Origin of the sequence: Janthinobacterium kochi, from assembly GCF_051380715.1 — a bacterium.
Lineage (GTDB): Bacteria > Pseudomonadota > Gammaproteobacteria > Burkholderiales > Burkholderiaceae_D > Janthinobacterium.
On the sequence record NZ_JBNYXO010000014.1, the window covers coordinates 56,334 to 113,854 of the forward strand.

General features: G+C 62.2%; 51 protein-coding genes (2 of these 51 cut by a window edge). 30 read left to right on the forward strand and 21 right to left on the reverse strand.

Translation table 11 applies throughout. The annotated features are described in order from the left end of the window. On the forward strand, nt 1-233 hold the 3' portion of the coding sequence (flgM, locus tag ACQ4WL_RS23490; RefSeq protein ID WP_034754089.1) for a flagellar biosynthesis anti-sigma factor FlgM. 76 nt of this gene lie to the left of the window's left edge; the window shows 233 of its 309 coding nt (coding positions 77-309); its start codon lies off the left edge, out of view; the stop codon is at nt 231-233. An 8-nt stretch (nt 234-241) separates the two neighbouring features. Then, complete coding sequence (locus ACQ4WL_RS23495; RefSeq protein WP_436511909.1) at nt 242-709, forward strand: flagella synthesis protein FlgN; 468 nt, start codon at nt 242-244, stop codon at nt 707-709. Between the two features lie 64 nt (nt 710-773). Here ACQ4WL_RS23495 and ACQ4WL_RS23500 read toward each other — a convergent pair whose 3' ends face one another. From ACQ4WL_RS23500 to ACQ4WL_RS23550, 11 genes are all read right to left on the reverse strand, one after another. Next, nucleotides 774-1,634: a hypothetical protein gene (locus ACQ4WL_RS23500; protein ID WP_436511910.1), complete on the reverse strand. Its 861-nt coding sequence runs from the start codon at nt 1,632-1,634 to the stop codon at nt 774-776. Between the two features lie 73 nt (nt 1,635-1,707). Continuing rightward, a complete protein-coding gene (locus ACQ4WL_RS23505; protein WP_436511911.1) occupies nt 1,708-2,070 on the reverse strand; it encodes a translation initiation factor Sui1 in 363 nt (120 codons plus the stop codon). Between the two features lie 50 nt (nt 2,071-2,120). Beyond that, nucleotides 2,121-2,909 carry a flagellar motor protein MotD gene (gene motD, locus ACQ4WL_RS23510; protein WP_436511972.1) on the reverse strand — a complete coding sequence of 263 codons (789 nt, stop codon included), beginning with the start codon at nt 2,907-2,909 and terminating at the stop codon, nt 2,121-2,123. Nucleotides 2,910-2,914: 5 nt separating this feature from the next. Further along, nucleotides 2,915-3,661 (reverse strand): flagellar motor protein, encoded by a 747-nt coding sequence (locus ACQ4WL_RS23515; RefSeq protein WP_436511912.1) that lies wholly within the window; start codon nt 3,659-3,661, stop codon nt 2,915-2,917. Beyond that, the gene (locus ACQ4WL_RS23520; RefSeq protein ID WP_426071615.1) at nt 3,643-4,374 is read right to left on the reverse strand and encodes an RNA polymerase sigma factor FliA; all 732 of its coding nucleotides are present in this window, start codon (nt 4,372-4,374) and stop codon (nt 3,643-3,645) included. Before ACQ4WL_RS23520 ends, ACQ4WL_RS23515 begins: the two co-directional genes overlap by 19 nt. 44 nt (nt 4,375-4,418) lie before the next feature. Beyond that, complete coding sequence (locus ACQ4WL_RS23525) at nt 4,419-5,282, reverse strand: MinD/ParA family ATP-binding protein (RefSeq protein WP_436511913.1); 864 nt, start codon at nt 5,280-5,282, stop codon at nt 4,419-4,421. Next, nucleotides 5,275-6,603, reverse strand: coding sequence for a flagellar biosynthesis GTPase FlhF (gene flhF, locus ACQ4WL_RS23530; RefSeq protein WP_436511914.1), 1,329 nt, complete (start codon nt 6,601-6,603; stop codon nt 5,275-5,277). Before flhF ends, ACQ4WL_RS23525 begins: the two co-directional genes overlap by 8 nt. Nucleotides 6,604-6,907: 304 nt before the next feature. Next, nucleotides 6,908-9,004: a flagellar biosynthesis protein FlhA gene (gene flhA, locus ACQ4WL_RS23535; RefSeq protein WP_436511915.1), complete on the reverse strand. Its 2,097-nt coding sequence runs from the start codon at nt 9,002-9,004 to the stop codon at nt 6,908-6,910. Continuing rightward, nucleotides 9,001-10,194, reverse strand: a complete 1,194-nt coding sequence (flhB, locus tag ACQ4WL_RS23540; RefSeq protein WP_436511916.1) for a flagellar biosynthesis protein FlhB — start codon at nt 10,192-10,194, stop codon at nt 9,001-9,003. The genes flhA and flhB overlap by 4 nt, the downstream gene beginning before the upstream one ends. Nucleotides 10,195-10,333: 139 nt before the next feature. After that, nucleotides 10,334-11,332 (reverse strand): fumarylacetoacetate hydrolase family protein, encoded by a 999-nt coding sequence (locus ACQ4WL_RS23545; protein WP_436511917.1) that lies wholly within the window; start codon nt 11,330-11,332, stop codon nt 10,334-10,336. Between the two features lie 88 nt (nt 11,333-11,420). After that, nucleotides 11,421-12,131 (reverse strand): pseudouridine synthase, encoded by a 711-nt coding sequence (locus ACQ4WL_RS23550; RefSeq protein WP_436511918.1) that lies wholly within the window; start codon nt 12,129-12,131, stop codon nt 11,421-11,423. A gap of 257 nt (nt 12,132-12,388) precedes the next feature. On the opposite strand from ACQ4WL_RS23550, the gene ACQ4WL_RS23555 reads away from it, so the two are divergent. After that, entirely contained in the window at nt 12,389-12,766 is a 378-nt protein-coding gene (locus ACQ4WL_RS23555) for a hypothetical protein (RefSeq protein WP_436511919.1), read from the forward strand. A 381-nt stretch (nt 12,767-13,147) separates the two neighbouring features. On the opposite strand, the gene ACQ4WL_RS23560 is transcribed toward ACQ4WL_RS23555, so the two are convergent. From ACQ4WL_RS23560 to ACQ4WL_RS23575, 4 genes are all read right to left on the reverse strand, one after another. Beyond that, nucleotides 13,148-14,149 carry a S49 family peptidase gene (locus ACQ4WL_RS23560; RefSeq protein ID WP_436511920.1) on the reverse strand — a complete coding sequence of 334 codons (1,002 nt, stop codon included), beginning with the start codon at nt 14,147-14,149 and terminating at the stop codon, nt 13,148-13,150. Nucleotides 14,150-14,188: 39 nt separating this feature from the next. Beyond that, the gene (locus ACQ4WL_RS23565) at nt 14,189-14,566 is read right to left on the reverse strand and encodes a Rieske (2Fe-2S) protein (RefSeq protein WP_436511921.1); all 378 of its coding nucleotides are present in this window, start codon (nt 14,564-14,566) and stop codon (nt 14,189-14,191) included. Continuing rightward, entirely contained in the window at nt 14,563-15,222 is a 660-nt protein-coding gene (locus tag ACQ4WL_RS23570) for an HAD-IIIA family hydrolase (protein ID WP_436511922.1), read from the reverse strand. Before ACQ4WL_RS23570 ends, ACQ4WL_RS23565 begins: the two co-directional genes overlap by 4 nt. Nucleotides 15,223-15,312: 90 nt before the next feature. After that, nucleotides 15,313-16,308 carry an RluA family pseudouridine synthase gene (locus tag ACQ4WL_RS23575; protein WP_436511923.1) on the reverse strand — a complete coding sequence of 332 codons (996 nt, stop codon included), beginning with the start codon at nt 16,306-16,308 and terminating at the stop codon, nt 15,313-15,315. Nucleotides 16,309-17,000: 692 nt separating this feature from the next. Between ACQ4WL_RS23575 and ACQ4WL_RS23580 the strand changes: the two genes are divergently transcribed. From ACQ4WL_RS23580 to ACQ4WL_RS23605, 6 genes are all read left to right on the forward strand, one after another. Next, a complete protein-coding gene (locus ACQ4WL_RS23580) occupies nt 17,001-20,090 on the forward strand; it encodes an Rne/Rng family ribonuclease (protein ID WP_436511924.1) in 3,090 nt (1,029 codons plus the stop codon). Nucleotides 20,091-20,177: 87 nt separating this feature from the next. Next, a complete protein-coding gene (chrA, locus tag ACQ4WL_RS23585) occupies nt 20,178-21,518 on the forward strand; it encodes a chromate efflux transporter (RefSeq protein ID WP_436511925.1) in 1,341 nt (446 codons plus the stop codon). Nucleotides 21,519-21,553: 35 nt separating this feature from the next. Next, nucleotides 21,554-22,675, forward strand: coding sequence for a GTP 3',8-cyclase MoaA (gene moaA / locus ACQ4WL_RS23590; protein ID WP_436511926.1), 1,122 nt, complete (start codon nt 21,554-21,556; stop codon nt 22,673-22,675). A 61-nt stretch (nt 22,676-22,736) separates the two neighbouring features. Next, nucleotides 22,737-24,584, forward strand: a complete 1,848-nt coding sequence (moeA, locus tag ACQ4WL_RS23595) for a molybdopterin molybdotransferase MoeA (protein ID WP_436511927.1) — start codon at nt 22,737-22,739, stop codon at nt 24,582-24,584. Next, nucleotides 24,584-25,369, forward strand: a complete 786-nt coding sequence (locus ACQ4WL_RS23600) for a hypothetical protein (RefSeq protein WP_436511928.1) — start codon at nt 24,584-24,586, stop codon at nt 25,367-25,369. Before moeA ends, ACQ4WL_RS23600 begins: the two co-directional genes overlap by 1 nt. Nucleotides 25,370-25,661: 292 nt before the next feature. Next, complete coding sequence (locus ACQ4WL_RS23605) at nt 25,662-26,558, forward strand: MHFG family PEP-CTERM protein (protein WP_436511929.1); 897 nt, start codon at nt 25,662-25,664, stop codon at nt 26,556-26,558. A 9-nt stretch (nt 26,559-26,567) separates the two neighbouring features. Here ACQ4WL_RS23605 and ACQ4WL_RS23610 read toward each other — a convergent pair whose 3' ends face one another. Both ACQ4WL_RS23610 and ACQ4WL_RS23615 read right to left on the reverse strand, forming a co-directional pair. Then, nucleotides 26,568-27,956 (reverse strand): DNA recombination protein RmuC, encoded by a 1,389-nt coding sequence (locus ACQ4WL_RS23610; protein WP_436511930.1) that lies wholly within the window; start codon nt 27,954-27,956, stop codon nt 26,568-26,570. 5 nt (nt 27,957-27,961) lie between these two features. Beyond that, nucleotides 27,962-28,357: a group II truncated hemoglobin gene (locus ACQ4WL_RS23615; RefSeq protein ID WP_034754244.1), complete on the reverse strand. Its 396-nt coding sequence runs from the start codon at nt 28,355-28,357 to the stop codon at nt 27,962-27,964. Nucleotides 28,358-28,490: 133 nt separating this feature from the next. On the opposite strand from ACQ4WL_RS23615, the gene ACQ4WL_RS23620 reads away from it, so the two are divergent. From ACQ4WL_RS23620 to ACQ4WL_RS23630, 3 genes are read left to right on the forward strand one after another with little or no spacing between them, the layout of a single operon-like run. Continuing rightward, a complete protein-coding gene (locus ACQ4WL_RS23620) occupies nt 28,491-29,756 on the forward strand; it encodes an MFS transporter (RefSeq protein WP_436511931.1) in 1,266 nt (421 codons plus the stop codon). 12 nt (nt 29,757-29,768) lie between these two features. Continuing rightward, the gene (locus tag ACQ4WL_RS23625) at nt 29,769-30,116 is read left to right on the forward strand and encodes a GIY-YIG nuclease family protein (protein WP_436511932.1); all 348 of its coding nucleotides are present in this window, start codon (nt 29,769-29,771) and stop codon (nt 30,114-30,116) included. Between the two features lie 57 nt (nt 30,117-30,173). Continuing rightward, nucleotides 30,174-30,623: a MarR family winged helix-turn-helix transcriptional regulator gene (locus ACQ4WL_RS23630; protein ID WP_436511933.1), complete on the forward strand. Its 450-nt coding sequence runs from the start codon at nt 30,174-30,176 to the stop codon at nt 30,621-30,623. Between the two features lie 37 nt (nt 30,624-30,660). Here the strand turns inward: ACQ4WL_RS23630 and cqsA are convergent, their stop codons facing one another. Further along, nucleotides 30,661-31,908 (reverse strand): alpha-hydroxyketone-type quorum-sensing autoinducer synthase, encoded by a 1,248-nt coding sequence (gene cqsA, locus ACQ4WL_RS23635; RefSeq protein ID WP_436511934.1) that lies wholly within the window; start codon nt 31,906-31,908, stop codon nt 30,661-30,663. 223 nt (nt 31,909-32,131) lie between these two features. Between cqsA and ACQ4WL_RS23640 the strand changes: the two genes are divergently transcribed. Continuing rightward, on the forward strand, nt 32,132-33,358 hold the full coding sequence (locus ACQ4WL_RS23640) for a sensor histidine kinase (RefSeq protein ID WP_436511935.1): 1,227 nt from the start codon (nt 32,132-32,134) through the stop codon (nt 33,356-33,358). Nucleotides 33,359-33,361: 3 nt separating this feature from the next. After that, nucleotides 33,362-34,363 carry a response regulator gene (locus ACQ4WL_RS23645; RefSeq protein ID WP_436511936.1) on the forward strand — a complete coding sequence of 334 codons (1,002 nt, stop codon included), beginning with the start codon at nt 33,362-33,364 and terminating at the stop codon, nt 34,361-34,363. Here the strand turns inward: ACQ4WL_RS23645 and ACQ4WL_RS23650 are convergent. Further along, the gene (locus tag ACQ4WL_RS23650) at nt 34,360-36,891 is read right to left on the reverse strand and encodes an ABC transporter permease (protein ID WP_436511937.1); all 2,532 of its coding nucleotides are present in this window, start codon (nt 36,889-36,891) and stop codon (nt 34,360-34,362) included. The genes ACQ4WL_RS23645 and ACQ4WL_RS23650 overlap by 4 nt on opposite strands. 36 nt (nt 36,892-36,927) lie before the next feature. Next, nucleotides 36,928-37,959, reverse strand: coding sequence for an adenosine deaminase (locus tag ACQ4WL_RS23655; RefSeq protein ID WP_436511938.1), 1,032 nt, complete (start codon nt 37,957-37,959; stop codon nt 36,928-36,930). A 571-nt stretch (nt 37,960-38,530) separates the two neighbouring features. Between ACQ4WL_RS23655 and ACQ4WL_RS23660 the strand changes: the two genes are divergently transcribed. From ACQ4WL_RS23660 to ACQ4WL_RS23725, 14 genes are all read left to right on the forward strand, one after another. Next, nucleotides 38,531-40,453, forward strand: coding sequence for a PrkA family serine protein kinase (locus tag ACQ4WL_RS23660; protein WP_071075815.1), 1,923 nt, complete (start codon nt 38,531-38,533; stop codon nt 40,451-40,453). A 72-nt stretch (nt 40,454-40,525) separates the two neighbouring features. Continuing rightward, nucleotides 40,526-41,794, forward strand: a complete 1,269-nt coding sequence (locus tag ACQ4WL_RS23665) for a YeaH/YhbH family protein (protein WP_436511939.1) — start codon at nt 40,526-40,528, stop codon at nt 41,792-41,794. Beyond that, nucleotides 41,794-43,395 carry a SpoVR family protein gene (locus ACQ4WL_RS23670; RefSeq protein ID WP_436511973.1) on the forward strand — a complete coding sequence of 534 codons (1,602 nt, stop codon included), beginning with the start codon at nt 41,794-41,796 and terminating at the stop codon, nt 43,393-43,395. Before ACQ4WL_RS23665 ends, ACQ4WL_RS23670 begins: the two co-directional genes overlap by 1 nt. Nucleotides 43,396-43,933: 538 nt before the next feature. Then, on the forward strand, nt 43,934-44,590 hold the full coding sequence (locus tag ACQ4WL_RS23675) for an energy transducer TonB (RefSeq protein WP_436511940.1): 657 nt from the start codon (nt 43,934-43,936) through the stop codon (nt 44,588-44,590). A gap of 86 nt (nt 44,591-44,676) precedes the next feature. Further along, entirely contained in the window at nt 44,677-45,606 is a 930-nt protein-coding gene (locus ACQ4WL_RS23680; RefSeq protein WP_436511941.1) for a MotA/TolQ/ExbB proton channel family protein, read from the forward strand. Nucleotides 45,607-45,609: 3 nt separating this feature from the next. Continuing rightward, on the forward strand, nt 45,610-46,038 hold the full coding sequence (locus tag ACQ4WL_RS23685; RefSeq protein ID WP_035821469.1) for an ExbD/TolR family protein: 429 nt from the start codon (nt 45,610-45,612) through the stop codon (nt 46,036-46,038). A 105-nt stretch (nt 46,039-46,143) separates the two neighbouring features. Continuing rightward, nucleotides 46,144-46,575 (forward strand): ExbD/TolR family protein, encoded by a 432-nt coding sequence (locus tag ACQ4WL_RS23690; protein ID WP_436511942.1) that lies wholly within the window; start codon nt 46,144-46,146, stop codon nt 46,573-46,575. 78 nt (nt 46,576-46,653) lie between these two features. Next, entirely contained in the window at nt 46,654-47,865 is a 1,212-nt protein-coding gene (locus ACQ4WL_RS23695) for a tetratricopeptide repeat protein (protein ID WP_436511943.1), read from the forward strand. 241 nt (nt 47,866-48,106) lie between these two features. Beyond that, nucleotides 48,107-49,078: a bifunctional riboflavin kinase/FAD synthetase gene (locus ACQ4WL_RS23700; RefSeq protein ID WP_436511944.1), complete on the forward strand. Its 972-nt coding sequence runs from the start codon at nt 48,107-48,109 to the stop codon at nt 49,076-49,078. A gap of 81 nt (nt 49,079-49,159) precedes the next feature. Beyond that, complete coding sequence (gene ileS / locus ACQ4WL_RS23705; RefSeq protein WP_436511945.1) at nt 49,160-52,060, forward strand: isoleucine--tRNA ligase; 2,901 nt, start codon at nt 49,160-49,162, stop codon at nt 52,058-52,060. 183 nt (nt 52,061-52,243) lie between these two features. Next, the gene (gene lspA / locus ACQ4WL_RS23710) at nt 52,244-52,753 is read left to right on the forward strand and encodes a signal peptidase II (protein ID WP_436511946.1); all 510 of its coding nucleotides are present in this window, start codon (nt 52,244-52,246) and stop codon (nt 52,751-52,753) included. A 17-nt stretch (nt 52,754-52,770) separates the two neighbouring features. Then, nucleotides 52,771-53,991 (forward strand): bifunctional phosphopantothenoylcysteine decarboxylase/phosphopantothenate--cysteine ligase CoaBC, encoded by a 1,221-nt coding sequence (gene coaBC / locus ACQ4WL_RS23715; protein WP_436511947.1) that lies wholly within the window; start codon nt 52,771-52,773, stop codon nt 53,989-53,991. 34 nt (nt 53,992-54,025) lie between these two features. Further along, on the forward strand, nt 54,026-54,475 hold the full coding sequence (gene dut, locus ACQ4WL_RS23720) for a dUTP diphosphatase (RefSeq protein ID WP_099762451.1): 450 nt from the start codon (nt 54,026-54,028) through the stop codon (nt 54,473-54,475). A 10-nt stretch (nt 54,476-54,485) separates the two neighbouring features. Beyond that, nucleotides 54,486-55,589, forward strand: coding sequence for a M48 family metalloprotease (locus ACQ4WL_RS23725; RefSeq protein ID WP_436511948.1), 1,104 nt, complete (start codon nt 54,486-54,488; stop codon nt 55,587-55,589). A 31-nt stretch (nt 55,590-55,620) separates the two neighbouring features. Here ACQ4WL_RS23725 and ACQ4WL_RS23730 read toward each other — a convergent pair whose 3' ends face one another. Further along, nucleotides 55,621-55,761, reverse strand: coding sequence for a hypothetical protein (locus ACQ4WL_RS23730; protein ID WP_162835767.1), 141 nt, complete (start codon nt 55,759-55,761; stop codon nt 55,621-55,623). A gap of 100 nt (nt 55,762-55,861) precedes the next feature. On the opposite strand from ACQ4WL_RS23730, the gene ACQ4WL_RS23735 reads away from it, so the two are divergent. Together ACQ4WL_RS23735 and ACQ4WL_RS23740 are read left to right on the forward strand one after the other, a co-directional pair. After that, on the forward strand, nt 55,862-56,869 hold the full coding sequence (locus ACQ4WL_RS23735; protein ID WP_436511974.1) for an XdhC family protein: 1,008 nt from the start codon (nt 55,862-55,864) through the stop codon (nt 56,867-56,869). A 67-nt stretch (nt 56,870-56,936) separates the two neighbouring features. After that, nucleotides 56,937-57,521, forward strand: partial view of a DNA-3-methyladenine glycosylase 2 gene (locus tag ACQ4WL_RS23740; protein ID WP_436511949.1) — the 5' portion only. 333 nt of this gene lie beyond the right edge of the window; 585 of the gene's 918 nt are visible here — the first part of the coding sequence; the start codon lies at nt 56,937-56,939; its stop codon lies off the right edge, out of view.

A 57,521-nucleotide genomic window follows, 5' to 3' on the forward strand; every position in this document is an offset into this window, starting at 1 on the left:
ATGCCGAGAAAGCCCAGGCAACACCGACGACGTCGGACAATGTACGCCTGTCGCCGCAAGGACAGGCATTAGCGGCCAGTGCAACTGCCGGCAGCGGCGCCGTGTTCGACACGAAAAAAGTCGAACGCATCAAGCTGGCGATCGCCGACGGCCAGTTCCAGGTCAACTCTGAAAAAGTGGCGGACGGTCTCCTCGACACAGTCAAGGACTTGCTGCACTCACGAAATAGATAGGTTCCCTCATGCAATCAGTGACTCCGTTTTCCAGCCTGCGCGACGAGCAACAGCTCATGACCACATTGCTGGCATTGATGAAAGAAGAACAACGGCATCTGGTTGCCGCTGACATCGATGCAATCACGGAGCTCACGGTGCGCAAGACGGCACTCGTAGGGCAATTGAGCCAGCTGGCGGCGCAACGCCACCAGGCGCTGGCGGCAGCCGGTTTCACGGCCGCCGAGGCGGGCATGGAAGACTGGCTGGTCGGCGCCAGTGAAGCCGAAGCGGCATCCCTGTGGAAAGCCCTGCTCGAGACCACGCGCGAAGCCAAGGAACAAAACCGGCTGAACAGCCTGCTGGTCAACAAGCACATGCTGCACACGCAAGGCGCCCTGAACGCCATGCGCCCCACGGCCCAGAGCGGCAATTTCTACGGCCCCAGTGGCCAACCGATGACGAACACAGCCAGCCGGCGCGTCGTCATCGGCTAATTTCCCTTCTTATTTCCCTTATTTAACAGCAATCCCTTGGCAAGGCGCAGCGCGCCTTGCCAGCTCAGCCATGCGCGGGTCGTCCCGCATGCTGGCGAAATTTCGCCGCGATGGCCCGCCCCTTCGCTGCGGCGGCAGCTTGCTGCTCCGGCGTCAGTTCCGCCTGCAGCCAATGCCAGTATTCGTCCTGATACGGATTGGTCACGCCGGGCGCCAGGATATCGTCGTAGACGAGGCGCAGCGCCAGCAGGTAGCCATACGCTTGCGTCGCATCCTTCTGCACCACCTCGCCATCGCGCAGATATGCCATCATCAGGGTAGCCACGCTGGTCAGTTCCGCCTCGTCCGCCTGCGCCGTCAGCTGGGCGATGGCTTGCCGCTTCCATGCCTGCACCAGCGGATCGTCGGGACGGTTGCGCAGTGCGCTGCGGTCGCCGAACGGGCCTTCCGACAGGAACAGGGTGGCGGCACCGGGCACGCCGGCCTTCGCGGCAGTGGCCAGGTAGCCGAGGCGGTCGTCGCGCTGGCGCTGCGTCAGGCCCGCGCACAGCTGCTGCTGGGCGACTTTTTCTTCCGCCGTCATCTCGCGGCCCAGCTCGAATTCCAGCCCCGGCAAGCGGCTTTCGCGCTGGAAAACGATGCAGTCGTCGATCAGGTTGAAGGCCGCATACGCGTCTTCCGCCCTGCCGCTGGCGCCCAGGCGTTCGAGCCGCTGCGCCAGGGACACGACGACGGGCGGCTGGGCCGCAGGGACGGAGGCATCGACAGAAAAATATGCTTCCAGGCTCCGGCCCGCTGGCGCGCTGGCGGCAGCGGTGGCGGCAGCTTCGGGCACGCCGTCGTCGGACGCGGGCCAGCAGGTCAGCGCCAGCGCTGCCGCGATGGCAGCGGCGATGGCGATGCCAGTAAATGTACTCTTCATCATGAAGTGGCGCACGTGGATGGGAAACGCACGTTACCACAGGCGCGCGGCACAGTTCCGCACACACGCGAGCCGGCTAGCCGCCGGCCTTTTTCGCCTGGTGGCCCAGCTTGGCCAGCGCGGCCAGGATGGCCTCCATGTGGTCACCCTGCACTTCGATCACGCCATCCTTGACGGTGCCGCCCGAACCGCACTGCGTGCGCAACTGCTTGCCCAGCAAGGCCAGCGCGATGGCGTCCAGCGGCAAGCCTTTCACCACGGTGACGCTCTTGCCGCCGCGGCCCTTGGTCTGGCGCGACACGCGCACCACGCCATCGCCCGCAGGCGCCGCCTTGGCTTGCGCCTTGCACACGCATTGCGCCAGCGGCTGGCGGCAGGCGGGACACATGCGGCCCGTTTCGGTGGAATAGACGAGACCGCCCAGGGAACTGCTTTTCATGATCGAGAGATAAAAAGGGAGAAGGCCGCGATTGTACCAAGCGCCGGGGTTCAGTTGGCGGGCGCAGGCGCAGGCGCCACCGGTGCCGTCGGCACTTCCGTCACCGTTTCGGGAATGCCGGACAAAATCGTCACGGCGACCCTGCGGTTGCGCGCGCGGCCTTCCGGCGTGGCGTTCGGCGCCACGGGAATGTTGTCGGCATGGCCCACGGCCGTCAGGCGCGACGCTTGCACGCCGCTGGCGATGAACAGGCGCACCACGGCGCTGGCGCGCGCGGCCGACAATTCCCAGTTCGAGGCAAAGGTCGAATTGCTGATCGGCTGGACATCCGTATGCCCTTCCACCTGCACGTCGTGCGTGTCATCCTTGAGCAGCACGGCCACAGCGCGCAAGGCCTGGTCCGACTCTGCCGTCAGCCCTGCGGCGCCCGGGTCGAACAGCACGCTGGCATTGATTTCCACGCTCACGCCGCGGCTCGTCTGCGTGACCCGCACTTTTCCTTCCTTGACCAGCGGCGCCAGGGTGGACGTCAAGTCCTGCGCCAGGCGCGTCATGTGTTCGCGCTCGCGGCGGATGGCTTCCGTGCGGCGTTTCAGGGCGGGGTTCGGCAGCGGGATCGCCTGCGGCGCTTCCATGATGATGGGCGGTGCACCCTTTTCCAGGCTGAAGGCCTGGCCGATGGCGTTCTGGAAGACGCGGTATTTACCTTCGTTGACTTGCGAAATCGCATACATGACGACAAAGAAGGCGAACAGCAAGGTGATGAAGTCGGCGTACGAGATCAGCCAGCGATCCTGGTTGTCCGGTTCCTCGTCATACTTCCTGCGCGCGCGCCGCATCATGCTCAGTGCTCGTGCAGCAGGCTGGCCACGCGCTCTTCGATGATGCGCGTATGGTCGCCCGTGGCGATGTCGTACAGCACGGCGGCCGTGATTTCATACTGCAGCACGCGGCGCGTGACGATGGCCTTGAGTTTATTGGCCACCGGCAGGAACAGCAGATTGGCCAGGCCGACACCATAAATCGTTGATACAAACGCCACGGCGATGCCGTTGCCCAATTTACTCGGGTCGGTGAGGTTTTCCATCACATGGATCAGGCCCAGCACGGCGCCCAGAATACCGATGGTGGGCGAATAGCCGGCCGCCGATTCCCACACCTTGACGGCCTGGCGCTCGGCCATTTCATAGGCGGAGATTTCCACGTCGAGCAACTGGCGCAGCTTGTCGGGGGCGATGCCGTCGACGATCATCCGCAAGCCCTTGGCGTTGAAGCGGTCGGCCGTGTTTTCCATCAGGCGCTCGAGCGCCAGCGTGCCATCGCGGCGCGCCGTCAAACTCCATTGTCCGATGTCGCGCGCCAGCGCGGCGCGCGTGTCGGCCGGTGGCAAAAACACCCAGCGCAGCATTTCCAGGCCGCGCACGAAGGTGCGCAGCCGCGTTTGCAGCAGCACGGCGCCGAAGGTGCCGACGATGACGATGGCAAAGGCGGCCGGCTGCAGCAGGGAGGCCATCTTGCCGCCTTCCAGTGCCTGGCCGACCAGGAGGCCCGCCAGCGCCAGCGCCAGCCCGATTACGCTGGACCAGTCCACGCCAGCTCCCTCAAGGTTGCGCGCAGGCGCGCGACGGCCTGGGTATGCAGTTGCGAGACGCGCGATTCGGAGACACCCATCACCGCGCCGATCTCCTTCAGGTTCAGCTCTTCTTCGTAATACAGGCCCATGAGTATTTTCTCGCGTGGCGGCAGCGCGTCGATGGCATCGATCACGGATTGCCGGAAATCGGTATCGAGCAAGGATCGCAAGGGGTCGCTGTCCTCGTCCACGCAATGGCGGTCGAGGAAGCTGTCATTGCCGTCCGGGTCATGAAAGTCTTCGTAGTACAGCAACTGGTGGCCGCCGCCGTCGCCCAGCATTTCCTGGTAGTCGGGCAGCGACATTTTCAGCAATTTCGCCACTTCCGACTCCGTCGGCGGGTGGCCCAGGCGCTGCTGCAGGGTGCTCATCGCCTCTTCGATCTTGCGCATGTTCTGGCGCATGCTGCGCGGCAGCCAGTCGCTGGTGCGCAATTCGTCGAGCATGGCGCCGCGGATGCGCAGCACGGCATACGTCTCGAACTGCGCGCCATGCGTCTCTTCATAGCGGGTAATGGCGTCGAGCAGGCCGATCATGCCGGCCTGGATCAGGTCATCGACCTCGACCGAAGGCGGCAATTTCGCCTTCATATGGTGCGCCAGACGCTTCACCAGCGGAATATGCTCCGTCAGCAAATAGTCCTTGTTCGATTTCCCTTTGACCGTGTACATAGGCTGCTTATTGTTTTAACTGCTATCGTGTGCTGATGATGGAATCAGGCGCTGAACTGGTGCAGGCTCCCCGTCTGGTACAAGGTGCCACCGAGCACCGGCGCCGCCGAACGGGCCAGCCGCTCGGCCAGTCCGCGAAACGCCACCGAGGCTCCCGCCAGCGGAAAGGCATCGACCACACTGCGCCCCAGACGCGCCGCGCGGTGCAGATACTCATCGGCAGGCACCGACCCCATCGAGGTCAATTTCACGGCCAGGTAGCGGCTCGCCGCCTGCGCCATATTATCGTACACCACTTTTGCCTCGGATTCGGAAGCGCCGGTGACCAGAATGCCAAACGGACGGCGTCCCAGTTCCTGGCTCAGGCGCTTGATCAGGCAATACGCGGCCTTGATCGAGGTGGCGCTGGTCGACACTTGCACCACGATGTCGGACGAGGCCATCAGCGGCACGGGGAAGCAATCGCCCTCGTCGGCCATGACGCCGTCGACCAGCACGATACCGCTCTGGCGCGCCAGCACTTCGAAGGTCTTGCCCAGGCGGCGCAGTTCTTCCTCGCCCGCATAGTCCATGCTGTCCATCAGGTAGTTGCGCGCGCCCAGGCTGGCCACGCCAAAGCCTTGCGGCACCTGGTGGATGACCTGGTTCAGGGCGCACTGCTGGCGCGCCACGTCGCGCAGGCTGGCGCCGTGCGCCAGTCCCAGGCGGGCAGCCACGCCATCGCTGCCGCCACTGGCATCGAGCAGCAGCACGTCATTGCCGCCGTAGACCAGCGAGGCGCCCAGGTTGACCAGCATGGCACCCTTGTCATCTTGCGGCGTGGCCGATAAAAATGTCATCACGCGCGGCTGCGGGCCGGCCAGCATGCGGCGCAGGCCTTCGGCCTGGTCGAAATCGAAATTAGCCAAGGCGCACCCCGCGCGCTTCATTGTTGCGGGCAGCTGCCTGCGCCATCAGCAGCGGCAATTCGGCATCGGAAAACTGCGTCGCCGCCGCATCGCGCTTGAGCTTGAAGGCGCGGTCGATCAGGTAGCCGCGGTCGGCCAGGTACAGATCTTCCGGCACGCGCTGGCCATTCGACACATAAAACAGGTTGAGCTTCTGGCGGATCACCACGTCGAGCACATTGCCGATCGAGGCCGCTTCATCGAGCTTGGTCATGATGCAACCGGCCAGGCCGCTGCCCTGGTAGGCGCGCACCACTTCATTGAGGGTTTCCTGCGTCGCCGTGGAATTGAGGCACAGCAGGCGTTTCACATCGGCGCCGGCGCCCGACAGCATGGCCACCTGTTCCGTCACCATCTGGTCGCGCTGGCTCACGCCCACCGTATCGATCAGCACCGTGTGCTTGTTTTTCAATTCCTTCAGGGCGATGCGCAAGTCCGCCTCATCCTTCACCGAATGCACCATCACGCCGAGGATCTTGCCATAGATGCGCAGCTGTTCGTGCGCGCCGATACGGTAGGCATCGGTGGTGATCAGGGCCAGCTTTTCCGGGCCGTGGCGCATTACGCAGCGGGCCGCCAGCTTGGCCGTGCTGGTGGTCTTGCCGACGCCGGTCGGGCCCACCAGGGCAAACACGCCGCCCTGCTCCAGCATGGCGTCTTCATTGGCCACCGTATTCAGGTTACGACTGAGGACGGTCTTGATCCAACGCATGCTTTGCGCGCCATCGAGGCCGGCGGGCAGCTTGTCGATCAGATAGCGCGCCAGGCTGGCCGAAAAACCGGCGGCCAGCATTTCGCGCAGCACCACGGCTTTTTGCGGCTCGCGCTGCTGCGTCGAGCCCCACGAGATTTCCGCCAGCTGGGTTTCCATCATGCCGCGCATGGCGCGGATTTCATTCATCATGCCGCTCATTTCGGCGGCGGCGTTCTCTTTGACGTGCGCCAGCGCGCTGGCCATCATCTGCTGCATGCGGGCCATGTCCACTGGCTCGGAAGAAGCCTGGCGCGGCGCGGCCGGGCGTGGCGCAGCCGGGCGCTGGGCCGGGGCGGCCTGACGCTGCGGCGTGGCGAACTGGGTCTGCAACTGGGGACGGGGCTGGGACATTTCGGACGCGGCCGGCGGCGAGGCCAGCGAAGCGGCATCGTCATTGGCCAGCGCGAGGATTTCCACCACGCCATCGGCCTGACGGTTCGACAGGATCACGGCATCGGGGCCCAGCGCTTCGCGCACCTTGCGCAGCGCATCGCGCGACGAGGCGCCCGTAAATTTCTTCACATTCATGACCGGCCTCCCAAGGCGGGGGTGGCGCAATATTGGCTGAACTGTGTGACCATCGTCGACTCCTGTTGCTTGGGTGCTGTCTTCCACATGGACACAGATCACCCGGACAGTCTCCATTATTAGCGATGCTTGGAGGAAATGATCGAAGGAACAGGACGGGAAAGTACCCGTTATTCAGTTTGCCAGCAGGAAATTGATGTTTATTTGACCAAAAGCAAGGGCTGGGGTCAGACCCCCACTGACGCTAACGCAAAGCTCCGCGCTAACGCTCGCGGGGGTCTGACCCCGATGCCAATGCTGTCAACTATTGCGCGCCCACCAGGCTGGTGACGCGAATGGTCTTGGTTTCCGGCACTTCCGCATGCGACAGCACTTTCAGTTGCGGCAAGGCGCGGCGCAGGAAGCGCGACAGCAAGGCGCGCAGCGGCGCCGGCACCAGCAGCACCGGCGTCAGGCCCAGCGCTTCCTGTTGCTGGGCAGCCAGGCCCGCCTGGTGCGCGATGGTATCGGCCAGGCCCGGTTCGATGCCGGCGCCATCGCCGCCATTGCCCATGGCTTGCATCAGCAGGCGCTCCAGGCGGCTGTCCAGGGTCATCACGGACAGTTCGGCCGCGCCGGGGAACAGCTGCTGCACGATGGCGCGGCCCAGGGAGACGCGCACCAGCGCCGTCAGGTCGTTCGGGTCTTGCGTATTGACCGTATGCTCGGCCAGGGTTTCGATGATGGTGCGCATGTCGCGGATATGCACGCCCTCGGCCAGCAGGTTCTGCAGCACCTTCTGCAGGGCCGACAGGGACAGCATCTTCGGCACCAGGTCTTCCACCAGGCGCGGTGCATCCTTGCCCAGGTGATCGAGCAGGGACTGTACTTCCGCGCGGCCCAGCAGCTCGGAAGCGTGCGATGAGATCAGATGATTCAGGTGCGTGGCCACCACGGTGCCCGCATCGACCACCGTATAGCCCATCGATTGCGCCTGGTCGCGCAAGCTGGCGTCGATCCAGGTGGCAGGCAAGCCGAATGCCGGGTCGCTGGTGGCCAGGCCCGGCAAGGTGCCACTGGCCATGCCGGGATTGATGGCCAGGAATTGGCCGTTGAACGCCTCGCCCACGCCCACTTCCACGCCCTTGAGGGTGATGCGGTAGGCGGACGGTTTCAATTCCAGGTTGTCGCGGATATGCACGGGCGGCGCCAGAAAGCCCACTTCCTGGGCAAATTTCTTGCGGATGCCCTTGATGCGCTTGAGCAATTCGCCGCCCTGCGTCTTGTCGACCAGGGGAATCAAACGATAGCCCACTTCCAGGCCCAGGGTATCGACGGGCATGATGTCTTGCCAGCTGGCTTCTTCCTGCTCGGGCGCCACGGTGGCTTGCGGCACTTCGGCCGGCGTCTGCGCCGCCTCTTTTTCCTGCGTGCGTTTCTTGCTGATCAGATAGGCGGAGCCGGCCAGCAGCGAGGCCAGCAGGAGGAAGACCATGTTCGGCATGCCAGGAATCAAGCCCATGCCGCCGATGATGGCGGCGGTAATATACAGCACTTGCGGTTTCGCAAACAATTGGCCCACCAGCTGGGTGCCGATGTCCTGATCGCTGGCCACGCGCGAAACGACGATACCGGCTGCCGTGGAAATGATCAGCGAAGGAATCTGCGCCACCAGGCCGTCACCGATGGCCAGCAGGGTGTAGTTCTTGAGTGCATCGGCAAAGCCCATGTCATGCTGCAACAAGCCCACCAGCAAGCCGCCGATGATGTTGATGACGGTGACCATGATGCCGGCGATGGCGTCGCCGCGCACGTATTTGCTGGCACCGTCCATGGCGCCATAGAATTCCGCTTCCTGCGCTACTTCCGTGCGGCGGCGGCGCGCTTCGTCTTCGCCGATCAGGCCGGCGTTCAGGTCGGCATCGATGGCCATCTGCTTGCCGGGCATGGCGTCGAGTGCGAAGCGGGCGCCCACCTCGGCGATACGGCCCGCACCCTTGGTCACGACAGTAAAGTTGATGATCGTCAAAATGATGAACACCACGATACCGACCGTGTAGTTGCCGCCAATCAGGAAGTGACCGAACGCCTCGATCACTTTACCGGCCGCGTCGGCGCCCGTATGACCTTCCGTCAGCACCACGCGCGTGGACGCCACGTTCAGCGACAGGCGCAGCATGGTCGACACCAGCAGGATGGTCGGGAACGCCATGAAGTCGAGCGGCTTGACCGTGTACAGCGCCGTCAGCAGCACGATGATGGACAGCGCGATATTGAAACTGAAGAAAATATCGAGGATGAAGGCCGGCAGCGGCAGCACCATCATCGCCAGCAGCATGATGATGATGATAGGCGCGGCGAGACCCTTGCTGGCATTGCTGCTCATTCCGCTGAGCCAGGCTGGCAATCTCAGGCCGTTCATGGTGTACTTCCTTTATTCTTGTCTGCTGCGTCTGCTGCGGCTTTGATCTGCGATGCTGGGTCGAGCGGATCGAGCTCCGGCGGCACGTCGAGTTTTTTCGGCTTGTCGGGCCGCTGTCCATGACCACTGCCATAGCTGCGCAGCTGGAACACATATGCCAGCACTTCGGCCACGGCGCCATATAGCGCCTCGGGAATCTCGTCGCCGATGTCCGTGTGCTTGTACAGCGCACGCGCCAGGGCCGGCGCTTCCAGGATGGCGACCTTGTGTTCGCCCGCCAGTTCGCGGATCTTCGCCGCCACCTCGTCGATACCCTTGGCCACCACCTGCGGCGCGCCGCGCGAATTCTCGCCATACTTCAAGGCCACCGCGTAGTGGGTAGGATTGGTCACCACCACGTCGGCCGTCGGTACGTCGGCCATCATGCGGCGGCGCGACATTTCATGCTGCATCTGGCGAATTTTTGCCTTGATCTGCGGATTGCCGTCCGATTCCTTCGACTCTTGCTTGACTTCCTGCAAGGACATTTTCATCTTGTTGGCGTAGTGCCACATCTGGTAGGGACCGTCGATGGCGGCGATCAGGCCCAGCGCGCCCACGATCATCAGGAAGGCCGTGATCAGCAGACTGATCAAATGAGCCGAACCGGCGCGCAAGGATTCGACCGACAGGCCCAGCACGGCGTCTTTCTGGTGCTGCATCACCATCCAGGCGACGACGCCGACAACGATGGTCTTGGCGATGGCCTTGAGCAATTCCACCAGCGCATTCTTCGAAAACATATTGCCCAGGCCGCGAATCGGGTTGAGCTTGCCAAAATTGGGGGTAAACGCCTTGGAACTGAACAGCCAGCCGCCCACCAGCACGGGCGACGCCAGGGCGACAAGCATGATGGCCAGCGCGTATGGCAGGCAAGTCAGCAAGACCGAACCCACGTCGTAGCCGATGCGCAACATCATCGCGTCGGGATTGAGGATTTGCTCCCGGTCCAGGGTTAGGCCGGACACCATGACGGCCGTCAGCCGCCGCACGATGGCGTCGCCGGCAAACCACAGGCAGCAGCCGGACGCCATCAACACCGTAAACGTTGCCACTTCACGCGATCGCGGAACGTCGCCTTCCTCACGCGCCTGCTCGAGGCGCTTCGGTGACGCGGCTTCGGTCTTTTCTGCGTCGCTGTCTTCCGACATCAATCAACTCCGGTGAAGTCCTGCCGCCTGGTTAGGCGCAATATGGACTGGGCATGACGCATTATCGGTTCAATGACGGCAACGCCATCAAGGGAAAAGGAGGGCGAATCCCCTGCTTTTCCTTTGCTATCCAGAAACCTTAGCGGGCCTTGCGCGCCTCCGCCTGTTTCACCGTCTGTTCAATCGCCCCAAACAGGGACTTACCGTCGTCACCCAGCATGTCCAATCGAACAACATCGCCAAACAGCAAATAGGGCGTACTGGCGACGCCATCGGCGATCATCTCCTGGTTACGTCGCTCAACGATACTGGAAAACCCCTTCTTGACTTCCTTGTTGGCGATGCCGCCCGCACTGACCACGCTGCCGGCACGCGCGTTGCGCGTCTGGCACAGATGGGCGAGCAATTGCGGATAATTAAACGCCATGTCGGCGCCCGCGTGGGGCTGGCCCGTCAATTTGCCGTTCAGGCTGCAACGCAGGGCATACTGCACCTTGCCGCCGCGCCAGGCGTCGCCCAGCTCGTCGGGCGTGATGGCCACGGGAGAGCAGGCCATGGCCGGCTTCGCCTGCAGGAAGCCATAGCCACTCGCCTGTTCGTCGGGCGCCAGGTTGCGCAAGCTAATGTCGTTGACCAGCATCAACAGCTTGATGTTCAGGTGCGCCTGATCGGGCGTCGAGCCCATGGCCACGTCGTCCGTGATGGCAGCGATGCCCGCTTCGTAATCGATGCCCCACTGCTCGTGCGCCAGGGTGATGTCGTCGTGGGCGCCGAGGAAATCGTCGCTGGCGCCCTGGTACAGGCGCGGCGCCTCGCGCAAGTTGGCGGGCGCCTCGCTGCCCGCCGCCTTGCAAGCCCGCTCGATCTGCTGCAGGTACGAGGCGCCAGCCACGCGCAGGCTGCAGCGCGGCAAGGGTGCCATGCAGTTGGCGGGATCGAACTCGAAGGCGCGATGACCGCGCCCGCTGTTGATGGTCTGGTACAGCAAGTCCAGCTGGGGCGCGATGAAACTCCAGTCGTCGAGCGCCTTTTGCAGGGTCGAGGCGATGCCATCGGCCAGATGGGCCGTTTTCAGGTCGCGCGAGACGACAGCCAGCTGGCCGTCGCGCGTGCCATCCTTCAGGGTAGCTAATTTCATGTAGGGGAAACTTCGTCAAATGCAGGCAATTAGGGACTAAAGACGCCAAAAAGCCGGGACATCCCCGGCTTTGGCGGTCACGAGGGATTTACGCCAGCAGCGCGATCTGCTCTGGCGTCAGATAGCACCACTCGCCTTCGGCAATGCCCAGCGATTCCAGCGTCAGGCTGCCGATGGCGGAACGGTGCAGCGCGCTGCAATGGTTGCCGGCGGCGGCCAGCATGCGCTTGACCTGGTGGTACTTGCCTTGCTCGAGCACGATTTCCAGCTGGAATTCTCCGCGCTGGACGCAGACCAGGGCTGCCAGTGGAGCCGGTTCGTCGTGCAATTGCACGCCAGCCAATAGCTGCGCCACCAGTTCATCGGTCACGGGGGCTTGCGTGGTAGCCTGGTAAATCTTTGGAACGTGACGCTTCGGCGACGATTGTGCATGGATAAAGGGACCATCGTCGGACATCAACAACATGCCGGTCGTATCGTGGTCGAGCCGGCCGACGGGCTGGACTTCGCGCCAGGTGAACTGTTCCGGCAGCAGGGTCAGCACGCCAGGGTGATGGCTGGGCTTGCGCGAGCATTCGAAGTTGGCGGGCTTGTTCAGCGCCAGGTACAGGTGCGCACGGACCACCCACTCTTCTTCAAAAACGTGCAGCACCAAGCCTTCGGTCTCGACGGTGGTGCGGTAATTGGTCTGGGTGACGCCATCGATGACGACATCGCCATCCTCGATGAGGGAACGACAATATTTACGGGTGCCAAAACCCTGCGATTGCAGGATGCGGTCTAGGGATAATTTACTCATGGGCGTGACTTTACCAGAAGCAGCTGGCAGCGTGAAGCGGCGCCGCGCGCCGCCTGCGCCTGGCGGTGGAGCGCGCGCCAGCCTAGCGCAGGCACAGATAAGGCGAAGCACAAGGTGAGATTTCGATATAAATGGCCCACTCCTTTGAGATATATCAAGCGCTCGGAATATCGCATTGATAGACTGAAACTTCGTTAGGAATCCGCCTAATGCACTTTAGGAATTGTGGCAGTCGCCACCCCTCATAAGGACATCGTATGAAGCATACCGATACCATCGCCTTACAAGGCAGCATCGCCGACATGCGCAAGCGCATCGCTGCGGAACAGGCGGCCATGCACAAGGTCAGACTCGGCGTGGCGCGCTGGCGCAACGCCTCTGCGCCGCAGGATGCGGACGCGCCGCCAGCACCAACCCGCCAGACGCACTGGCATGCCGAGGCACAATGCCATTTCATGTGCTGGCTGGAACAGGGCGGCTTTGCGCATGCGGATGCAGATGCAGCAGCCGACAACGTGAGCGCACCCGCCATGACGGACACGCTGCCCGATACCAGCAGCAGCACAGCAACGGCGCCGGCCCGGCAAGCCGCCACCCCGCCGCTGCCAGCGCACTGTAACGGCTGCGCCGCCTGAGCGCACCATCGAACCAGCCATGCCCTGCCCTCGCATGCCTACCTTGCCAGCTCGCCCAGACAACGCAACAACATCGATTCGCGCCAGCACATCGAGCACGAACGACGATCAAAAGGAAACGGCGGCATTGCGCCGCCGTTCCCAAGCCCCAACGGGACTTTAGTGAGGAATGTGAATTCACTCAAAACCACATCTGCGATGCGGCGAGTAGTTCCAAGACTTACCAATCAAGTTAGTACTGACAACATAGTTGATATATCGCCCCTCCTTGAAAAGAACTACGCCTTCACTATAGCCCAAGCAGCCCGTTTTTCAAGCCAAAATACCACCTTATTGAAAATCATTCTCGACTGACTTGCCTGCCTGCCAAGAGTGATGTCCTCAATGCAATGCCGGCTGTGACTGCTGCACGGCTGCCTTCATGGCACCGGCTCCCATGGCGGCGCCAAACTTCTTCAGTACCCGTTCCGGCAAGCCTTCATGCTGCGTGTAGTCGACGATGTCTTCCGCCTTGACGACGTCGCGCGCCACGCTGTCGACGGTGCCGAAATCATCGGCCAGGCCCATTTCCACGGCTTTCGCACCCGTCCAGTACAAGCCGGAGAACGTGTCCGCTGTTTCCTTCAGGCGCTTGCCCCGACCCGTGCGCACCACGTCGATGAATTGCTGATGGATTTCATTGAGCATGCCTTGCGCATACGCCTTGTGTTTTTCGCTCAGGGGGCTGAACGGGTCCATGAAACCCTTGTTCTCGCCCGCCGTCAGCAGGCGCCGCTCGACGCCCACCTTTTCCATCACGCCCGTAAAGCCGAAGCCATCCATCAGCACGCCGATGGAGCCCACCACGCTGGCCTTGTTGACGTAGATGCGGTCGGCGGCGGCAGCGATGTAATAGCCGCCCGAGGCGCACATTTCATCGACCACCACATACAAGGGCTTGTCCGGATAGCCCTTGCGCAGGCGCTGCATCTCGTCGACGATCATGCCGGCCTGCACGGGACTGCCGCCCGGACTATTAATATGCAGCACCACGGCGACGGAACCGGCATCGGAAAATGCCTTGTCCAGCGCAGGGATGACGACGGCGGCCGAGCCGCTGCCTTCGGTGTCGATGGCGCCGCTGATGTCGATCAGGGCCGTGTGGCGGCCCAGGGTTTCGCTGTCATCGGCCGTGTTGTAGTCATAAAACACCCACAGGGCGAACAGCACGATCAGCAGGCTGAAAACCTTGAAAAAGATGCTCCAGCGGCGGTGCGCGCGTTGCTCTTGCAAAGTGGCAAATACCAGCTTTTCGAGCACGTCGCGCTCCCAGTTCCCCGCAGGGGCGCCGTGGCCGGCGGCTGGCGCACTGCTGTCCAGCTTGTCATTCGTGTTATCGCTCATGGTTCACTTTGCTTAAATTACAAAAGGCCTGCCCCGGCCTCAGGTCGGCAGTGGCTGCACATACTCATCGGGTTGCCAATACAGCTGGCCATCGCGCTCGCTCACGGGAATCGGGCGCAAGCGGCCGCCTTTGCAGGGACCGCCCGCGCACAGGCCACTCTCCGGCACATAGATGGCGCCATGCGTCGAACACATCAGGTACAAGCCGCTGGACTCGAAAAACTCGCCCTCGGCCCAGTCCAGTTCAATCGGCACGTGGGCGCAGCGGTTCAGGTAACCATACGCCTTGCCGCCGTGGCGCACGACAAAGCCGGTGCTCGTTTCGCCACCGGCCGAGACGGGAAAGCGCACGCCCTTGCCGCCATCGGCGACCGCATCGGCGGCACAAATGAATACGTCGACAACATCGTTCATCATGCGTGCTCGCTCAGCCATTGGTGCAGGTCGGCCACCGTGGCGGCCGAATACTGGGGATTGCATGCCTGCAATTGCTCTACAGGGTGCGCCCCATACTCTACGGCAATACCGGCCGCGCCTGCATTGCTTGCCATCAACAAATCATGACTGGTGTCGCCGATCATCACGGTGCGGCGCATATCCTGCCCCAGTTCGCGCGTCAGCTCCTGCAGCATGGCCGGATGGGGCTTGGAAAACGTTTCATCGGCGCAGCGCGTCGCATCGAACAGCGACAGCAGCTTGACGGCATTCAAGGAACGGTTCAGGCCAACACGGCTCTTGCCCGTGGCGACGGCCAGAAAGTACGCTTGCTGCGACAAGTCCTGCAGCATTTCTTGCACGCCGGGAAACAGGGTCAACTCATGGTCGCGCGACAGATAGTGATAACGGTAGCGCTCGGCCATGCGCGCGTGGTATTTCGGCTCGACATCAGGCATCACCAGTTGCATCGCTTCCTGCAAGCCCAGGCCGATCACATGCGAGGCCAGCAACTCGGTGGGAATTGGCAAGCCCAGGTCTTTGGCCGACGCCTGGATGCACTTGACGATGGTCGAGGTACTGTCTATCAGGGTACCGTCCCAATCGAAGACGATCAGATCAAATTGCTTTCTTGCCATGTTTCCCGACGGCAAAGCCGCCGGCTCCTTGAGAATGAATGATGGCGACTGACTACCTTGTGAGTAGTGTCGCGCACGCGCGGTGGGTAGCTATCGTCCAGCAACGGCCAATGGTTTGCCCAAGCTTACCAAGAAACGCTCGCATTCGGCAGCCAGCGGCGCGTTCAGGGTCATACTCTTGCCTGTCTCCGGATGCGTAAACGTGATCTGGTGCGCGTGCAGGAACATGCGCTTAAGGGCGCCGCGCGTGCTGTCGGCTTTCAAGAGGGCACGGTTGAGGGCAAAGTCGCCATATTTATCGTCGCCGGCAATGGGAAAACCGGAGGAGGACAGGTGCACGCGGATCTGGTGCGTGCGTCCCGTCTTCAATTCCGCTTCCAGCAAGGCGAAGTTGTGATATTTATGCAACAGTGAAAACACCGTGTGCGACGCCAGACCATCGGCCTGCACGGCCACCCGGCGCTCGCCTTCGGCCGTCGTATATTTATGCAGCGGCAGCTTGATATGCTGGCGCGCATTCTTCCAGTCGCCCGCCACCAGCACGAGGTAGCGCTTGTCGGTGACGCCGTCGCGCATCTGTTCGTGCAAATTCGTCAATGCCGTGCGTTTCTTTGCCAGCAACAACAAACCGGACGTGTCGCGGTCCAGGCGGTGCACCAGTTCCAAAAACTTGGCGTCGGGGCGCGAAGCGCGCAATTGCTCGATCACGCCGAACGAGACGCCCGAGCCGCCATGCACGGCCACGCCGGCCGGCTTGTCGATGACGAGCAGCTGCGCATCTTCAAAGATGATCTTGAATTCGGCGGCCGGCGCGCCCGTGGGCGCCTTTTCGGCCACGCGCACGGGTGGGATGCGCACCACGTCGCCGGCGGCGAGACGGTACAGCTGATCGATACGGCCTTTATTCACCCGCACTTCTCCCGATCGCAAGATCCGGTAGATGTGGCTTTTAGGCACTCCCTTGCACACTCTTAATAAGTAGTTGTCGATGCGCTGGCCTGCTTCTTCCTCGGCGATCGTTACGAATTGGGCTTGCGGCTGAACCGGGGGTGTTGAAGGGGGAACAACATCATTTTGACTCTTCATTTACTATGTCTTCCCAGAAATCTCTCTAAGTCCTTCATTTTGAATATATAATTGTTTTTGCTGCGGCCCTGGCTGCTGCGAGTGTAAGAATAAAAGCACATTTTACACAGGGGCGTCTCCACCGGCCTCGCCAAATTGCAAATTCGGTGGAAAAAAATGTATATGCACCATCCCTGCGCGAATCAAGGTTGCACCGTAGTTGTAATCGGATAACGCGTGGAGATGCTGAAGTGAGTGTGGGATTATAAGGATAAGTACCCGTTAGCGCGACTTATCGAGTCGGGCTCGCGGGTTGATGAAGTTGATAACGCTTGCCGTTTTCGCCAAACCCCGTATGCGGCCACCTGAGGTTGTCGATGAATAGGCTGAGGCCAAGCCTCGCCATCGCGATCCCTGGAATGAGCCGGCTGACGATTTGGCTCTGAATTTGCTGACCACTTGCATTCTCTGCCCCCGATATAGTTCATTCTCGTTCGGGCTGTTTCAGATGAGTTGCAAGTGTCCTGTGCACTCGGCATGACGATCGACCTCACCGCGCCTGTTGCGGCCGTAACGTATACCTCGTACGCGTTGTTGCTCCGCACGCTAAGGCATTTCCCCCGCCAACACTCCCGTTCTCGCATATATCCCTGTACTTCGCCGCTTCCCCGGAAGCGGCTTTGAGATGGCCTACGGGTCGCGGAGTTATAAAAATGAAACGCATGTTGTTTAATGCCACGCAGCAAGAAGAACTGCGCGTAGCGATTGTCGACGGACAAAAACTGATCGACATCGATATCGAGACAGCCGGGCGCGAACAGCGCAAATCCAACATCTACAAGGGCGTGATCACGCGCATCGAGCCATCGCTCGAAGCGTGCTTCGTCAGCTATGGCGAAGACCGCCACGGCTTCCTGCCTTTCAAGGAAGTTGCCCGCACGTATTTCCGCGAAGGCGTCGATGTGCGTAACGCTTCCGTCAAGGAAGCGCTGCGCGAAGGCCAGGAAATCATGGTCCAGGTCGAAAAGGAAGAGCGCGGCAACAAGGGCGCTGCCCTGACCTCGTTCGTTTCGCTGGCCGGTCGTTACCTGGTATTGATGCCAAACAACCCGCGTGGCGGTGGCGTATCGCGCCGCGTGGAAGGTGAAGAGCGCCAGGAATTGCGCGAAACCATGGATAAACTGGACTTGCCTACTGGCATGTCCGTCATTGCCCGCACCGCCGGCATCGGCCGCAACGTCGATGAACTGCAGTGGGACTTGAATTACCTGATGCAACTGTGGCGCGCCATCGAAGGTGCCGGCAAGTCGGCCAATGGCGCCTTCCTGATCTACCAGGAATCGTCGCTCGTCATCCGCGCCATCCGCGACTACTTCCAGCCCGACATCGGCGAGATCCTGATCGACACCGACGAGATCTACGACCAGGCGCACCAGTTCATGAGCCACGTGATGCCCGACATGGTGCACCGCGTCAAGCGCTACAGCGACGACGTGCCGCTGTTCTCGCGCTTCCAGATCGAACATCAGATCGAAACGGCGTACAGCCGCACCGTGCCGTTGCCATCGGGCGGCGCCATCGTGATCGACCATACCGAAGCGCTGGTCTCCGTCGACGTCAACTCGGCCCGCGCCACGCGCGGCTCGGACATCGAGACGACCGCCTTCAACACCAACTGCGAAGCGGCCGAAGAAGTGGCCCGCCAGTTGCGTCTGCGCGACCTGGGTGGCTTGATCGTCATCGACTTCATCGACATGGAAGTGGCAAAAAATCAGCGCGAAGTGGAACAGCGCCTGAAAGATGCGCTGCACCATGACCGTGCCCGTGTACAAATGGGCAAAATTTCCCGCTTCGGCCTGATGGAACTGTCGCGCCAGCGCCTGCGCCCTTCGCTGTCCGAAGGCTCGCACGTGACGTGCCCGCGCTGCTCCGGCACCGGCCACATCCGCGATACCGAATCGTCCGCCCTGCAGGTGCTGCGCATCATCCAGGAAGAGGCGATGAAGGAAAACTCGGCCACCATCCACGTGCAAGTGCCCGTGGACGTGGGCGCCTTCCTGCTCAACGAAAAGCGCGGCGAAGTACTGAAGATCGAAAACCGCCACCGCATCGCCGTGATTCTGATCCCGAACAAGCATCTGGAAACGCCGCACTACAAGCTGGAACGCATCAAGCACGACGATCCGCGTCTGGAAGACAGCCAGGCCAGCTACAACCTGGCGGAAAGCGCTGAAACCGACATGGCTTACAGCAAGCGCCAGAAGGAAGAAGCCAAGCCGCGCCAGGAAGCCGTCGTCAAGACGATCACGCCTGACCAGCCTGCACCGCTGGTCGAGCGCAAACCCGTCGAAGCGAAACCGGCTCCGGTGGCCGCGCCTGCCGCACCACAGGGCCTGATCGCCAAGATCATCAGCTTCTTCACCGGCGCCCCGGCACCGGTGACGCCAGCGCCCGCCCCTGTCGCACCTGCCAAGCCGGCCGGTACCGACCGCGGCGACCGCAACAGCCGTGGCCCGCGTGGCCGTGGCCGCAACGGCAAGCCTGGCCGCGAAGAACGCGAACCAGGCCAGGGCCGTCCAGCCCAGGACGACGCTGCCAAGGAAGCCGAAGCACTGGAAAAGGCGGCCCGTCCGCCACGCCCACCGCGTCCGCCACGCGAACCGCGTGAAGCGAGCGATGCAACGGCGGCACCACGCGAACGCGGTGAACGCCCTGAACGCGCAGAGCGTCCAGAGCGCGCCGAACGTCCAGAGCGCGCCGAACGTCCGCCACGCCAGCCACGCGAAGGGCGCGAACCACGCGCCGACAAGGCAGTTGTTGCTGAAGTGAAAGCGGATGAACTGGCCCTGGTTGGCGCTACTGCCAGCGCCGTCAATGTGGTCGTGCCGTCAAGCGGTCCGGACGCTGATGCAGCACCAATGAGCTTGCTGAAAGCGCCGGTCAATGCCGGTCCTGAAGGCGAAGAGATGGAAAACGACGTGGAAGGCGAGGAACCGCGCCGCCGCCGTCGTCGTGGTGGCCGCAACCGCAACCGCCGCGACCGCGAAACGGGCGAGCTGATCGAATCGGCAAACGGTGAAAACGAAGGCCAGGATGCGCCAGTGATCAGCTTTACGGTCGCTCCGGCGTCGGAAGCTGCCGCTGCGGTCGTTGCCGATGCGGCGCCAGTAGCCGTCGTGGCTGCCGCCGTTGCCGTCGCTGCTGCACCAGTGGAAGCTGCCGTCGTGGAAGTGGTCGAAGTGGTGGAAGTGGCCAAGGTCGAAGAAACCGCTCCTGCCGTCGAAGCTGCACCAGTTGCTGAAGTGATCGTGCCGGCAGCCCCTGTCGAAGCGGCTGCAGCGCAAGCTGAACCAGTCGCTGCCGAACCAGCACCAGTTGCCGAGTACAGCTTTGCCGAGAAAACGGAAGCTGCACCAGCGCCAGCGCCAGCTGAAATCATCGTCGAAGCCGTGCCAGTGGTGGAAGCTGCACCGCTGGTGGAAGCCGTCGCCGTGATCGAGGAAGCACCAGCGCCAGTGGCTGAAACGGCGCCTGCCGTGGTGGAAGCCGCTCCGGTGGTGGTTGCTCCTGCTCCGGCGCCAGCACCTGTCGTCGCTGCAGCGCCGGTGCCCGCGCCGCTGGACTTGAGCGCAGTGCTCGGTTCGGCCGGCCTGACCCTGGCTGCCACCGATCCGGAAAAACTGCGCCTGGCGCAGGAAGCGGCCGCCAAGGCAGTCGCTCCCGTGCGCAAGCCGCGCGAACGCAAGCCATTGCCGCCGCAATCGGATGAGCCGTTGATCCAGGTCAACACGCAACGTCCATAAGCGCGCCGGGTTCGCCCAGCCGCCAATGATGAAAGGGGAAGCTCAGGCTTCCCTTTTTTACGTCCACTTCTTTGCCAGCCAGCCGCCATGCACGAGAACGCCAACCTTCCCCGTCCCGCCCCCGTCAGCCTGCGCAGCGCCTTCTGGTACTGGCTCAAGCTGGGCTGCGTCAGCTTTGGCGGCCCGGCCGGGCAAATCGCCATGATGCATGCGGAACTGGTGGAAAAGCGGCGCTGGATTTCCGAACAGCGTTTCCTGCACGCCCTCAATTACTGCATGCTGCTGCCGGGGCCGGAAGCGACCCAGCTGGCCATCTACATCGGCTGGCTGATGCACCGCACGCGCGGCGCCCTGGTGGCGGGCCTGCTATTCCTGCTGCCCTCGCTGGGGGTGCTGATCGTCCTGTCCTGGCTCTACATCGCGTATGGCCACGTGGGCGCCATCGCGGGCGTTCTTTACGGCATCAAGCCGGCTGTCGTCGCCATCGTGCTGGCGGCCGCCTGGCGCCTGGGCCGGCGCACCTTGCGCAGTCACGCCCTGATCGCCATCGCTGCGGGCGCATTTGTCGCCATCGCCGCGCTACATCTGCCATTTCCACTGATCGTGCTCGCCGCCGCCCTGCTGGGCATGGCGGGTGGCCGCTGGCTGCCGGCCCACTTTCATGCCGACAACATGCCGCATGGCGGCGCGGCCCGCTACGGCACTGCCCTGATCGATGACGACACGCCCACGCCAGACCACGCGCGCTTCCGCTGGCCGCGCCTGCTTGCCACCTGCGCGCTGGGCCTGGCCCTGGCCTTCCTCGCCTGGCTGGGCCTGGCTCTGGCGGGCGGGGCGGACCAGCCGCTGGCGCAGATGGGCGTGTTTTTCAGCAAGGCGGCCCTGCTCACGTTCGGCGGCGCATATGCCGTGCTGCCCTACCTGGTGCAGGGCGCCGTCGACCACTACCACTGGATCAGCAGCGCGCAGATGATGGATGGCCTGGCACTGGGCGAAACCACGCCCGGCCCCCTGATCATGATCGTCGCCTTCATCGGTTTTGTCGGTGGCTGGAGCCACGCCGTGGCGGGTGAACACCTGTGGCTGGCGGGCGTGTGCGGCGCGCTCGTCGCCAGCTGGTTTACTTTCCTGCCCTCGTTCATCTTCATCCTGGCCGGCGCGCCACTGGTGGAAGCATCGCGCGGCAATTTGCGCCTGAGCGCGCCCCTGACGGCCATCTCGGCGGCCGTGGTAGGCGTCATCGCCAGCCTGGCCCTGTTCTTTGGCCGCCATGTCTTCTGGCAAGCAAACCCGCTGCCGCACTGGGACTGGCTGGCCATCGCCATCGCGCTGGCGGCAGGCGTGGCGCTGATCAAGTTTCAAATGGGAACCATCAAATTGCTGCTCGCCTGTGCCATCTTCGGCCTCGTGCTATCGTATCTGCCTTGAACGACCTAACGTAACTAGTAACTGGCATCACTTTTATGGCTGACAAGATTATCTACCTCGCCGAAGCCCGCAATGGGGCTTTGGCGATCCCCGCGCGGCTGGAAAGCCCCAGCGGCAACGTGGCCGACAGCCTGGGCCGGCCCCTGCATGACCTGCGCATCTCGATTACCGACCGCTGCAATTTCCGTTGCGTGTATTGCATGCCCAAGGACGTGTTCGACAAGAACCACGCGTATCTGCCGCACACGGATTTGCTGTCGTTCGAGGAAATCACGCGCGTGGCGCGCCTTTTCGTTGAACACGGCGTGGAAAAGATCCGCCTGACGGGCGGCGAACCGCTGCTGCGCAAAAATATCGAAAAACTCATCGCCATGCTGGCCGCGCTGCGCACGCCGTCGGGCCAGCCGCTGGACCTGACCCTGACGACCAACGGTTCCTTGCTCGCCAGAAAGGCGCAAGCCTTGAAGGATGCAGGCCTGAACCGCGTTACCGTGTCGCTCGACTCGCTCGACGACGCCACCTTCAAGCGCATGAACGATGTGGACTTTGCCGTGGCCGACGTGCTGCACGGCATCGATGCGGCGCACGCCGCCGGCCTGGGGCCCATCAAGATCAATATGGTCGTCAAGGCCGGCATGAACGAGCAGGAAATCGTGCCCATGGCGCGCCACTTCAAGGGCACGCCCTACATCTTGCGCTTCATCGAATACATGGACGTGGGCGCCTCGAACGGCTGGAACTTGCAGGAAGTCATCCCGTCCGCCGAAGTCGTGCGCCGCATCGGTGCACACATGCCCTTGCTGCCCATCAACCCCAACTACACTGGCGAGACGGCGGCGCGCTGGCGCTACGCTGATGGCAGCGGCGAAATCGGCCTCATTTCCAGCGTCACGCAAGCGTTTTGCGCCGACTGCAGCCGCGCCCGCCTCTCGACCGAGGGCAAGCTGTACACCTGTTTGTTCGCCAGCAGCGGCCACGACTTGCGCAGCCTGCTGCGCGGCGGCCGCAGCGACGCGGAAATTTCCTCGGCCGTGGCGCAGTTGTGGCGCGGCCGCGCCGATCGCTATTCGCAATTGCGCACCAGCCAGACGGATTTGACGGGCGGCGCGCTTGAGCACGGTAAAAAGAAAGTGGAAATGTCGTACATCGGCGGCTGAATCGGGCGCGGCGCGCGCCCGCCGCTGCTACCATGGCGCATGCACCCACTTCCTACCTGACATGATCAACACACACGACATTACCGGCCTGATCCTGGCCGGCGGCCTCGGCACGCGCATGGGCCAGCGCGACAAGGGCATGCTGCCCCTGCATGGCCAGCCCCTGGCGCGCCACGTGCTGCAGCGCCTGGCGCCACAAGCAGGCCAGCTGGCCATCAGTGTCCACGCCGATGCCGGAGATTATGCGCGCTTCGGCCTGCCCGTCTGGCCGGACGTACTGCCGGGCCAGCTGGGCCCGCTGGCCGGCATGCACAGCGGCATGCAGCACGCCAGCACGCCCTACCTGCTGACGGTGCCGTGCGACTCGCCCCTGCTGCCGCCCGACCTGGCGGCGCGCCTGGCCGCCGGCCTGGTCGACAACGATGCCGACCTGGCTATCGCCGTCACCGAAGAGATCGACCCGGCGACGGGATCGACGGTGCGCCGCCCGCATCCCGTTTTCTGCCTCGTCAAAACTTCCGCCCTGCCCCAGCTCGATACGTATCTGCGCAACGGAGAGCGCCGCATGCGCACCTGGCATGGCCCCTTGAAACTGGCCGAGGTAGTATTCGAGGATGGCGCCGCGTTCGGCAACATGAATACCCCGGACGAGCTGGCCGCCCTGCAGGCGCAAGGCCTGTCCGTGCCGATGGCGCAAGCCATCCTGGCCGACGCCGTGGCGCCCGTCGCCGACGTGGAACAACTGCCGCTGCCGCAAGCGTTCGAGCGCATCCTGGCGGCCGACATCATCTCGCCCATCAGCGTGCCCGCGCACGACAATTCCGCCATGGATGGCTATGCGCTGCATGGGGCGGATCTGGGCGGCAGTGTGCCGCTGACCCTGGCCGTGGTCGACACCATCCTGGCCGGGCGTCCCGGCACCGTCAGCGTGCAACGCGGGCAATGCGCGCGCATCATGACGGGCGCCGTCATGCCCGACGGCTGCGACAGCGTGGTACCACAGGAACTGCTGCTGCAGGCCAGCGAACAGCACATCACCATCGCGCCGGACTGCATCCGCCCCGGCGACAACCGCCGGTTCAAGGGCGAAGACTTGATGCAGGGCCAGCCGGCCTTGCTGCAGGGCAAGCGCCTGGGACCGGCCGAACTGGGGCTGCTGGCCTCGCTGGGCATCGCCACCGTGCCCGTGCGCCGGCGCCTGCGCGTGGCCTTCTTTTCCACGGGCGACGAATTGCGCTCGATCGGCGAGCAACTCGACGCCGGCTGCATCTACGACAGCAACCGCTACACCCTGCTGGGCATGCTGAGCCGTTTGGGCTGCGAAGTGCTCGACATGGGTATCGTCAAGGATGAGCCGCAAGCGCTGGAAGCGGCCCTGCGCGGTGCTTGCGCCAAGGCCGACGTCATCATCACCTCGGGCGGCGTGTCCAGCGGCGCGGCCGATTTTACGCGCGAGATCCTGGCGCGCCTGGGTGAAGTGGCCTTCTGGCAAATCAACATGCGTCCGGGCCGCCCCATGGCCTTTGGCCGGATTGCCAGCGAAGGCGGCACGGCCTTGCTGCTGGGCCTGCCCGGCAACCCCGTGGCCGTGATGGCGGCGTTTTACTTCCTCGCGCGCCCCACCCTGCTGCGCCTGATGGGCGCCGATGCGGACACGTCCACCCTGCCGCTGCTGCAAGTGGCGGCGCAAGCGGCTATCCGCAAGAAACGGGGCCGCACGGAATACCAGCGCGGCATCGTCGAACGCGGCGCAGACGGGCGCCAGCACGTGCGCGTGACGGGTGCGCAAGGCTCCGGCATCCTGCGCTCGATGACGCAAGCCAATTGCATGATCGTGCTGCATGAAGCACAAGGCCACGTGGCAGCCGGCGACTTGGTCGATATCGTGCTGTTCCATGGATTGACCTGATGAAACCTCTGCTTCTGGCGCTGGCCTTGCTGCAGGGCATGGCGGCGTACGCCGGCGAAGTCCACAGCAATGGCTACACGGTGCGCTTCGACGAGCGCATCGAGGATGCACAGGGTGACTTGCACGGCGAAACCGTCGGCAGCATCCGCCTCGTGCGCAGCAGCGACCAGGCGCTCGTGTGGCAGGAAAACACGCCCTTGCAGCCGGGCTGCGGCGACGTTGCGGCCGTCACCACCATCAACGATCGCTTCGTGTCCCTGTGCGGCCACTTGGGCGGGCGCCATTACACGCAAAAGATCATCTTCATGCAAGGCAACTCGCCCACCATGGTGAGCGTGGACCAGTATGATTCGCCCAGTCCCGTGCGCGTGGAGCGCGACGGATCGCTGGCCATCGAGGTCCTGCGGCGCGACCGCTTCCCCGACGAGCTGACGGGCTCCCATTACTTTTCCACCGTGTACCGCTTGCACCACGATGACGCCACCTTCGGTTTCATCCCCAGCTTTGATAGTGATGCCGCCGAGCACTACTGGCAACACTATCGCGCCACGCGCCAGGCGGCGCCGGCGGCGATCGTGCTGCCAGAACTGCTGGCCTCCCTGCTGGCGGCCCAGGCCGGCAAGCAATCCATCTGTGCAGAGCTGGCCACGCTCGCCGCAGATTTGCAGCAGGGGCAACAGTACGATACGCAAGGCGCGCACGCCTTGATGCGCAAGTGGCTGCACAAGCTGCCCGCCATCGGCTATCCCGCCTTCGATACGCAAGCCTGCCCGGGCCGCATCTAGATCGTTTTACCGCCGCCTGCTGGCGGCGCATCCTTCAACACCCCACTACCCTCTCAACCGGCCCGCCCAGCGCGGGCCGCTCTCATTGCCCCTTCGCAATCAATTGACCTGCGCGGCAAGCGTACGCCTATCGAGATTAAAATATTAATTATTTTTTAAAATAACATATAAATAAACACAACACTAATTGTAATTATTTTATTTATTTGTTGATACTACAGTTTCTTCGATGATAACATCCGAACTCGCATAAAAATTCAATTTTGATATTGTTTTCACGAGGAAACTAATAATGAGACACCATTCATGGATCGCGGGCGCCGGCATGCTGGGAGCGGCTTGCCTGCTTGGCATGTTGTCCCTGGCGCCGCTGCCCGCCTATGCCAAAGGGTCCCCTCGGGCCGACGTGCTGGAACACTGCAGCTGGAACCGTCCCGGCGTCGATCCGTTCATGGGCGACGTAGTGGCCGCCGTGGATCGGTATACGGATATCGCGCCGCCTGTGCGCGAAGAGTTGAAGGCGCGCATGCGCGCGCGCCAGTACGATGAAATCGTGGTGATCAGCCGCGACGCCATCCGCGGCAAGGGCAATTACCAGGCGCGCATCAGCGACATGCATTTCGGGCCGGGCCGCGTCTGCCGCAATGTCACGCGGTCAGGCTGGAGCGAGCAGATGCAGGAACGGGGACTCGTATATTGCGTTCAGGGACAATGCATCCTCGTGCCGACGATCTGCCGCAACGTCAGCCGCATTGCGCAGGCGTCCGCCTCGGCGCCGCCGGCAGCAGGCGGTGCCGTTCCCGGCGGTGGCGCGCCCGTTGCCGCCGTGCCCGCCGGCCCGGAAGTGGCAGCCGTACCCGTGATCGATAATCCCGACGCCTTGCGCGGCGGTTCCTTCACGGGCGGCGTCATACCGCCGGCCGTGGCCAGCATTCCTTTCATGCCCTTCGATTACGTGCGTACCGTCGGCGGCATGGGCGGCGGGAGTGGCGGAGGTGGCGGAGGTGGCTTGCCGCCAGGCTCGACGGGCAGCAGCATCATCGTGCCGCCCTCCGTGATCCTGCCAACCTTGCCCCCCACCGAGATGAATATCCTGCCCGCCGTGCCCGAGCCACAGACCTGGGCCATGCTGATGGCGGGACTGGCGCTGGTCGCCTTTGCCTCGCTGCGCCGCCGGCAGGCGGCCTGAAGGGCAGCCCTACTCGGCGTCGCCCGCTTCGCCTGGCAAGCTGGCATCCGTCGCCCCCAGCAGCAAGGCGGCCGCCTCGCCCGGCAAGGCTTCCACGGATTTCAATTTGCGCGCCATCTGCCGGCTGCGCACTTCCGCGCTTTCGATATTCTTCGCCGCCTTTTCCAGGGTCAGCCGGGTTTGCGACAGCACGTCGCCAAACTTGCCGAACTCCGTCTTGACGGCGCCCAGCACCTGCCATACTTCCGACGAGCGCTTTTCCAGCGCCAGCGTGCGGAAACCCATCTGCAAGCTGTTGAGCAAGGCCGTCAGGGTGGATGGCCCGGCGATGCTGACGCGGTGCACACGCTGCAATTCATCGGCCAAGCCCGGGCGGCGCAGCACTTCCGCATACAAGCCTTCCGTGGGCAGAAACAAAATGGCGAAGTCCGTGGTCTGCGGCGGCGCCAGGTATTTCTCGGCGATGGTTTTCGCCTCGCCCCGCACAGCACGCTCCAGCTCGCGCCCGGCCAGGGCCACGCCGTCCGCATCGGCCCGCTCGGCCGCGTCGACCAGGCGTTCGTACTGTTCCTTGGGAAACTTTGCATCGATAGGCATCCACACGGGCGGCCCGCCATCGCTCAAGCCCGGCAGTTTCAGGGCGAATTCCACGCGCGCGCCACTGCCCGGCACGGTTTCCACGTTCTTCGCATACTGGTCGACAGTGAGTACCTGCTCCAGCAGCATCTCCAGCTGCACTTCACCCCAGGTGCCACGTGTCTTCACATTAGTAAGCACCCGCTTCAGGTCGCCCACGCCCAGCGCCAGCTGCTGCATTTCACCGAGGCCCTGGTGGACTTTTTCCAGCCGCTCCGACACTTGCTGGAACGACGCACTCAGGCGCGTTTCCAGGGTGGCGTGCAGTTTTTCATCGACCGTCTTGCGCATCTCTTCCAGGCGCGCGCCATTGTCGGCCTGCAAGTCGCGGATCTTGTTTTCCAGGGTGGCGCGCACTTCCAGCATGCGCTGCGCATTCGATTCGGTCAGCTGGGCCAGGGTTTGGTTGGTACTCTCGGCAAAGCGCGCCAGGCTTTGCGCCTGCTCTTCGCGCCCGACTTTCCCCTGCGCCTGCATCTGCGTGCGCAGGCTGTCGAGCTGTTGCAGGGTCGCTGCCTGAAATTGCGCCAGGCCGGCGGCCAAGTCCTGCCGCGTCGCCTGCGCCGACGCCTGCAATTGCAGCCGCACTTCGCGTTCGACACGGTCGATGCGTTCCAGGCTTTGCTGCTGGTGCTGCTGCACCAGGGCCAGGGTGGTCGCGCCATCGCCGGCCGCGCCACGTGGACGCAGCAACAGCAAGAGCAACAGGACGATGGCGACGATGGCGGCGCCCAGCAGGCTGTAAAACTCGATTGGGCTCATGGGTGTCAGTCAGGTTTGTTGCGCATCCAGTCGGCTGTCTGATAGAACGATTCCATCAGGCGCACGCGCAGGGACTCCTCGATGCCCGTGTCTTCCATGGCCCAGGCCATGGCGCGCAACCACTGGTCGCGCTCGCTGGTGCCGATGGCGTAAGGCAAGTGGCGCGCACGCAGGCGCGGGTGGCCGAATTTCTCGATATACAAATCCGGCCCGCCCATCCAGCCCGTCAGGAAGAAATACAGCTTGTCGCGCGAACCGTCCGTCGAGGGCGGATGCATGACGCGGATGCCGGCAAACTCGGGCTCAAGTTCCATCAGATCATAAAAACGGTCGACCATTTCACGCAGCACGGGGGCGCCGCCGATGGTCTCGTACAGGGTGGGGGCAGTGGTATCAGTCATGGCCGCCATGATAGCGCAAGCGTCGGTGGCCCACGCAACACCCGTTGCCGCTGCCACAATAAATGGCAATATCCTTGACTACTCAAGCTTATATCAACTACTATGCAATTTTTAAACCACGAACAAGACGACCATGCCAAGCGCTATCGATACTCCTTTGCTGCGCAATAGCAACTTCCGCTGGCTGCTGGGCGGCGGCCTCATTTCCATGCTGGGCGACCAGTTCAGCATGCTGGCCCTGCCGTGGCTGGTGCTGAGCCTGACGGGCGATAGCCTCAGCCTGGGCATCGCCGTGGCACTGATGGGCGCCCCGCGCGCCGTACTCATCTTGTTGGGCGGCACCGTCGCCGACCGTTACTCGCCCCGGCGCGTGCTGCTGCTGAGCAAATATGCGAACGCCGCCATCCTGCTGGCGCTGGCAGCACTGCTGTTGCTGGACCACGCCAGCCTGGCGCTGGCGTATGCGGCCGCGCTGGCGCTGGGCATCGCGTCCGCCTTCGGCATTCCGGCCGGCACGGCCATTCTGCCGCAGGCCGTGCCGCTGCAATCGTTGCAAAAAGCCAATGGTTTGCAGATGGGCGCGCGCCAGTTGTCCTTGCTGGCCGGCCCCCTGCTGGCGGCGCTGGTACTCGGCGCTCACGATGGCGCGCAGCAAACCGGCATGGCAGCGCTGGCCGCCGCCTTTGCCATCGATGCGCTGACGTTTCTGTTCTCCGCCTGGACCTTGCGGCAAGTCAGCCTGCAGCCATTGGCAGCCGCTGCCGCGCAAGGCATGTGGCGCGACACGGTGGCGGGCCTGGCCATGGTATGGCGCGACATTCCCTTGCGCAGCTGCTATGCCTACTGGGCGGTGGTGGCGTTCTTTGTCATGGGACCGCTGCAGGTGGCCTTGCCCGTGCTGGCCAGCGAACGCCTGCACGGTGCCGCAGCGCTGGGACTGCTGATGGGCGCGCACGGCGCCGGCACCCTGGCCGGCATGCTGGCATCGAGCCTGGGCGGCGCCTGGCTGCGCCGGCGTTTCGGCGCCACCCTGCTGCTCGTCGATGCGTTCGTGGGCTTGCTGCTGATGGCGCTGGGGCAGATCGGCAGCAGCTGGCAGGGCGCAGCCTTGCTGGCCGTCACCGGCATGCTGGCCGGCTATGTGCAGGTGGCCATCTTTACGTGGATACAGCGACGCGTGGCGCCCGCCATGCTGGGCCGGGCCATGGCCCTGTTCATGGGCATCTTCCTGGGCCTGGCCCCGCTGTCGGCGGCGGCCACGGGCGCGCTGCTGCGCCACCTGAGCGTGGGTGAGCTGTTCTGCGGCGGCGGCGCCCTGCTGCTGGCGGCAGCCGTGGTGGCGGCACTCCTGACCGACATTCCACGCATCGCAAGCACCACTTCCGTATCTCCACATTAAGAAAGTTCCACCATGGATAAAACACGACAAGCGGCCCTGAAAGCGGCCTACCGGCAACAGCCGCCAGCGCTGGGCATCATCGCCCTGCGGCACCTGCCCAGCGGACGGACCCTGCTCGAATGCAGCCGTAACGCGCCCGGCATGCTGAACCGGCACCGCTTCGAACTGAACCTGGGCAAGCACCGTAATGCCCTGCTGCAGGCGGACTGGCGGCGCGACGGCGCGGCGGCCTTTTCCTGCGAGATCATCGACAGCGTCAAGCTGCTTGATGACCCCGCATTCGATGCGGACGCCGAACTGGGCGCCCTGCTGGCCCTGCACCGCGCACAGTGGCTGGAACAGGGGCAGCCACTGTATTGAGCAGTATTGCTTTACACTTGCGCACTCAAACACTGCGCAGTGAATACAAAGGATGGTATGAACGATCACACTTCCCAGTCGCCGGACAGCGATGGCGCGCTGGATTTTTTCCTGCGCCTGGCGCGCGCCCAGGCACTCATCGTGCGCCGCTTCGACAGCGCCCTGGGCAATGTGCATGGCCTGAGCTTCAGCGACTATCAATTGCTGTATCAGCTGCAGCGCGCACCCGGTGCGCGCCTGCGCCGCATCGACCTGGCCGAACGCCTGGCGCTGACGGCCTCGGGCGTCACACGCTCCTTGATGCCACTGGAAAAGATCGGCCTGGTGGCGCGCCAGGCCGATGCGCGCGATGCGCGCGTCGGCTATGCCGTGCTGACTGCCGCCGGCCAGGAATTGCTGGAACATGCCAGCACCACCGCGCATGCGGTGGGCCGCGAATTGCTGCAGGACGCACCGGCAGAGCAGCTGGGAGCGCTATCGGCCATCCTGGGCAGACTAGCCGGCTGACGCTGCCAAGTGGCTGGTGCCGGCCCGCATGCCGGCCCTACACGAGCGCCAGCTTGCGCTGGCGCCGCGTCGACGGCCAATGTTCCACGCCCACTTCGCCGCGCACCGCCGCGCAGGCAGCCAGCAGCCTGGCGACACCCGTCTCGTCGAGTGCCGCGTTGAGAGTCAGGCGCACGAGGGCGCGGTTTTTCGCCGTCGCCGGGGCACAGAACATGGCGCCGTAAATGCCATGCCGCTCCAGCGCCTGGCGCAGGGCCAGGGTGGCCGGTTCCCCGCCCGCTTCCAGCGCCACGATCTGCTCCGTGCCATCGCTGACGTTGTAGCCGAGCGCGCTCAAGCCCTCGCGCACCTGCAGCGTATGGCGCCGCAAGGTCGCGCGGCGCGCATCGGCGGCCATGATGAAATCGAGCGCCGCGTCCAGCCATGCCAGCTCGTGGGCCAGCAGGCAGGAGCTGAAGATGGCAGGACGCGATTCGGACAAGAAATATCCCTTGAAGCGGCTGGAACAACTGATGAAACCGGCGCGTCCTGCGAAGGCCTTGGCCAGCGACGCGGTGCGGAAATGCACGCGGTGGCCCAGGCCCCAGGCCTCCACCAGGCCCGCTCCTTGCGGGCCATGCGTGCCCAGCGAGTGGGATTCGTCGACCACCACCACGCAGTCGCTGCGCTCGGCAATGTCCAGCAGTTCCAGCAGCGGCGCCAGGCTGCCGTTGGTACTGTACAGGGCATCGACGACGATCACGCCGCGGCCATGTTTTTCCACTTGCCGCCGCAGGTGCGCCATGTCGTTATGCAAGAAGGCGACGGCCTGGGCCTGCGCCGACAACACGCCTTCCCACAGCGAGGCGTGAGCCTGCATGTCCAGGTAGACGGGGATGCCGGGGCTGGCGATACACTGCAACAAGCCGACATTGGCCGCCATGCCGGACTGCGCCAGGATGCCGTCCTCGCAGCCCATGAAGCGGGCCAGCCGGCTTTCCAGCCGATGCTGTTCGCTGCCTTCCTGCAAGTACACGGCCGACATCAGCATGCCACCAGCGTTCGCCTGCAGGGAAGCCACCTGGGCCGCCACCAGCGCCGGCTCGGCGGCGATGGAAAGATAGTCATTACCCGCAAGAAAAATGGCATGGGCGGGGGTCGGCTGCCAGGCATGGGGATGCTGGCCGCCCAGCAGTTTTTCAATGCGCGTGATGTGATGCGCATCCATGCGCCGCACGATGTAGTCGGGCAGGCAGTGTTCGGCGCGGGCAAAGGATGGGGCGTGCAGGTTGGTAGTGATGGTCATGGTTTTCTCCTGGGGTAAGGTTTGCTACGGATTAAAGCCTTCACCGTGTTGCCAACCCATCCATTGACGTATATCAATGTCCGGCCAGATAACCGAACAAGCCAGAAAAATTACGCGATGATAATGTTCTGAAGAGGATCAAGGCAGAGTCATGACGCAGCAATGGCAAGGAGGATGGACACACTGGCGCAGGCGCCTGCTCCATTCGTTGCTACATGAACGCATGCCGCATGAAAACCTGGCCAGCCGCGTCGCCATGCTGGCCGCCGTGGGCACGGTGGCAATGCCGCTGTACTACCTGCTGTGGCATTTTTTTTTCCCACAAGCCTATGAAAACCTGATCCTGCGCCTGACGGGCGTGGGCATCTGCGTGGCGGGCCTGTTTGCACGCCGCTTCTCGGTCCGCTGGCTGTCGCGTTACCTGCTGTTCGCGCTCAGCTACATCCTGCCCTTCTTCTTTACCTTCATGTTTCTGATGAATCATGCCTCCTCCATCTGGAGCCAATCGCTGCTGATCGGCCTGGTGGTGCTGTTTCATTTCGAAACGGGATTGGCTTGCCGCGCCTACCTGATCGGCACGGGCGCCGCCTGCCTGGCCGTCATCCTGCAAGGGGAAGGCGCCTACCTGCTGCAGCGTGAAGTGCTGCAGCAATTGCCCGTGCACTGGTTCACCATCGCCGCGCTGTCCGTGGTGAAGGTAGGCAGGAGGGTGCTGGAACGGGAACGGCTGGCGGGCATGGCTGCCGGGCTCGGTTCCGTGGCGCACGAACTGCGCACGCCGCTGACCAGCGTGGAAGCGAATGTGCGGGGCATGCGCCGGCTGCTGCCGCAGCTGGCTGGCCAGGCGGACGATATGCCGCCGCTGCAGGAAGCCCTGTCGCGCATCCAGTTCGAAGTGCGCCACATGCAGCACATGATCGATTTATTCCTGATGAGCGCCAGTGCCGTGAACCGCAACCTGCAGCCCAGCCAGTCGCTCTCGATGCTGGCGATGGTGACCGCCGTGCTCAAGCGCTACCCGTTTACCGGCAAGCTGCAGCGGGCCAGCGTCACGGTGGACGTGCGCGCCGACTTCCAGTTCGCTGGCCAGGACGAACTGTGCGTGGTGATCCTGCTGAACCTGCTGAGAAATGCGCTGAAAGCCATCCAGCGGGCCGGCAAGGGCCGCGTGCGCATCATCATCGACGGCGCCCGCCCCGTGCCCAGGCTGCTGTTCATCGACACGGGCTGCGGCATCGCGCCGGCCCGCCTGCCGTTGATCTTCGAGCGTTTTTATTCCTATCCCGTGCATAACGGCAGCGGCATCGGCCTGGCACTGTGCCGGCAAATCATCACCGCCTGGCAAGCGCGCATCCGCTGCGTATCGCGCGAGCATGCCTATGCGATTTTCATCCTGGAGTTTCCCCAGCCCCTGCCTGCCCGCTTCCAACCCTCTTCCCCCGCAAGGTGACGCATGCAACTACCCGTCTACACCCATCCGACCCTGACCGTATTGATCGACGACAGCGATTCCTTCCTGAAAAGCCTGGCGTTCCAGCTCGATCCCGGCCTGGCGCGCAAGACTTTCCACGACACCAGCAGCGCGCTGCACTGGCTGCGCCACAGCACGCAACTGGGCGAAACGCCACTGCACGTCAATTTCGACACGCAAAACCTGCCGCCCGATCAGTGCAACGTGGCGCTCGATCTCGAACGCATCTGGCGCATCAGCGGCCAGGCACAGCGCTTTGCCGTGCCCTCCGTGCTGGTGGTCGATTATTCGATGCCGCAAATGAATGGCCTGGAATTCTGCCAGGCTGTGCGCGACTTGCCGTGCAAGAAGATTTTATTTACAGGGGCGGCCGATGAAAAAGTGGCCGTGACAGCCTTCAACCGGGGCTTGATCGACCGCTACATCAAGAAGAGCGATGACGATGCGCTCGACATCCTGGAACAGGAAATCCATGCCCTGCAACGCGAATTCTTCCTGCAGCAATCGGACACCGTACGCGACTTGCTATTGCTGCACGACTATAGTTTCCTGCAAGACGAAGCCCTGACCGCCGTCGTGCACGAGCTGTGCCAGCGCCATGGCTTCGTCGAGTTTTACATCTTTCCCAATCCCAGCGGCATCCTGTTCTTCACGCGCGATGGCCACGCCAAGCTGATGATCATCGAGACGGAACGCAGCCTGCACACGCAGTACGAAATGGCGCGCGACAGCGACGCACCGGAGTCCCTGCTGCAGGCCCTGCTGGAAATGCGCGTGATCCCGTACTTTTCCGACGCCGACAGCGACGGCATGTATGCGGCGCATATCGGCGAAAACTGGTTCCGCTACTGCGCCGCGCCCACCATCTGCCTGGGCCGCGTGACCTATTTCTGGGCCCTGTTCGACGTGCCGCCGCACCAGCTGGGGCAGCCGGTCATGTCCTACGCGCAATTTTTACGCGCACAGGCGGGCGACAGCGCCTAGCTTTCCCGTAGCGTTTGCAGCGGCGGATGTTTCAGTACATTACGCAAGCCCAGCCAGCCGCCGGCGATCGCGCACAGGGCGCCGGCCAGTAAACCAAAGGCCCACACGCCCGGTGCGAAGCTCCAGGCGAACTTGAACTGGTACGTGGCCAGGGCCCAGCCCATGGCGGCTGCGCCCGTCGCCGCCAGCAAGCCGGCCAGGGCGCCGACGAGCGAAAACTCGATCAGCTGCGCCTGCGCGAGCTGGCGCCGCGTGGCGCCCAGCGCGCGCAGCAGACCCGCTTCGCGCGTGCGCTCGTCCTGCGAACCCATCAAGGCCGCATACAGCACCAGCAAGCCCGACGCCAACGTAAACGCGAAGAGAAATTCGACGGCCGTCACCACCTGGTCCAGCACGCCCTGGATTTGCTTGAGCACGCCGCCCACGTCGACCACAGTCAGGTTCGGGTAATCGCGTAGCAAGGCGTTGCCCAAGTCCGCCTGCGCGGGCGGCAGGTGAAATGCCGTGATCCATGTCTGCGGCGTGTCCACCATGGCAGCCGGGTTGATGATGACAAAGAAATTGACGCGCATCGAACCCCATTCCAGCTTGCGCAGGCTGGTGATCGCCGCCTCCACGGGCTGGCCGGCGATGTCGAAGCGCAGCTTGTCGCCCAGTTTCAGCTTCAATGTCTTGGCGATGCCCTCTTCCACCGACGCCTCAGCCGGCGCACCGGGCGCATTGCTGAACCACTTGCCAGCGACGAGCTTGTTTTCTTCCTGCATGCTGGCCATCGTCGACAGGTTGAATTCGCGGTCAGCCAGGCCCTTGGCGCGGTCATCCTGGTAAGTCGCTTCCGTGATGGCCTTGCCATTCACGGCCACCAGGCGCCCGCGTATCATCGGATACAAGGGCGCGTTGGCCACGCCGGCCTGCGCCAGGCGCGCGGCGATCGGCTCTTTTTGCTCGGGCAAGATATTGATCATGAAGCGGTTCGGCGCGTCCGGCGGCGTGGCATTGCGCCAGGCCACCATCAAGTCGCCGCGCACCACCGTCAGCAGCAGCAAGGCCATCAGGCCCAGTGCCAGCGACACCACCTGGATCACGGTGGCGCCCGGACGACGCTGCAAGGACGTGACGGCAAAGCGCCAGCCCTGGTGATTGAAGGCGCCGCGCAGGGATTTGAGCGATTTGATGCCCAGCCAGCCAGCCAGGCCGAACAGGGCGAAGCCGCCCAGGAAGCCGGCCGCCGTCAGCAGCGCCAGTTTCACGTCGCCCGCTTGCCACAAGAGCAGCACGACGAAGGCGGCGATGCCCAGGCCGTAGGTGGCCAGGGCCAGCGCCTGCGGCGGCTCCTGTTCGCGGCGGATCACGCGATTGTGCGGCACATTGCGCAACTGCAAAATCGGCGGCAGGGCAAAGCCCAGCAGCAACAGCATGCCGGTGGCCACGCCCTGCAGCGCGGGCAGCATGGAGACGGGCGGCAAGTCGCTCTGCACCAGCTTGCCCAACAGCTCCAGCAGCACCAGGTGGCCGCCGAAGCCCACCATCACGCCGACCACGCTGCCGGCCAGGCCCACCAATAAAAACTCGATCACGTACATGGCCGTGACCTGGTTTTGCGTCAAGCCCAGGCAGCGCAGCATGGCGCAGGCATCCAGGTGGCGCAGCATGAAGCGGCGCGCCGCCATGGCCACGGCGACAGCGGCCAGCATGGCCGACAGCAAGCCCACGAGGGAAAGAAAACGGTCGGCGCGGTCCAAGGTCGATTGCATCTGCGGGCTGCCCGATTCCAGCGATTCGATGCGCACGCCCTTGATGGCCTGCGTCTTGATCTGCTTTTCCAGCCAGACTTGATATTGCGCAAGTTCGGCTGCCTTGGTCGGTGGCGCCGACAGCAGCAAGCGGTACGATACGCGCGAACCGTTCTGCACCAGCGCCGTGGCCGCCAGGTCGCTCAAGGGCAGCATCACGCGCGGGGCGAAGTTCAGGAACGAGGCGCCGCGGTCCGGTTCACTGGCGATCAATTGCGTGACGGTAAAGGCCTTGTCGCCCAGTGTCAAGGTGTCGCCCAGCTTGGCGTTCAGGCTGGACAGAATCGCCGCGTCGACCCACAGGGTGCCGGGCGCCGGTACCTGGTCCGTTGGCCGTCCCACGGCATCGCGCGCTTCGTTCAGTTTGGTGGTGATTTTCAGCTTGCCCCGCTGCGGGTAGCCGGGCGAGACGGCCTTGATGGACGCCAGTTGCGAGCTCGATTGATCGCCCTCGCCCGCCTGCGCCATGCTGGGAAAAGTTACCGTGTCGGCCAGGATAAAACCGCGCTTCTGCGCTTCGGCGCGCCAGGCTGCATTCACGGGCTGGTCGGCGCTGATGACCAGGTCGGCCCCCAGCAACTGGTGCGCGTCGCGGTTCAGGCCCGCGCGCAAACGATCGACGAAGAAACCCACGGCCGACAGGGCCGCCACGGCGACGATCAGGGCGACGAGCAGGAAACGCAGTTGCCCGGCGCGCCAGTCGCGGCCGGTCATTTTCAGGGAGAGGCGGAGCATGGGCGGCGGGTCTTTATGAACGTGGATAGTGATGCGTTATTGCGCGGCGCCGTGGGCGGCGGCGTGCCGGGCGAAATACGCATCGACGGTAGCGAGGAAGGCGTCTTTTTGCGCCTGCGGCAGGAAGGCAGCGATGAAACCGTTGCGCGCCAGGCGCTGCGCGTGGGACAGCCCCAGCGGCAAAGCGTCGAAGATGGCGTCGAAATTGTCGTTCATGTAGCCGCCGAAATACGCAGGGTCGTCCGAGTTCACCGTCACGAGCAGGCCGGCGTCGAGCAATTGCACCAGGTTATGGTCATGCATCTGGTCGAACACGCGCAGCTTGGTGTTCGACAATGGGCAGACGGTCAGCGCGATTTGTTCGCGCGCCAGGCGGGCCGTCAGTTCCGCGTCTTCCAGGCAGCGCACGCCATGGTCGATGCGTTCGACCTGCAAGTCGTCGAGCGCCGTGCGGATGTAGGCTGGCGGACCTTCCTCGCCCGCGTGGGCCACCAGGTGCAAGCCCAGCTCGCGGCAACGGGCAAACACGCGCGAAAATTTCTCGGGCGGGTTGCCCACTTCCGACGAATCGAGGCCGATGCCGATGAATTTGTCGCGGTGCGGCAGCGCGTCTTCCAGGGTGTCGAAGGCTTCTTCCTCGCTCAGGTGGCGCAGGAAACACAGGATCAGGGCCGCGCTGACGGCGCTGTCCTGGCAAGCGCGATGGATACCGTTGATCACATCGGCGATGGCCACGCCGCGCGCCGTGTGCGTTTGCGGGTCGAAGAAAATTTCCGTGTGCAGCACGTTATCGGCTTCGGCGCGGCGCAGATAGGCTTGTGTCATGTCGTAGAAATCCTGCTCTTTCAAGAGCACGCTTGCGCCAGCGTAATAAATGTCGAGAAAAGACTGTAAATTCGTAAAAGCATAGGCGCTGCGCAAGTGTTCTACCGATTCATAGCCCAGCGGCACGCCATTGCGCTCGGCCAGTGCGAAAATCAGTTCTGGCTCCAGCGAGCCTTCGATATGGATATGCAGTTCGGCCTTCGGCATGCCGCGGACGATCGCGCGCAATTGGGGGTTCATCATGGGTGTTCCTTATAGGGTGACGATAAAAGTGCTGGCACGCGCACGCGCGGCGCGCAGGGCCATCAGACATGCAGGCATCTTAGCGCAAGATGGCCGACCTCACCGGTGCCCGACCGCTATGGAGGTGGCAACAGCAGCGGCATGGCCGGCACCGGCACGCGCTGGCGAATTGTCGTATGATGGTTTAAAAGGTACAAAAAGGTTCATTGAAATCGATGGAAAATTTGATGATTTATCCAATTAAATCAACAATTTACAGACAAGTATTAAGGATATGCTGACATATCTTTTGACTTCCTGATCCTTTAGAGCAATAATAAATTTCATGGGGTAATGGTAGGTGCAACAAGCGCTATCAACAGTGAAAAAAAGCCGGCTGGCCACGTCAGCGTACGGCATCAAGCGCCAGTTTTTTGGTCCGGGCAATCCGGACTCGCAAAGACAGCCGGGCTTGAAACAACAATAAAAATCGGTACGGGGTACAGGAAAAGTTCAGACGGCAAGCCCAGGCGAGTGCCAGGCGGGCGGCCATGGTGACTGGCAGTACAGGTTTACATTAAAGGACATTGACATGACCATTTTTGATAACTATGCAGCACGCTACGAGCGCACCCGCGAAGAGGAAATGTCGCTCACCGAATACCTGGCCCTGTGCAAGAAGGACAAGCTGACCTACGCCAGCGCGCCCGAACGCATGCTGGCCGCCATCGGCGAGCCGCAACTGGTCGACACGCGCAACGACACGCGATTGTCGCGCATCTTCGCCAACAAGGTGATCAAGATCTATCCCGCCTTCCGCGAGTTCTACGGCACCGAGGAAGTCATCGAGCAAGTCGTCTCGTATTTCCGCCACGCGGCGCAAGGGCTGGAAGAGCGCAAGCAGATCCTGTATCTGCTGGGGCCTGTTGGCGGTGGCAAGTCGTCGATCGCGGAAAAACTCAAGTCGCTGATGGAACACGTACCCTTCTATTGCCTGAAAGGCTCACCCGTCAACGAATCGCCGCTGGGCCTGTTCAACGAGCAAGAGGACGGCACCATCCTGGAAGAGGATTACGGCATTCCGCGCCGCTACCTGCGCAACATCCCCAGCCCGTGGGCAGTCAAGCGCCTGCATGAATACAATGGCGACATCAACCAGTTCCGCGTCGTCAAGCGCTACCCGTCCGTGCTGAAGCAGATCGCCATCTCGAAAACGGAACCCGGCGATGAAAACAACCAGGATATTTCCTCGCTGGTGGGCAAGGTCGACATCCGCAAGCTGGAAGACTATGCGCAGGACGACCCGGACGCCTACAGCTATTCGGGCGGCCTGTGCCTGGCCAACCAGGGTTTGATGGAATTCGTGGAAATGTTCAAGGCCCCCATCAAAGTGCTGCATCCCTTGCTGACGGCCACGCAGGAAGGCAATTACAAGGGCACGGAAGGTTTTGGCGCGATTCCCTTCGACGGCATCATCCTGGCCCACTCGAACGAGTCGGAATGGAAGACGTTTAAAAACAACCGCAACAACGAGGCCTTCCTTGACCGTATCTATATCGTCAAGGTGCCGTACTGCCTGCGCGTGACCGATGAAATCAAGATCTACGACAAGCTGGTGGCCAATTCCTCGCTGGTCAAGGCCCCGTGTGCGCCCGGCACCCTGCGCATGATGGCGCAGTTCGCCATCCTGTCGCGCCTGAAAGATCCGGAGAACTCCAGCATTTTCTCGAAGATGCTCGTCTATGACGGCGAAAACCTCAAGGATACGGACCCGAAAGCGAAGTCCATGCACGAATACGTCGATTACGCGGGCGTGGACGAGGGCATGAACGGCCTGTCGACGCGCTTTGCCTTCAAGATCCTGTCAAAAGTGTTCAACTTTGACAATTCCGAAGTGGCCGCCAATCCCGTGCATCTATTATATGTACTGGAACAGCAGGTCGAGCGCGAGCAGTTCGCGCCGGAACTCGAGCAGCGCTACTTCTCCTATATTAAGGAGCACCTGGCGCAGCGCTATGTGGAATTCATCGGCAAGGAGATCCAGACGGCTTACCTGGAAAGCTATTCGGAATACGGGCAAAACATTTTCGACCGCTATGTGACGTTTGCCGATTTCTGGATACAGGACCAGGAATACCGCGATCCGGACACGGGCGAAAGTTTCGACCGCGAATCGCTGAACAATGAACTGGAAAAGATCGAGAAGCCGGCGGGCATTTCCAATCCGAAGGACTTCCGCAACGAAATCGTCAACTTCGGGCTGCGCGCGCGGGCCTCGAACGGCGGCAAGAATCCCGCCTGGACCAGTTATGAAAAGTTCCGCACCGTGATCGAAAAGAAAATGTTCTCGAATACGGAAGAATTGCTGCCCGTGATTTCCTTCAATGCCAAGGCCAGCGCCGACGATGCCAACAAGCACGCCGACTTCGTGGCCCGCATGGTGGAAAAAGGCTATACGGCCAAGCAGGTACGCCTGTTATGCGAATGGTACTTGCGCGTACGCAAGTCATCCTAGCGCGGACAGCAAAGGCGCGCTCCCGCCCGGCAACTGGCGGGGCGCGCAAGACGAGAGGCAAGGAGGCACCCTTTGACATACCTCATCGACAGGCGCTTGCAGAGCAAGAATAAATCCGCCGTCAACCGCGAGCGTTTCCTGCGGCGTTACAAGGGCCAGATCAAGGATGCCGTGGGACGCGCCATCAAGGGGCGCTCGATCACGGACGTCGAGAATGGCGAAAAGGTCAGCATCCCCGTCAAGGACGTGGGCGAACCGTCGTTCGGCCACGCGCATGGCGGCGTGTGGGAAGTGGTCAATCCCGGCAACAAGGAATACCTGAAAGGCGACCAGATTGCCCGGCCGAAAGGCGGCGGTGGCGGCGGGCGGGGCAAGGCAGGCAATAGCGACGAGACAACGGAAGACGACTTCATCTTCGAATTGTCACGCGAAGAATTCATGAATTATTTCTTCGAAGACTTGGAGTTGCCGCACATGGTGAAAACCCAGTTGACGGCCACCACGGAATTCAAGAACCAGCGCGCCGGCTACAATATGTCGGGCACCCCATCGAACATCCACGTGCTGCGTTCCCTGCGCGGCGCACTGGGGCGGCGCATCGCCGTCGGCGGCGGCGCCCGCAAGCAGCTGGCGCAGGCCGAAGAAGACCTGGCCGCCCTGCTGCACGAAGGCGCGCCCGACAGCGACCCGCTGGTGGTGGAGCTGCGCCGCCTGATCCACCATCTGCATACGCGCTTGCTGGCGATTCCCTTCATCGACCCGTTCGACTTGCGCTACAGCAACCGCATCAAGGTGCCCAAGCCCATGACGCAAGCCGTCATGTTCTGCATCATGGACGTCTCCGGTTCCATGGACGAATCGCGCAAGGACACGGCCAAGCGCTTCTTCATCCTCTTGTATCTGTTCCTCAAGCGCGCCTACGACAAGATCGAGGTCGTCTTCATTCGCCACCATACGGCGGCGGCGGAAGTGAACGAGCATGAATTCTTCAACTCGCGCGAATCGGGCGGCACCGTGGTGTCTTCCGCCCTGCACTTGCTCAATACCATCATCGACGAGCGCTATGGCGCGGGGCAATGGAACAGCTATGTGGCGCAGGCGTCCGACGGCGACAACTGGGACAACGATTCCGTGCTGTGCCGCCAGTTGCTGATCAACACCATCATGCCCAAGGTGCAGTACTACACCTATGTCGAGATCACCGATGGCCCACAGCAAAACCTGTGGGAGCAATATGCGGGCGTGCTCGACCATCATGCCCATTTCGCCATGCAAAAGATCGTCACGCCGGCCGATATCTACCCGGTCTTCCGCGAACTGTTCAAAAAACAGGTGAAATGATGAGTGCAGCCTTTGACCGCGCCAGCAACACCCCGGGCGAACCGTTCGTGCGCCTGCGCCACCCGAACGCCCTGCCCGAGCAGTCGGAATGGACGTTCGAGCTGATCGAGCAAATCCACGAAGAAATTCGCCGCGTGGCGAAACAGTTCGGCCTCGATACCTATCCGAACCAGCTGGAAATCATCACGGCCGAGCAGATGATGGATGCCTACACCTCGGTCGGCATGCCTGTCTCCTACAACCACTGGTCGTTCGGCAAGCATTTTCTTTCCACCGAGAAAAGCTACAAGCGGGGCCAGATGGGCCTGGCCTACGAGATCGTCATCAACTCGAACCCGTGCATCGCCTATTTAATGGAGGAAAACAGCCTGACCATGCAGTCGTTGGTGATCGCGCATGCGGCCTATGGCCACAACTCCTTCTTCAAAGGCAACTATCTGTTCCGCGCCTGGACAGATGCCGATGCCATCATCGACTATATGGTATTTGCCAAGAACTACATCGCCGAATGCGAGCAGCGCCATGGCGTCGATGCGGTGGAATTGCTGCTCGACTCTTGCCACGCCATCCAGAACTATGGCGTGGACCGCTACAAGCGCCCGGCGAAACTGTCGATGGTGAAGGAATATGCGCGCCAGAAAGAACGTGAAGCGTATGTGCAGTCGCAGATCAACCAGCTGTGGCGTACCCTGCCCCGGCGTGAAGATGACGAGGACGAGGAAGATCAGCGCAAGGCCGCCCCCCGCTTTCCGCCCGAACCCGAGGAAAACCTGCTGTACTTTATAGAGAAGTACGCGCCGCTGCTGGAACCATGGCAGCGCGAGATGGTGCGCATCGTACGCAAGATTTCCCAGTATTTCTATCCGCAGCGGCAAACCCAGGTGATGAACGAGGGCTGGGCCACCTTCTGGCACTACACGATATTGAACCAGTTGTATGACGAAGGCGTGGTGGGCGACGGCTTCATGATGGAATTTCTGAAAAGCCATACCAACGTGGTCTATCAGCCGCCCATCGACAGCCCCTACTACAGCGGCATCAACCCGTATGCGCTGGGTTTTGCCATGATGAGCGACATCCGCCGCATCTGCGAGCATCCAACCGACGAAGACCGCGCCTGGTTCCCTGACATCGCCGGCAGCGACTGGCGCAAGAGCCTGGACTTTGCCATGCGCAATTTCAAGGATGAAAGCTTCATTGCCCAGTATCTGTCGCCGCGGCTGATCCGCGAATTCCATTTCTTTGCCGTGCTCGACGACGACAAGAATGAAAAACTGGCCATTTCCGCCATCCACGACGATGCCGGCTACCGCTACGTGCGCCAGCAACTGGCCGAACAGTACAACCTGGGCAATCGCGAGCCGAATATCCAGGTCTGGTCCGTCAATACGCGCGACGACCGCGCATTGACCCTGCGCCACACGCAATTCCTGCGCCGCCCGCTAAACCAGCAGGCAGCCGAAGTGCTCAAGCACGTGGCACGGCTGTGGGGCTTCGATGTGCACCTCGATACGGTCGATCCGCAGGGCGTCGTGCTGGGCACCCTGAATTGCCGGCGCGAGAAGCGCAACCGGCGCGACGATGCGCCGGCACGGCCATAAGTAGCCTTCTTGGCAACCATTTTAGCAAGAACATAAGCGCATCCTATGCCACCATAGGAATTCCGTATGGCCTGGCGACGTCGAAACGGCCGCCAGGAGCGTCTTTTTTGACCTGGGTAAAGTTCCTTTCGCACCCGATTGGTGCGCACGCATGGCTAAGTGGTCTGGTTCAGAGGCAAAATATTTCTATTGGGAAATATTTTGCTCCAAATTTAGCAGTTTCCATATTGAATATCACGAAATATAATTCCGTCATAATGGCACATCGAAGAACTTAGCAGTGGTAGCCCAAAACGGCTGTAAAAAACCGATAAGACCGCCTTTTTTTATGTCCGAAAGCGTGCAAAGATGACATAAGCAAGTACGTTTTCAGGGCGCAAAAGCGCCAAAAATTTAACCGGTTTTAGGCGTTAAAAATCTGTGTAAAATAAAGAATTCGTATGTATAATTCGGCGACGTCCCGGATACGGCTGGAGCTTTGTGTCGTCATTTTGGGGTTCAGTTGCAAGACAAGAGATGGTATTTGGAGAAAGCAGGCATGAATTTTTCGAACGAGAAAAGTCCCAAGAACTACACAGGCATCACTATCGTTGTCCTGCTGCACGTTCTCGCGGCTTACGGGATCGTGACGGGCTTGGGCAAGCGGTTGGTCACCAAAATGATGGAACCGGTTGAAACCAAGATTATCGAGGAAGTCAAACCGCCTCCACCGAAGGATCTTCCACCGCCACCACCGCCGCCAGAAATGAAAGCGCCACCGCCGCCATTCATTCCGCCAGTCGAGGTGAACGTGCAGCAGCCGCCACCACAGCAGAACGTGATTGCAAATACGACTGCCGTGAAGCCAGCCACGAATGTATTGACGCCGCCGACGCCGCCTGCACAGCCTGCGCCAACTCCTGGACCAGCCAAATCGGTGCGTACGCCGGCCGTGGTTGACTTCAGTGTCTGCGAAAAACCGGCATATCCAAAGTCGTCGCAGCGCAATGAGGAAACCGGTGTGGTGACACTGTCGTTCCTGATCGGTGTAGACGGCAAGGTCGCTGATTCGAAGATCGTGAAGTCCAGCGGCTTCAGAGACCTGGACAAAGCTGCGGTGCAAGGTATCAGCCGCTGTACATTTAAGCCGGCAACAGTTGACGGCAAGCCGGAACAAGGCTGGCAGCAAATGCAATACGTTTGGTCGCTGGATTAAAACCCGAGACAGTTATCCCCTGTCTCACACTATGATTTCGTTGTCATTACGTTCAGCGATCTGTTATTTTTAATTTTGGAGGAAGCATGTTTAAGAATACCCGTTTGTCCGCATTTTTTGCCGCGGTTCTGTTGTCCGTTACCGCCACTACCGCTCTGGTAGCAGCTCCGGCATTCGCTGACGCGCCAGCCTCGGCTGCCGCTTCGGCTCCTGCGGCAGACGCTGCACCAGCACCAGTTGCCGCAGATGCAGCCGCTCCAGCAGCAGACGCAGCAGCTCCAGCCGCTGACGCAGCAGCTCCAGCCAAAACCGAAGAAGTGCACAACCCGTTCGGCCTGCAAGCAGTGTGGGACGGCGGCTTCGTGCCACGCGCCACCCTGATCATCATGGTCATCATGTCGATCGGTACTTGGTACATCATCATCACCAAGCTGATCGATCAAATGAAGATCTTCAAGCAAGCCAAAGAAGCCGCTTCCAAATTCTGGAAAGCTCCTTCGATCGCTGCTGGTTCGGCAACCCTGGAAGAAGGTTCGCCATTCCGCTTCATCGCTGAATCGGGCACCAAGGCAACCGCGCACCATGACGGCGCCCTGCTGGAACAAATCGATCTGTCGACCTGGGTGACGATGTCGATCCAGCGTGCTTCGGACAAAGTCCAATCGCGTCTGCAAGATGGCCTGTCGTTCCTGGCAACCGTTGGTTCGACCGCACCGTTTATCGGTCTGTTCGGTACCGTTTGGGGTATTTACAACGCACTGACCGCTATCGGCATGACCGGTAACGCATCGATCGACAAAGTGGCAGGTCCAGTTGGTGAAGCACTGATCATGACCGCTTTTGGTCTGCTGGTGGCCGTTCCTGCCGTTCTGGGTTACAACTGGTTGGTGCGTCGTAACAAAACCGCAATGGAAGACATCCGCTCGTTCAGCGCCGACGTTCACTCGGTTCTGGTTTCCGGCGTCATGTCCACCAGCGAAGCTGGCCGTGCTGCCGGCGCTAAAAAGATCGGATAAGTCATGTCGATGTCCGTCGGCTCCGACAGCGGAGAACAAGATCAGGTAATGTCAGAAATCAACACGACGCCGCTTGTCGACATCATGTTGGTTTTGCTGATCATTTTCTTGATTACGAGTCCGGTTGTCCTCAAGCTGCAGAAAATCGATCTGCCGATTGAGACGAACCAGGCCCTGCAAACCAAGCCGCAAAACGTTAACATCGTTGTTAACAAGGACGGCGAGATTTACCTGGGCCAGACCAGACTGAAAGACACGAACGAGCTGTTCGATTATCTTAAAGTTGAAGCAGTGAAAGTACCGCAGCCGGAAGTACACGTTCGTGGCGACCAAGAAACACGCTACGAATCGATCGGCCGGGTTATTTACACGACCCAACGTGCCGGGATCCAGAAGGTCGGCTTCATCACCGAACCACCTGACAAGAGCTGATAGCGACTGACAGCGGCGCCCCGGCAACACAGGGGTGCCGCTGAAGGAAGCTTGCCGGGCGGCAGTTTCGCCCGGTGCTTCGTTGGACTTCTTAAAGGAAACACTATGAGTATGAATGTCGGTTCGGGAAGCGCTCCAGGCGCGGATCCGGAACCAATGATGGAACTGAACATGACGCCCCTCATCGACGTGATGCTGGTGCTGATTATCATGTTGATCATCACGATTCCTAAGCAAAACCACTCGGTGAACTTGAACATGCCGGTCGGCACCCCGCCGCCACCGACAACCGAACCGGTGGTCGTCACGATCGATGTCGATTTTGACGGTACGATCTTGTGGGACAATCAGGTCGTTCCTGACCGCGCTTCGCTGGAATCCAAGCTGAGCAACGTTGCTGCGCAAGCAGACCAGCCGGAAGTGCATCTGCGTCCGAACAAGCTGGTGGAATACAAAGTCGTCGCCGGTGTGATGGCGTCGGCGCAGCGTCTGGGCGTGACCAAAATCGGTCTGGTCGGCAACGAGCAATTCCAGTAAGCTGCAGCAATCAGGTTATCTTTACATCCGAATAGGCAGGACTTCCTGCCTATTCGCTTTTTACTGAAAGACTTTCTCATGTCCAAGTTTCGTCTCGCTCATCTCGGCCTCGTCATGGCCGCTATCGGTTTTACCGCAGCAACTCCCGTAATCGGCCTGGGCTCGCTGGCATACGCCGCGGACACCGTGCGCGCCGAAGTCGGCAAGCCATTGCAAGAAGCACAAAAACTCGCTAGCAGCGGCAAAAACAAGGAAGCGCTGGCCAAGCTGCGTGAAGCAGACAGCGTCGGCGGCAAGACCGCCTTTGAAAGCTACCAGATCGAACGCGTGCGCGCTTCGGCCGCTGCTGCCGCTGGCGATAACGGCGCCGCCATCAAGGCTTTCGAAGCCGTCATCAATTCCGGCCGCCTGAGCGCCGCCGAAGCCCCCAAATTCACGCAAGCGCTGGCAGGCATGTACTACCGCGCCAAGGACTGGCCGAACACCATCACCTGGATCAAACGCTCGCTGAAAGACCGCGAAGATCCACAGATGCGCGAACTGCTGATCCAGACCTACTACGTCAGCGGCAACTACGCCGAAGCGGCGAAAGAACTGCAAGCGCGCGGCGGTAACTCGGAAGCGAGCCTGCAAATGCTGGCCAACATCCAGTTGAAGCAAAACGACAAGGCCGGCTATGTCGCCACCCTGGAAAAACTGGCATCGAGCTATCCGAAAACCAGCTACTGGGCCGACCTGCTGAACCGCGTTTCGGGCAAACCTGGCTTCTCGCAGCGCCTGGGCCTGGACGTGCAGCGCCTGCGCCTGGCCAACGGCCTGTTCACCAAGCCTTCCGAATACATGGAAATCAGCCAGCTGGCCCTGCAAGCCGGCAATCCTGGCGAAGCGTTGAGCATCATCGAGCAGGGCTACAAAAAAGGCGTTCTGGGCACCGGCGCCGATGCGCCACGTCACCAGCGCCTGAAAGACCTGGCCCTGAAAACCCAGGCCGAGCTGAAAGCCAACGCCGCCAAGTCGGAAGCGGAATACGTCAAGAACAAGGACGCCGACAGCTTGAGCAAGCTGGGCTTCGCCCTGGTCTACGATGGCCAGGCCGACAAGGGCCTGGGCTTGATGAACGATGCCGTGAAAATGGGCACCGCCAAGTACGCGGAAGAAGCCAAGCTGCATCTGGGCATCGCGTACATCCACGCCGGCAAGAAGGCCAATGCCGCGACTGCACTCAAAACCGTCAAGGGCACGGATGGCACTGCGGACCTGGCCCGTTACTGGACCTTAATGAATAAATAAGACAACACGTCCAGGGCGTTGTTGCCGCGTCTCGCCGTACATTCGTACTGTCTTCGACGTGGCGCCTAGCCCTGAACATGTTGTGAAGCCGTTAGTTCCCGAAAAGCGTTGCCAGCACACTTGCCGGCAACGCTTTTTGTTATTTCAGCAGTGAAATTCGCCCTGCGCCAGCCCTGCTGGGTGTGCATCCCTGAAACAGTCCGTATAATCCCCCTTTTGGCACAGTTTTCATCAGATTCCTATGAAGGTATTCCGCGGACTTCCCAATGCCCAGGCACGAGCGCCTTGCGCTCTGACCATCGGCAATTTTGACGGTGTCCACATCGGCCATCAAGCCTTGCTGGCGCGCGTGCGCGGCGCGGCGACCGAACTCGGCATTGAAGCGGCCGTGATGACGTTCGAACCGCACCCGCGCGAATTCTTTGCGCAGCGCGCGGGCGACCTGTCGAAGGCCCCGCAGCGCATCGCCAACCTGCGCGACAAGCTGCAGTCGCTGGACGACGCCGGCATCGACAGAGTCGTCGTCGAGCACTTCAGCGCGCAATTCGCCGCCTTGACGCCGCAGGAATTCACGGAAAAAGTCCTCGTCGACGGCTTGCACGTGAAATGGCTGATGGTCGGCGACGATTTCTGCTATGGCGCCCGGCGCGCCGGCGACGTCGCCATGCTGCAGGAAGCGGGCCGCGAACATGGTTTCCACGTAGAAACATTACCTACCGTCATGAATGGCAGCACGCGCATCTCCTCGTCGGCCGTGCGCCTGGCCCTGGCCGCCGGCGATTTCCCGCTGGCCACGCAGTTGCTGGGCCACCCGTACGCCATTTCCGGCCATGTGATCCACGGCCAGAAGCTGGGCCGCACCCTGGGTTTTCCCACCCTGAACCTGCGCGTGGCGCACCGCCCCGCCCTGTCCGGCATCTTCATCGTGCAGGTGCACGGCCTGGGGCCACAGCCGCTGCCCGCTGTGGCCAGCCTGGGCGTACGCCCTACCGTCGACGACAGCGGCCGAGTCTTGCTGGAAGTGCATCTGTTTGATTTCGCCCAGTCCTGTTACGGCAAGCTGATACGCGTGGAGTTTTTGCAAAAGCTGCGCGACGAAGAAAAGTATGACGACTTGCCTACCCTGACAGCCGCCATCGAGCGCGACTCGAACCAGGCGCGCGCCTATTTTGAGCAACGCAGCGGCGCCATTACCGCTACCGACCGAATTTGACGCCGGCCAACTCCGCCGCCTGGCGGCGCCAGCCGCCGCAAACCCGCTACAAAAATAGACTCCATACCATTAAAGAAGATTATGTCCGATCAAAACAAGCCAGCCACGCCCAAGCAGAACAAGAAGCCTGAAAGCAAATACCCGGTCAACATGACGGAAACCCCGTTCCCGATGCGCGGCGACATGGCCAAGCGCGAGCCGCAATGGGTACAGCAATGGCAAGACAAGAAAATTTACGAGCGCGTGCGCAAGGCTGCCGCCGGCCGGCCGAAATTCATCCTGCATGACGGCCCGCCGTACGCAAATGGCGATATCCACCTGGGCCACGCCGTCAACAAGATCCTGAAGGACATGGTCGTCAAATCGCGCTCGCTGGCCGGCTTCGACGCGCCGTATGTGCCGGGCTGGGATTGCCACGGCATGCCGATCGAGATCCAGATCGAAAAACTGCACGGCAAGAACCTGCCGACGGCCGAGGTGCTGGAAAAGGCCCGCGCCTACGCCAACGTGCAGGTCGAGCGCCAGAAGAAGGATTTCATCCGTCTGGGCGTACTGGGCGAGTGGGATAACCCGTACCTGACCATGGCGCACGGCAATGAAGCCGACGAATTGCGCGCGCTGGGCAAGCTGCTGGAAAAAGGCTATGTCTACCGCGGCCTGAAACCGGTCAACTGGTGTTTTGATTGCCAGTCGGCGCTGGCCGAAGCGGAAGTGGAATACGCGGAAAAACGCGATCCCGCCATCGACGTCGGGTTCAAGTTCGCCGAGCCGGCCAAACTGGCAGCCGCCTTCGGCCTGCCTTCCCTGACGACGGAGAACGGTTTCATCGTCATCTGGACCACCACGCCGTGGACCATCCCGTCGAACCAGGCCCTGAATGTGCACCCGGAAGTCAAATACGCGCTGGTGAAAACCGAGCGCGATGGCCAGCCGCTACTGCTGATCCTGGCGCAAGACCTGGTCGTGGCCAGCCTGGCGCGCTTCAAGTTAGAGGGCACGACGATTGCCACCTGCGACGGCGCGGCCCTGGCCGGCATCAGCTTCCGCCACCCGCTGCATGCGGCTGACGCTTTCTATGACCGCTTGTCGCCTTTGTACCTGGCCGAATACGTGACCACGGAAAGCGGTACCGGCGTGGTGCACTCGGCGCCAGCCTACGGCCTGGACGACTTCATTTCGTGCAAGGCGCACGGCATGAAGGACGACGACATCATCAAGCCCGTCATGGGCGACGGCAAGTTCGCCTCGACCCTGCCCCTGTTCGGCGGCATGACCATCTGGGAAGCGTCCAAACCGATCTGCAACGCCCTGCGCGAAGCGGGTGCGCTGTTCGAAGTCAAGATGTTCGACCACAGCTACATGCATTGCTGGCGCCATAAGACGCCAATCATCTACCGCGCCACCTCGCAGTGGTTCGCCGGCATGGACGTGACGCCGAAAGACGGCGGCCCGACCCTGCGCGAGACGGCATTAAAAGGCATCGCCGACACCGAGTTCTTCCCGGACTGGGGCCAGGCGCGCCTGCACGGCATGATCGCCAACCGTCCTGACTGGACCTTGTCGCGCCAGCGCCAGTGGGGCGTGCCGATGGCCTTCATCGTGCACAAGGAAACGGGCGACCTGCATCCGCGCACACCGGAACTGCTGGAGCAAGTGGCCAAGCTGATCGAGAAGGACGGCATCGAGGCATGGCAGGCGCTGGACTTGAAAGACTTGATCGGCGACGAAGCGGCCATCTACGCCAAGAACAAAGATACGCTGGACGTATGGTTCGATTCCGGCGCCACGCACCAGACGGTGCTGGGCGGCCCGCAAGGCCACGGTTCGCACTCGACACAGCTGCAATTCCCGGCCGACCTGTACCTGGAAGGCTCGGACCAGCATCGCGGCTGGTTCCACTCGTCCCTGCTGGTGTCGTCCATGCTGAACGGCCGTCCGCCGTACAAAGCCCTGCTGACGCACGGCTTCACGGTCGATGGCGAAGGCAAGAAGATGTCGAAATCGCTGGGGAACACGCTGGCGCCGCAAAAGATCTCGGACACCCTGGGCGCGGACATCCTGCGCCTGTGGATCGCCTCGACCGACTACACGGGCGAACTGTCGATCTCCGACGAAATCCTGAAGCGCGTGACGGAATCGTACCGCCGCATCCGCAACACCCTGCGCTTCCTGCTGGCGAACACCTCGGACTTCAATCCGGCCACGGACGCCGTGCCGGTGGCGGAGATGTTCGAAATCGACCGCTATGCGCTGGCCAACATGGCATCGCTGCAGCAGCAGATCGAGAACAACTACGCGCGCTATGAATTCCACCCGGTGGTGTCGAAGCTGCAGACGTACTGCTCGGAAGATCTGGGCGGCTTCTACCTGGACATCCTGAAGGACCGCCTGTACACCTCCGGCCTGACGTCGCACGCGCGCCGTTCCGCGCAAACGGCCCTGTGGCATATCACGCAAAGCCTGCTGCGCCTGATGGCACCGGCCCTGTCGTTCACGGCGGAGGAAGCGTGGGCCGTCTTCGCCGGTGCGGAGGCGTATGCCGCCAGTGATGAAACCATCTTCACGCAAACCTGGTGGCAACTGCCGGAAGTCTCGGACGCCGCCGGCCTGCTCGAGAAATACACGGCACTGCGCGCCGTGCGCACCGACGTCACAAAACAGCTGGAAGACTTGCGCACCTCGGGCGCCATCGGTTCCTCGCTGCAGGCGGAACTGACGATCAAGGCCGCGCCGATGAAGTACAAGCTGTTGACCACCCTGGGCGAGGACCTGAAATTCGTCTTCATCACCTCGCAGGCCAGCGTTGTCGAAGTGCTTGAGGAAGCGGCCGAGGAAGTGGTCGTGGCCGCGTCGACGGCGCCGAAGTGCGAGCGCTGCTGGCATTACCGTAGCGACGTGGGCACGGACGCCGCGCATGCTACCCTGTGTGGCCGCTGCGTCAGCAACCTGTTTGGAAAGGGCGAATCTCGCCGTTTCGCATAAACAACGTCGTCAAAATCTACTGCGCGTCGCGATTTGCGGCCTGCGATGCTCGCTGTACTAAAGTACAGCTGCGCGTCTTAGCCACAACTCGCTGCCGCTCGCTACGATTTTGCCCGCCGTTGTATGCTATGAGCCCAACCGCCGCCTGCCACCAGGCGGCGGCTTTATCTTCCCTGGAAAAATATGGCCACTAAAAACCGTTTTTCATCGAAATCGTCATCCTCATCGTCGCTGGTGCCCTGGCTGGGCATTGCCGCCATCGTCATCCTGTTCGACCAGATCACCAAGATCACGATCCTGAAGACCTTCCGCTATGCGCAAGAGATGGTCATCACCTCGTATTTCAACCTGGTGCTCGCGTATAACAAGGGCGCCGCGTTCAGTTTCCTGTCCGACCAGGGCGGCTGGCAGCGCTATTTCTTCACCGCCATCGCCCTGGCGGCGGCCATCTACATCATTTATCTGCTGAAAAAGCACGCCGGCCAGCGCATGTTTTGCTGGGCCCTGGCGCTGATACTGGGCGGTGCCCTGGGCAACGCCATCGACCGCCTGATGTACGGCCATGTGGTCGACTTCCTCGACTTCCACTGGAAAAGCTGGGGCCACTTCCCCGCCTTCAACATCGCCGACAGCGCCATCTGCATCGGCGCGGCCCTGTTCATCATCGATGAACTGCGCCGGGTAAACAAATAAACCAGCAGGAGAACGGCATGGAATTGTCCGGCAAAAAAATCGTCCTGGGACTCTCGGGCGGCGTCGCCTGCTACAAGGCGGCGGAACTGTGCCGCAGCATGACCCGCGCCGGCGCGTCGGTGCAAGTGGTGATGACGGATGCGGCCAGCCACTTCATCACGGCCGTCACGATGCAAGCCCTGTCGGGCCACCCCGTGCACACCAGCCAATGGGATGCGCGCATAGCCAATAACATGGCGCATATCGATTTGACGCGCGATGCCGACGCCATCCTGATCGCCCCGTGTTCCGCCGATTTTCTGCGCAAACTCGCGCATGGCGTGTGCGACGACCTGCTATCGACCCTGTGCCTGGCCCGCCCATCCCACCTGCCTTTGCTGGTGGCGCCGGCCATGAACGTGGAAATGTGGCAGAACCCCGCCACGCAGCGCAATGTGCAGCAGTTGCGCGAAGACGGCATCAAGCTGTTTGGCCCCGCCGCCGGCGAACAGGCGTGCGGCGAAGTTGGCCTGGGCCGCATGCTGGAACCGGAGCAGCTGCTGACGGAGCTGATCGCCGCCTTCCAGCCGAAAGTCCTGGCGGGCAGGCGCGTGCTGGTCACCGCCGGCCCCACGTTTGAAGCCATCGACCCCGTGCGCGGCATCACCAATCTGTCCTCGGGCAAGATGGGCTATGCGGTGGCGCGCGCGGCGCGCGAAGCGGGCGCCGAGGTGCTGCTCATTTCCGGCCCCACGGCCCTGGACGCACCCTTCGGCGTACGCCGCATCGATGTGCAAAGCGCGCAGCAGATGCATGATGCAGTGCTGGCCCACGTCGACGGCCAGCATGTCTTCGTCGCCGTGGCCGCCGTGGCCGACTGGCGCGTGGCCAACGCCAGCGACCAGAAGATGAAAAAACAGGCCGACGGCTCCGTGCCCGAACTGCAGTTCGCGCAAAACCCCGACATCCTCGCTACCGTGGCGGCGCGCACCAACCTGGCCGGCTATCCGTATTGCGTGGGCTTTGCCGCCGAGTCGGAAAACCTGGTGGAATTCGGCTCGACCAAGCGCGAAAAGAAGGGCATCCCTCTGCTGGTCGGCAATATCGGCCAGAACACGTTTGGCCAGGACGACAACACCATCATCCTGTTCGACGAGGAAGGCCATACCGTGCTGCCGCGCGCCTCGAAACTGAACCTGGCGCGCCAGCTGATTTCGGAAATCTCGAAGCGGCTAGCAAAAAATTCGCTGCTCAAGTAACCCTTTATACGACTTAGCTTAGTTAATCAGATTAATGAAAAATATTGACATCAAGATCCTCGACGCCCGCATGCAAGAACTGCTGCCGGCCTACGCCACCCCAGGCAGCGCCGGCCTGGACCTGCGCGCCTGCATAGACGAAGCCATCACCATCGAAGCGGGACAGACGGTGCTCATTCCCACCGGCCTGGCCATCCACATCGGCGACCCGTCGTATGCGGCCATGATCCTGCCGCGCAGCGGCATGGGCCACAAAAACGGCATCGTCCTGGGGAATCTGGTAGGCTTGATCGACTCCGATTACCAGGGCCAACTGATGGTATCGACCTGGAACCGGGGCCAGAGCGCATTCACGCTCAACCCCATGGAACGCCTGGCGCAACTGATTATCGTGCCGGTGCTGCAAGTGGGCTTTAACGTCGTCGAGGAATTCGGCGACAGCGAACGCGGTGTTGGCGGTTTCGGCAGCACCGGCAAACATTAAGGATTTTCTTATGCCAGGTTTCCGCCATCTGATCCCAGCCCCAACTTCGCTGCGCCATCTGGCCTCGCCACTGCTGGTGGCTTGCGTTGCCCTTCTCTCTGCCTGCACCACGCCGACGACAAATGTCAGCGGCCCGTTCAACGTCGTGCCGGCGCCCGATGCGCCGGCCCTGACGGCGCAGCAAAAGGCGGCGCAGGAAGAACTGGTGAAGATGGTGGCGCTGCAGGACCGCCTGTCGAAAGTCTCGGCGCCCCTGCTGATCAACAATGCAGACCTGTGCAAGACGTATGCGCGCAACCTGCTGGGATTCACGGCGCAGAATAAGTATTCCTACCCTGGCATCTATGCCGACGCTGCGCAGGCAGCGCTCGGCTACGGGGAACAGATGCAGGTCTCGGGCGTGCTGCCTGGCAGCGGCGCCGCGCGCGCGGGCTTGCGCAAGGGCGACGGCTTGCTGGCCGCCGAAGGCAAGCCGCTGCCCGCCGGCCCGAAAGCGGAAGGCCCGTTCGGCGCCATCGTCGGCCCGCTGGCCTCGAAAAGCGCGAGCCTGAACATGACCATCGCCCGCGACGGCCAGCAGCAGGACCTGAAAATTCCCGTCACGCGCGCCTGTGCCTTCCGCGTCGCACTGGGTAATGCGGACAATATCAACGCGTATTCGGACGGCGCGCGCATCATGCTCACGCGCGGCATGCTCAATGCCGCGCAAAATGACGAAGGCATTGCCTTTGTGATCGCCCGCGAAATGGCGCACAACATCCTCGACCACGCGCGCAGCCAGCGCACGGCAGGTACGGCCGGCAGCATCATCGACAGCCTGGGCGCCGTGCAGCCCGATGTGTCGATGCTGACGGGCGCCGCCGGCATCAAGGCCATGCCGCAGGAACTCGACGTGCAAGCCGACACCCTGGCCATCTACCTGCTGGCGCGCGCCGGCTACAACGTCGACAACGCCGCCCGCTTCTGGCAGCGCCTGGCCACGCAAGTGCCGGCGACAGTCGCCAACGGCTACACGGCCCTGCATCCGGGCACCAACTCGCGCATGGCGGCCATCAACCGCGCCGTCACCGACGTACGTGCCAAGCAAGCGGCAAAGAAGCCGCTCAAGCCTTAAGCACGGAGGCGCCTGACAAAACCGGGGTTGCTCAGGCGCCGGGGAAATTGGGGAAGTAAGTACCCATAATCCAGGTCAGGGCACCGCAGAACACCACGGCCAGAAACAGGACAATGAGCAGCTTGCCGAACTTGGGAATACCCTCTTCTTGCGTCTTGACTTCATTTGACATGAAAATTCTCCGCAGGGTGGTGGAGCAGGTAGTATATCCACAATCTTGAATACTTTTCCATACTTTGCCACAAACATGTGGCATGCAACTCTCGCCCCCCATGGACAGCATCGACCTTGAAGTTCTGAAAACCAGCGCCGCCTGGCTCGCCGTCGGCCACCGCTGCGAACTCGTCACCGTCATCAAGACCTGGGGTTCCAGCCCCCGCCCCGTGGGCGCCACCCTGGCCATCTGCGACGATGGCACGGTGGTCGGTTCCGTTTCCGGTGGCTGTATCGAGGATGACCTGATCGACACCGTCCGCACACACGGCATCGTGCGCACGCAGCCCGAAATCGTCAGCTATGGCATCAGCGCGGACGAGGCGCACCGCTTCGGCCTGCCCTGCGGAGGCACCATCGAACTGGCCATCGAACCGCTGCATGCGGGCAGCCGCGTGGCCGAACTGCTGGCGCGCCTGGAAGCGCATGAACTGGTCGAACGCCGGCTCGACCTGCACAGCGGCGCCGTCACTCTGCACACCGCCGTGCCGGGAGCCGTGCTTGCCCTGGAAGGCGCGGTACTCACCACGCAGCATGGCCCGCGGTGGCGCTTGCTGATCATCGGCGCCAGCCAGCTGTCGCGCTTCGTGGCGCAGATCGCCATGGCCATGGATTACCACGTCATCGTCTGCGACCCGCGCGAGGAATACCGGGGCGGCTGGAACGTGCCAGGCGTGCCCCTGCTGCACGCCATGCCCGACGACCTCGTGCTGGATTTAAAGCTCGACAGCCGCAGCGCCGTCGTCGCCCTCACGCACGATCCCAAGCTCGACGACCTGGCCCTGATGGAAGCGTTGAAATCCCCGGCTTTTTATGTGGGCGCCATCGGCTCGCGCGCCAACAATGCCAAGCGCCGCGAGCGGCTGCTGCAGTTCGACGTCAGCGCGGAACAACTGGCGCGCCTGCACGGCCCCATCGGCCTGTACATCGGCAGCAAGACGCCGGCCGAAATCGCCATTTCCATCCTGGCCGAACTGACGGCCGTGAAAAATGGCGTGCCCGACGCCCTGCAGATCCAGCACGCGGCGGCCTTGACGCCGCCCAACCCGGACCTCTGCGTGCGCTGAAGCCTGAAAACAAGAAACAAGATGCGCCAGCGGCGCGACCCTGCTACCTTCCTGATTTTTGGCCACCATGACCCTGCTGCACTGGACCCTGCCCCTGCCCGCCGGCTACCGCCGCGACGATGTCATCGCCTTCCATAGCCGCGATGGCGAAGCCGTGGCGGAGCAAGTCACGCCGACGGGGCTGCGCAAGGGCATCCTGCTGCGTGGCAGTGCCGTGGTGCTGGACGTCGCCTTCACGCAGGATGCTGCCATCTGCCAGGCAGACATCGATGGCGATGCCGATGCCGACCTTCAAACGCCCCTGCACGGCGCGCTGCTGAACATCCTCGGCCTGCGCATCGATCCGCAGCCATTCGCCCGGCTGGCCGCCAGCGACCCGCTGCTGGCGCCTTTGGTCCGCGTCAATCCGGGCTTGCGCATCGTGCAATCTGCCAGCCCCTTCGAGGCGCTGACCTGGGCCATCATCGGACAGCAAATCAACCTGTCGTTCGCCATTGCGCTGCGCCGCACCTTTATCCTGCAGGCGGGACGCCGGCACGGCAACGGCCTGTGGTGCTACCCGGAAGCGCGCGACGTGGCACGGCTGTCGGTGGAAGAACTGACCAGCCGCAAATTCTCGCGCGCCAAGGCGGAAACCGTGCTGCGCCTGGCG

Coding starts and splice junctions, on each gene's coding strand:
- ACQ4WL_RS23495 (WP_436511909.1), top strand. CDS start 242: ATGCAATCAGTGACTCCGTTTTCCAGCCTGCGCGACGAGCAACAGCTC.
- ACQ4WL_RS23500 (WP_436511910.1), bottom strand. CDS start 1,634: ATGATGAAGAGTACATTTACTGGCATCGCCATCGCCGCTGCCATCGCG.
- ACQ4WL_RS23505 (WP_436511911.1), bottom strand. CDS start 2,070: ATGAAAAGCAGTTCCCTGGGCGGTCTCGTCTATTCCACCGAAACGGGC.
- motD (WP_436511972.1), bottom strand. CDS start 2,909: ATGCGGCGCGCGCGCAGGAAGTATGACGAGGAACCGGACAACCAGGAT.
- ACQ4WL_RS23520 (WP_426071615.1), bottom strand. CDS start 4,374: ATGTACACGGTCAAAGGGAAATCGAACAAGGACTATTTGCTGACGGAG.
- flhF (WP_436511914.1), bottom strand. CDS start 6,603: ATGAATGTGAAGAAATTTACGGGCGCCTCGTCGCGCGATGCGCTGCGC.
- flhA (WP_436511915.1), bottom strand. CDS start 9,004: ATGAACGGCCTGAGATTGCCAGCCTGGCTCAGCGGAATGAGCAGCAAT.
- flhB (WP_436511916.1), bottom strand. CDS start 10,194: ATGTCGGAAGACAGCGACGCAGAAAAGACCGAAGCCGCGTCACCGAAG.
- ACQ4WL_RS23545 (WP_436511917.1), bottom strand. CDS start 11,332: ATGAAATTAGCTACCCTGAAGGATGGCACGCGCGACGGCCAGCTGGCT.
- ACQ4WL_RS23550 (WP_436511918.1), bottom strand. CDS start 12,131: ATGAGTAAATTATCCCTAGACCGCATCCTGCAATCGCAGGGTTTTGGC.
- ACQ4WL_RS23555 (WP_436511919.1), top strand. CDS start 12,389: ATGAAGCATACCGATACCATCGCCTTACAAGGCAGCATCGCCGACATG.
- ACQ4WL_RS23560 (WP_436511920.1), bottom strand. CDS start 14,149: ATGAGCGATAACACGAATGACAAGCTGGACAGCAGTGCGCCAGCCGCC.
- ACQ4WL_RS23565 (WP_436511921.1), bottom strand. CDS start 14,566: ATGATGAACGATGTTGTCGACGTATTCATTTGTGCCGCCGATGCGGTC.
- ACQ4WL_RS23570 (WP_436511922.1), bottom strand. CDS start 15,222: ATGGCAAGAAAGCAATTTGATCTGATCGTCTTCGATTGGGACGGTACC.
- ACQ4WL_RS23575 (WP_436511923.1), bottom strand. CDS start 16,308: ATGAAGAGTCAAAATGATGTTGTTCCCCCTTCAACACCCCCGGTTCAG.
- ACQ4WL_RS23580 (WP_436511924.1), top strand. CDS start 17,001: ATGAAACGCATGTTGTTTAATGCCACGCAGCAAGAAGAACTGCGCGTA.
- chrA (WP_436511925.1), top strand. CDS start 20,178: ATGCACGAGAACGCCAACCTTCCCCGTCCCGCCCCCGTCAGCCTGCGC.
- moaA (WP_436511926.1), top strand. CDS start 21,554: ATGGCTGACAAGATTATCTACCTCGCCGAAGCCCGCAATGGGGCTTTG.
- moeA (WP_436511927.1), top strand. CDS start 22,737: ATGATCAACACACACGACATTACCGGCCTGATCCTGGCCGGCGGCCTC.
- ACQ4WL_RS23600 (WP_436511928.1), top strand. CDS start 24,584: ATGAAACCTCTGCTTCTGGCGCTGGCCTTGCTGCAGGGCATGGCGGCG.
- ACQ4WL_RS23605 (WP_436511929.1), top strand. CDS start 25,662: ATGAGACACCATTCATGGATCGCGGGCGCCGGCATGCTGGGAGCGGCT.
- ACQ4WL_RS23610 (WP_436511930.1), bottom strand. CDS start 27,956: ATGAGCCCAATCGAGTTTTACAGCCTGCTGGGCGCCGCCATCGTCGCC.
- ACQ4WL_RS23615 (WP_034754244.1), bottom strand. CDS start 28,357: ATGACTGATACCACTGCCCCCACCCTGTACGAGACCATCGGCGGCGCC.
- ACQ4WL_RS23620 (WP_436511931.1), top strand. CDS start 28,491: ATGCCAAGCGCTATCGATACTCCTTTGCTGCGCAATAGCAACTTCCGC.
- ACQ4WL_RS23625 (WP_436511932.1), top strand. CDS start 29,769: ATGGATAAAACACGACAAGCGGCCCTGAAAGCGGCCTACCGGCAACAG.
- ACQ4WL_RS23630 (WP_436511933.1), top strand. CDS start 30,174: ATGAACGATCACACTTCCCAGTCGCCGGACAGCGATGGCGCGCTGGAT.
- cqsA (WP_436511934.1), bottom strand. CDS start 31,908: ATGACCATCACTACCAACCTGCACGCCCCATCCTTTGCCCGCGCCGAA.
- ACQ4WL_RS23640 (WP_436511935.1), top strand. CDS start 32,132: ATGCCGCATGAAAACCTGGCCAGCCGCGTCGCCATGCTGGCCGCCGTG.
- ACQ4WL_RS23645 (WP_436511936.1), top strand. CDS start 33,362: ATGCAACTACCCGTCTACACCCATCCGACCCTGACCGTATTGATCGAC.
- ACQ4WL_RS23650 (WP_436511937.1), bottom strand. CDS start 36,891: ATGCTCCGCCTCTCCCTGAAAATGACCGGCCGCGACTGGCGCGCCGGG.
- ACQ4WL_RS23655 (WP_436511938.1), bottom strand. CDS start 37,959: ATGATGAACCCCCAATTGCGCGCGATCGTCCGCGGCATGCCGAAGGCC.
- ACQ4WL_RS23660 (WP_071075815.1), top strand. CDS start 38,531: ATGACCATTTTTGATAACTATGCAGCACGCTACGAGCGCACCCGCGAA.
- ACQ4WL_RS23670 (WP_436511973.1), top strand. CDS start 41,794: ATGAGTGCAGCCTTTGACCGCGCCAGCAACACCCCGGGCGAACCGTTC.
- ACQ4WL_RS23675 (WP_436511940.1), top strand. CDS start 43,934: ATGAATTTTTCGAACGAGAAAAGTCCCAAGAACTACACAGGCATCACT.
- ACQ4WL_RS23680 (WP_436511941.1), top strand. CDS start 44,677: ATGTTTAAGAATACCCGTTTGTCCGCATTTTTTGCCGCGGTTCTGTTG.
- ACQ4WL_RS23685 (WP_035821469.1), top strand. CDS start 45,610: ATGTCGATGTCCGTCGGCTCCGACAGCGGAGAACAAGATCAGGTAATG.
- ACQ4WL_RS23690 (WP_436511942.1), top strand. CDS start 46,144: ATGAGTATGAATGTCGGTTCGGGAAGCGCTCCAGGCGCGGATCCGGAA.
- ACQ4WL_RS23695 (WP_436511943.1), top strand. CDS start 46,654: ATGTCCAAGTTTCGTCTCGCTCATCTCGGCCTCGTCATGGCCGCTATC.
- ACQ4WL_RS23700 (WP_436511944.1), top strand. CDS start 48,107: ATGAAGGTATTCCGCGGACTTCCCAATGCCCAGGCACGAGCGCCTTGC.
- ileS (WP_436511945.1), top strand. CDS start 49,160: ATGTCCGATCAAAACAAGCCAGCCACGCCCAAGCAGAACAAGAAGCCT.
- lspA (WP_436511946.1), top strand. CDS start 52,244: ATGGCCACTAAAAACCGTTTTTCATCGAAATCGTCATCCTCATCGTCG.
- coaBC (WP_436511947.1), top strand. CDS start 52,771: ATGGAATTGTCCGGCAAAAAAATCGTCCTGGGACTCTCGGGCGGCGTC.
- dut (WP_099762451.1), top strand. CDS start 54,026: ATGAAAAATATTGACATCAAGATCCTCGACGCCCGCATGCAAGAACTG.
- ACQ4WL_RS23725 (WP_436511948.1), top strand. CDS start 54,486: ATGCCAGGTTTCCGCCATCTGATCCCAGCCCCAACTTCGCTGCGCCAT.
- ACQ4WL_RS23730 (WP_162835767.1), bottom strand. CDS start 55,761: ATGTCAAATGAAGTCAAGACGCAAGAAGAGGGTATTCCCAAGTTCGGC.
- ACQ4WL_RS23735 (WP_436511974.1), top strand. CDS start 55,862: ATGGACAGCATCGACCTTGAAGTTCTGAAAACCAGCGCCGCCTGGCTC.